Raw genomic sequence first — 57,183 nt, forward strand, 5'->3', positions numbered from 1 at the left:
TCGCTGGCGAATGACTACGAGTCGACGGGCAACAGCCACCAGATCACGGTGGTGGCCAGCGATGGCAATGGCGGCACGACCACCATCACCGTCACGCTCAACGAACTGGACGTCAACGAAGCACCGGAGTTTGAAGATCCGAACCAGGGCGGCACGCCGCCGGGTCCGAATCAGCCGGGCACGATCTTCACCCCGCCGGGTGATGACGGTGCAGGCAATCCGACGCCGGCCAGCTACACGGTCAGCTACAACGAGAACACCGCTGCGGGCGTCGAACTGGGCCAGGTCCAGGCCGGTGACGTGGATGGCGACAACGTGACCTTCGCCATCAGCGCAGGTAACGACAACGGCTGGTACGCGGTCGATCCGACCACGGGTGTGATCACGCTGACGCCGGCTGGTGCAGCCTCGCTGGCGAATGACTACGAGTCGACGGGCAACAGCCACCAGATCACGGTGGTGGCCAGCGATGGCAATGGCGGCACGACCACCATCACCGTCACGCTCAACGAACTGGACTTGAATGACAGCTCGCCGGTCATCAATGCTGCCCAAGCGGAGGTGTACGAGGAGGGGCTGCCGGGTGGCTTCCCGGGCGGTAACGACAGTCCGACTACCGCGACAGGTCAGGTCGACATCAACGACCCCGATACCGTAGGCGGTCCGCTGACGGTCACTTTGGCTGGCCCGGTTGGCCTTACCTCCGGTGGAGAGGTGGTGACTTGGACTGGGACCGGTTCCGTGGGCGATCCGTTGATCGGCACGGCGGGTGGCGAGGAGGTTATCAATGCGACCATCGACAACGAAGGCAATTACACGGTCAACTTGCTGAAGCCGCTTGATCACTCGGGTAGCGAAGACGAGGCCCTGGATATCGGCCTGACGATTACCGCTGACGATGGCGTCAATCCGCCGGCTACGGGCACCCTGACCGTGACGGTGCACGACGATGCACCTGTTGCCAACCCGGGTTCGGTGGATGTGGTACTGCCTGAGCAGGACACCAACGTCATGCTGATCTTGGACATCTCAAGCAGCATGACTACGAGCAGGGTTGCCGGCATGAAGGCTGCAGTAACCGCGTTGCTCGACACCTATGCAGGGCTCGGCAATGTCGCGGTACAGATCGTGGTGTTCGGTACAGCTGCAGGTACCAAGACTTGGGGGACTTCATGGGGTGACATCGACGCGGCCAAGGCATATGTCAATGGCATCAATGCAAACAGCAATGGAACCAACTATGACGCTGCCCTGCTCAAAGCGATGGACGCATTCGATGATCCAGGCAAGATCGCTGGAGGCAAGAATGTCTCCTACTTCCTGACTGATGGTGAGCCAAACCAGAGCAGCAACTGGGGTATTCCTGGTTCAGCTGGAAACGGCATCAATGATGCGGAAGAGAATGCATGGATAGACTTCCTGGAAGCCAACCAGATCCTCTCCCAGGTATTTGGCATGGAGGTTCCGACGGGCCAGCAGGGCAATGCACGCGGCAACATGGACCGCATCGCCTATGACGGTATCAACAACGAGGACACCGATTCCGTCTTTGTGAACGATATCGATGACCTGCCGCCGATCCTGCGAGACTCGGCCATCGATGCTGCGCAGGGTGCAGTCGTGGATATGGACGGAACCCTGGGAGGCAACTCTGGTCTCGGCGCCGATGGTGGCGGATTGCTCGACATCACCGTCAACGGCCGGACCTACCACGATGACGGAAGTGTGACGGGTGGTACTGCCAACGGCTTGTTCGATGCGGCGACCAACACCTGGAACATCCTTACGGAAGGTCCAAATGGCTCCGTCAATACCGGAGGCCGGCTGATCGTCAACATGGAAACGGGCGAGTACAGCTACACCCCTCCGATCATCGATTCGGGAACCCGAGTCGAGGACATCGGCTTCACACTGATCGACAACGATGGTGATACGGCGTCGTCGACGTTGACTATCACGGTCCATCCGGTGGGCACCGTCCTGCCGGATAGTGCAGATGGTGGAACGTCATTCGCCTTGCATGGTGATGAAGACATCACCGGCACGACGGGCGAACAAGCGCATGCCTTGCCGGCGTTGAGTGATCTGGTCACGTCGTACGGGAGTGGAAGCCTGGGTGCATCCCTGCCTGGCGGCGACATGCAGGCCTTCTCCGGTTCGCTTACGCAGGTCGCGATGCCATTGCCCTTGGTGCATCCACTGGATGAGCTGGATCAGCATCATCAAGCGATGGTTTGACGCATCTGGAGCCGGATGGGCCGTTGGCCCATCCGGCTCCATCGGAATCGATGGCGTGGTACGCGCCCCGCAAAGGCTGGACGTTCACGCTTTCCTGAAGAATCGAGGTCAAGAAATGAACAAGAAACTACTGACAAGCATGCTGGCGGTTGCACTGTTGGCTCCGTTTGCGAGCCATGCCCAAAGTCGCAGCAGCGCGGCGGACATCAATCCGCACCGGCTGGATTACAGTGATGTGACGATGGAACTACCCGACTACGACGAGCCGTTCCAGCGCGACGGACGGCGCGTTCCAACTGCTCAGATCCTGAGCGTGAAGCCGGGGATAAACGATGGACAGGTACGCGAGCTGCTGGGTGTGCCGCTGTCCACTGAGAACGGTGAGCGGGGGGCTGAATGGAACTACAACCTCAAGCTTGACGTGGCTGATGAAGATTTCATCGTTTGCCAGTACAAGGTGGTGTTCGAAGCTGGCGGAACAACCGTCCGCGAGACCTCATGGCGGCGTTACCAGTGTCGACTGGCAATGGCGGCATTGGCCCCGGAGCCAGCGCAAGCGACACCTGAACAGATCGAGCTGTCGGGCGATTTTTTGTTCGACTTCGACAAGGATCTTCTCAGTGCCGAGGGCATGCAGGTGCTCAACGGCGTAGTCACAAAGTTGGTCGGGAACAGCAGCAAAGTCGACATCGTTGGCCATACCGATCGGCTCGGTAGCGCTACCTACAATCAACGATTGTCAGAACAGCGTGCACAGGCGGTAGCTGGGTACCTGGTGGATCACGGCATCGCCGTCGACAGGATCACCAGTTCCGGTCGTGGATTGGCCGAACAGGTAAAGCAGTGCGAAGGCGAGCGCTCAACACCGCAGCTTCGCGCTTGTCTCAAGCCAAACCGGCGCGTCGCCATCACTATTACGCCGGTCGATTGACCAACGATTGAAACGGGAATGGAAGCATGCAATTCCTTCCTTGTTGCGGGCCGCTACAGCGGCCCGCTCTTTTCGTTTTGGATGTCGGATCCGACGGCTGTTGATGGCGATCCCGGAATCGCGGAGCTGCCGGGTGGACGTCCGCGTTCGGTGTGTTCCTCAGCCAATCCTCGACCTTGAAAGCAAGTATTTGAAATGAAGAATCTCTTGAGGGATCGACATGCGTTGGCTCGGTTGGTGGCAGCTCTGCTTGTCGTCCTGACAAACACCGCGCCGGCAGCGGAACTGACACGTTCTGTCACGCCGGGGCAGCAGGACATGGTGGGCCCATTGACACCGATGGTGCTGGAACTGGGTCAGGCAGTGGAAATGGCCGTGAAGTGGCATCCGAGCATACGCAACGCCGCGGGCTATCTGATGGAGTCGGACGAAGCGATCCAGGTGGCGCGTGCCGGATACTACCCGCAGCTGCGCGCAGGGCTGGGCTCAGACTGGCGGAATCGCGCCCGGTCGGGATATGACAGTCGCAGCGTTCATCAAGTGACTGCATCCGCCTCTCAGATGCTTTACGACTTCGGCAAGGTCTCCAGTGATGTTGATCGTGCACAAGCCGGCCGTGAGGGAGCCCAGGCGAGAGTCCTGCTGGCGGTTGATCAACTTGTGCAGGAAACCGCGCATGCGTGGATCGAAGTCAGTCGTTACGAGGCGCTGTTGGAGCTTGGCAAGGCACAGCGTTCGGGCGTGGGGTCCATCGCTGATCTGGCACGTGAACGACGTGCGAAGGGGGCGAGTCCGTTGTCTGATGAACTGCAGGCGCAGGCACGTGAAGAAGCTGCATTCGCGAACCTTCTGGAGGTCACCGCTCAGCTGGAACGTTGGCGCCTGCAACTGCGGCAGCTCACTGGTGCGCCCCGCTTGCCCGTGACGGAAGGCCAGGCAGACACGCAGCTCGCAGATGCTTGCGACATCGTTGGAGGCGATACCTTGCCACAGTCAGTGCCAGCGGTTCTGATAGCTCAGGCACAACTTCGCGCGGCGCAGGCGGATGTGGAAATTGCTCGCGCGCAGAGCCGGCCGACCTTGTCCGTGGATGGAGCTGTAAGCCGCGGCTTGAATGCTGACTCACGCATCAACAGGCCCTACGACGCGTCGATTTCACTGAACGTGACAGCACCTCTTTACCAAGGTGGCGGTAACGCCGCGCGGAGACGGGCATCGGGTCATTCCCTGTCAGCGGCAGAGGCGGCGTTGGAGCATGCGCGGCTGCAGGCCAGTCAGGAGCTGACAGACGCGCGATCACGCGCGAAAGGTTATGCAGGCCGAAGAAGCGTGTTGGATGAGCGCACCGGCAGCATCGAACACACGCGGGACCTGTACCGGCAACAGTATCTGGATCTGGGAACGCGTTCCTTGCTGGACCTGCTCAATGCCGAACAGGAGTTCCATGGTGCGCGAGTGGAAAGCGTGAACAACATGCTCGATCTGCAGCGTATGCAGGTGGATTGCCTGGCTGCAGGTGGAGGTCTGCGCCGTGCTTTCCATCTGGATGGCCACACACTGGCGGGCGTGGAGTTGACCCCATGAGCGTCTCCGCAGGAACAGGGGCGAATGCCCCCCAAGACTTGAACGGCTGGGTCGATGCGATCCTGTGCGTGGCGAATCACTACCGCATTGATTGTTCGCCTGAAGCGATTCGTATTGCAGCGGATTGGGATGGCCAGGCCGGTGAGCGGCGGCCGGTGGAGCAGCGCGTGCCGCAGCTGGCACGCCAGGTTGGACTAGCGTTACGCTGGGTGGCGCCGAACCCTAGCCGCCTGACTCCGTGGCGCCTACCTTTGATGGTGCAGCTGAACGACGGACAGGTCGGTGTTGTGACGGCCATGACGGCGGCGGGGTTCACCTTGGAGCTCGGTGGCGATAGCGGCCTGCCCACCACATTGGATGCCATGGCGCTGAACGCGGCGGTGGTACGCATGGCAGTGGCACGCCCGATGCGCTCGGTGCCGGACAGTCGCGTCGATGATTACATCAAGCCATTCGAGCCGGGCTGGTTGCGCCAGCTGGTATTGGCCGACATGCGGCCATACTGGCACATCCTTCTGGCATCGCTGGTCACCAACGTTCTCGGTATCGCCAGTATCCTGTTCTCGATGCAGGTGTACGACCGGGTTGTACCTGCCCAGTCGATGCCCACGCTGTACGTGCTGTTCGGCGGAGTCCTACTTTCCATGGTGTTCGCTTACGTGTTGCGGCAGGCGCGTACGCGGATCACCGATGTATTGGGCAAGCGCGCCGATCTGCGTGTATCCGACAAGGTGTTTGGCCACGCACTTCGTGTGCGTAACGCTGCCCGGCCCAAATCGACGGGTACGTTCATATCCCAGCTGCGCGAGTTGGAGTCCGTACGGGACATGCTGACCTCCACGACCATCGCTGCCGTGGCTGACGTGCCGTTCTTCCTGCTTTTCTGCGTGATGTTCTGGTACATCGCCGGTAGTCTGGTGTGGATTCCGGTGCTGGCAGCGGTGATCATGGTGTTGCCGGGAATCCTATTGCAGAAGCGCCTGCGCGCATTGGCGCAGGAGGGCATGCGGGAGTCGTCGCTGCGCAATGCGATGTTGGTTGAGGCCGTGCAGGGGATAGAAGACATAAAGCTGCTGCAGGCAGAGTCAAGATTCCAGACGCACTGGAACCATTACAACGAGATCAATGCCGATACCGGCATGAAGCTGCGTGACCTGACAAGCACACTGAGCAACTGGTCCCAGATCGTTCAAACCGGTGTGTTCACCGTTGTGGTGTTCGTCGGAGCGCCGATGGTGATGGAGGGCGACATCACTACCGGTGTGCTGGTGGCTGCTTCGATGCTATCCAGCCGCATGTTGGGACCGCTTGCCAGCCTGACCCAGATTCTCAGCCGCTGGCAGCAGGCTCGCATTGCGAAGGAAGCGTTGGACAATCTGCTGCGGATGCCGGTGGACACCCCGGACCACGGCAAGCGCATCCATCGTGCGTCGCTGGCTGGCAGCTACGTGTTCACCAATGCGGTCTTCAGTCATGACGGCCAGCAGCCGGCACTGAAGATCGGGGGGCTGAACGTCCAGCCCGGCGAACGAATCGCGATCCTTGGTCGAAACGGTGCTGGAAAATCGACGTTGCTGCGGGCGTTGTCCGGAATGATGGAGCCACAGTCCGGTCATCTACTGCTGGACGATACGCCGTTGTCACACATCGATCCCGCGGATATCCGAAGGGACGTTGGTTTCCTCTCACAGGAGTCCCGGCTGTTCTATGGAACGTTGCGCGAGAACCTGATGATGGGGGCGCCAACTGCGACCGATGAGGAGCTGATGATGGCGCTGCGGGCAGGCGGCGCGTGGTCCTACGTACGCGCCCTGGCCGATGGCCTGGACCACATGGTGCAGGAAGGAGGCCTCGGCCTGTCCGGTGGACAGCGTCAGAGCCTAATGCTGGCGCGGTTGCTGGTGCGAAACCCGAACGTGCTGTTGCTGGACGAGCCCAGCGCGTCGCTAGATGAGGCGGCCGAACAGGGGGTCATCCAAACACTGGCAGGATTGCCTGAAACCACGACGATGGTCATTGCCACGCATCGCATGGCGATGCTGCAACTGGTGGAACGCGTGTTGGTGGTCGACAACGGCCAAGTGGTGCTGGATGGGCCTCGGGATGAGGTCATCGAGAAGCTGCGCGGCAAAGCTGTGGGGACTTCCAGATCCTCGCGAGCCAAGCCCGCGTACAAACTCTCGGTGGGGAACGTCAGGATGAGGACGCAGAATGACCACGTTACCCAGGGTAGCGAAAGCGCGGATGGCAGCGAAGTGCCGGAGGAGGGGAGGGCATGAGCGCATGGAAGGCAGATGAAGTGTCAGGTAGCGACGAGGTCCGCGCTACGGGTTCCTCCAGGGTGGTGCTATGGATCAGTGGCTTCCTGTTGCTGTTTCTGGTCTGGGCGTGGTGGTTTGAAATCGACGAAGTCTCCAGTGGTACGGGCAAGGTGATCCCGATCTCGCGCGAGCAGATGATTCAGTCACTGGAAGGTGGCATCTTGGCTGAGTTGAACGTTGCCGAGGGCGACATTGTCGAGAAAGACCAGGTGCTGGCGCAGCTGGATCCTACCCGCGGCGAATCTAGCGTCGAGGAAACTGCGGCGAAGTACCGCGCTGCTTTGGCGAGTTCGGTCCGTTTGCAGGCAGAAGTGGAGGGTGCCGCTGTCTTGCACTTTCCTGAAGAGCTAGTCTCTGCGCACCCGGAGTTGATCACCAGCGAAAGCGCATTGTTCAGGTCGAGGCGTGCGAGCGTGGCCGAGTCGCTTGGGGGGCTACAACGTTCGTTGGACCTGGTGAGCCGAGAACTTCACATCACCGAGTCGTTGCTGGCAACCGGTGCAGCCAGCAGTGTGGAGTTGCTGCGCTTACAGCGGCAGAGCTCAGAGCTGCGTTTGAAGATTGCCGAGGTGCGCTCGGAATATATGGTGCGCAGCCGCGAGGAACTAGCGAAGGCGAATGCAGAGGTTGAGTCGTTGTCCTCGGTGGTCCGCGGACGTGCTGATTCGTTGACGCGACTGACGCTGCGTTCTCCGGTACGCGGCGTGGTGAAGGATGTCGAGGTCACTACCATTGGTGGCGTGGTGCCGCCAAATGGACAGGCGATGGTGATCGTACCGTTGGGTGATCAATTGTTGGTTGAAACCAAGGTCTCACCGCGCGACATTGCTTTCATACATCCCGGACAGGAGGCCTTGGTGAAGATCACCGCCTACGACTATGCCATCTACGGCGGGCTCTCCGGCAAGGTTGTCACCATTTCGCCAGATACCATCCGCGATGAGGTCAAACCCGAGGTCGTTTACTACCGGGTGTTCATCCGGACTGACAGCGATGCGCTGCGAAACAAAGCAGGGAAAGAGTTTCCGATCGTGCCTGGCATGATAGCCACGGCCGATATTCGCACCGGCAGCAAGACCATATGGCAGTACCTTGTTAAACCGCTGAATCGTGCTGGAGAGGCGCTGCGTGAGCGTTGACCGCGCAACCACCGCTGATGGTAGTCATGCCTGAGAACGACACGGTGGGCATATGAGCGAAGTGCCCAGGGCGTCCATATATCTATCAGGGTATCTGGACGTCAGAGAGCTGTTGCCGCCAGCCGTGCGCAGATAGTTGTATCAACTTACCGGTCATCCTTGAATGCCATCTGAAAAGCTGCGCCGTTTGGCTGAACTAATCGACGGTTTCGAGAGAGACCTCCCGCTTCTGTCTTCATACCAGCGGCATGACCGGCTCACCGCCATATTGCGATTCACCTTGCGTCTTGGGGGAGTTGGTGATGCCCGTGTTGAATACGAGATTGATCGCCTTCTGCTGCGCGCCTGCAATGCTGCGTTGTCGTCCAAGAATTCAGGCTCTATCGTCGTGTAGATGGCTAGAATATGCAGGATGATGCAACGCTTGTGTTGCCCAGATAATCTGGGTGTTGAGTAGACCTATTTACTCCCTCGGAGGAACGGCGGGCGCCCAGGCGCCGGCTGACTGTTACATTTTCGAAGTGGGAATGTGCGAGCTGATGATGAATACGATTGCGTCAAGGAGGCACAAAAGTGGATGACAAGGTCGCGACGACACTGGCGAGTCAGCAGGTCAAGGGATTTGGCTCATGGCGTCATGTGGTGGGGTGGTTGCGCAGCGTGCCGATTGCCGACGCGGTCGATCGCAGAAATGCAGCAATGCTTCAGCTCATATCATTTCTGTTGGCGGCATTGCCTGCGGGAGCTTGGTGCTATCGGGCTTTTCTGGTGGATATTCCATGGAGGTCGGGCGAGATCGCCAGCATGGCGCTGTCCTTGTCCGTGAGTTTCATTTCCGCGATGAGCTTTGTGCTTGTTCGCAAGGGAAAATTCAAGGTCGCCTCATATGCTTTGTTGTGTGTTTTCGTTGCGACGATCATCCCTGCGTACTTGATCTCAGGCTTTGGCGCGCAGCGCTTTGAACAACCGGTGTTGGCAATCTGGATGGCGATTGCCGCGTTGGTTGTTGGGCGGGCGGCGTTATGGACCATGTTCTTCAGTATTGCGGTCGCATTCGCATTGGGCATAGGCGTCGACATCGGGAAGCAGGGCAGCGCGGTCGAGCTAGCCGGCGATGCGGCCTTCAGTACCGCTATGTTCCTAATGATCTCGGTGGTGCTGGATCGGAGCTCAGTCGCTCTTCGCGAAAGCCTCCGCGAGGCGAAGGCGCGCGGAGAAGCATTGGTTATTTCCAATCAGCGGCTGACCGAGGAGATGGCAGAGCGAGAGCGCACGTTCACTCAACTGATTCAAGCTCAGAAAATGGAAGCGATCGGAAGGCTTGCCAGTGGTGTTGCGCATGACTTTGGGAATGTTCTAGCAGTAGCCAGTGGCTACGTGCATATCGGACTGCATTCCGGGAATGAAGCGAAGATGCAGGAATCCCTGATGGGCGTGGATCTGGCAGTGAAGCGTGCAACATTACTGAATCGTCGGCTGATGTCGTTGGTCCGGCAGGAGGAAGGAGCGGAAGAATGGTTCGACGTCGGAAAAGCATTGAAGGCGTTGTTGCCGATGATTCGGCAATTGATGGGAGCCGGGGTGAAGATCGAAGCGGCAGTGGATGAGGGGCTCCCGGCCGTTTTATTCGATCGGTTGCAGTTCGATCTGATGATTCTGAATGTCGCCGCCAACGCAGACCATGCGATGCCTGATGGCGGCGAGTTCTTCCTTCGAGCGTACATGGAGGACAATCGGTTGGTACTGGGATTGGCAGACTCTGGAGAGGGCATGGAAGTCGAGGTGCTGGCACAAGCGTTCGATCCGTTCTTCACCACCAAGCCGTATGGAGAAGGGAGTGGGCTTGGTCTTTCTGTCGTTCGAGATCTTGTCGAGCGGGCTGGTGGTAGCGTAAACGCAGAAAGTCGGTTGGGCATTGGGACAACGATTTTCGTCCGCTTTCCTGACTACCTGCTGGAGCCGAATCAGGCCTGACATCGTTCCAGCAGTGATTTCCAGATTCGAGCGAGTGAGGGGGCGCCACGGCGAGGCAAACGTGTGCGCAGCAGGTGATTTGGGATTATCTGAGCAATGGTCAGGGGCTGCTGTCTGGATGCCATTCGGTCGGTTCTCCTATCTGGTCTGGCGGCAACGGCGGCTTTACTGCTAGGTGGATGGCATCGGATTCTTCGGCGCCTGTGCGCCAGGTCAGAAAGCTGCGATGGATATTGCTCTGGACAGAGAGGGAGGGGGTAAGCTTTGGGGCGGCGGCTCACCACCGCCGATGTTCTCTCGATGTTGAGGGGGCAAACGTTTGCGCTGCGGGCCTGATCCACCCCAATTCCCGGAACTGTTAGTAGAGCAATATCCGCATCACCGGTTCGGGACGTCATCAACGATTGAGGCGGCGGTTTTGGCGTTCGACCAGTATTTTGAGTCTACGACCGATGCCTAACAGTTCATTCAAGCCGACGCCGCTTCGCGAGTCGGCTTAATTCCGGAGTTAGGCCCCTTGGGAAGAACCACCGAAATTTCAACAAACCGTAGACGGCTCCTCGCCAGCGAAGCTGCAGTCTGTGTCTGCTGTTTCCAAGATTTCGCACCGAGCTCCATTGTTGAGTGGTGTGACGAGGAAGATAAGACCGCAGTCTGTCCACACTGCGGGGTAGATGCGATCGTTGGTTTCGATGGACTAGTTGACCGCGTCTGGCTAAAGGCTGCTCATCGTCGAGATTTCGGCTAGCATGGCCCTAGCAGTTCATTCAAGTCGAACCCGCTTTGCGGGACGGCTTAGTTCCGGAGTTAGGCACCACATCATGGCCAGGAAGTCCGTCCAAGAGCTCCTAGATGACGTTCGTCTGCTTGGCGACGAGCAACTTTCATTGGTTGAGTTTGTTCGCAAGCTTGTCAAAGTGACCATTCCGTCTGTGACCGAAGAAGTGAAGTACGGTGGCATCCTCTTCGCTTCAGGCGTGCAATTCTGTGGCGTGTTTGCCTACAAGCAACATGTGTCGGTTGAGTTTGGTTGCGGCGCCAAGATTCCAAATACTCTCGGCCATCTGGAGGGCGGTGGCAAAGGCCGACGACATATTAAGCTGCGCTCGGTACAAGACATTGAGGCTAAGGAGCTGGTCCGCTACCTTCCGCTGGCGTTGGAGGCCGCGAAGAGTGGTGTCTAACAATTCACTCAAGCCGAAGCTGCTTCGCGGCTCGGCTTAATTCCGGCGTTGAACGTCTGCTGTTGGCCGAGAGCGGACATTGACTGCGGGATACGGGAGCAAGGAACGCCTCGTTCCTTACTCAATATTCAATGAACAAGAGAGTTCCCTATAGGCCTGGGCCTGGTCACTGAGCTGCCTTGCCTTAGCCTCGAACGTCTCAACCGCATCCGAGCCGGCTGCAAATCGCACTGGAGGTTCCTCAAGCTCTACCAGCTGAACCAATGTACCTGCGAGTTTTGCCGGGTCGCCGCCTTGCTTGCCGTCCATTCCCGTCCACGCCTCGATGGTCTGACGCGTGCGCTCACCGTAGTCGCTTATGGACAGCTCAGCATAGTCTGTGGAGCTTTCGCTGAGAAGTTCTGTCCTAAAGAACCCGGGCTCTACGAGCATCGTGCGAATGCCGAATGGCTGGACCTCAAGGGCCAGCGATTCCATCCAGCCCTCTACGCCGAACTTCGCGGCAGCGTATGCGCTGCAGAACGCCTGTCCTATGATGCCCGCGGTCGAGGAAATGGTCAGCACCAGTCCCGCACGTGCCTCACGCATTAGTGGCAGCGCGGCACGGGTGACATTCATGGGTCCGAACAGCAGCGTTTCTATCTGGTCGCGGATCTGGTCGGGGCTCAACTCTTCGAAGAACCCGGCTCGGAAGTTGCCAGCGTTGTTAACCAGTACGTCCAGCCGCCCGAACGCTTCGATAGTGGCCCGCATTGCTGCCTCGGCCTGCTCGGGTTGCGTCACGTCTAACTCCACCACACGAAGGTTCGCATGCTGACCTAGTTGTGCAGCGGCCCTGTCCACGTTCCGTGCCGTCGCCACTACTAAGTGTCCCTTCGCGAGAGCAGCCTTGACGATTTCAACGCCCAAGCCTCGCCCGGCACCGGTGATCAGCCATACCTGTTGCTTGCTCATTGCCTTCGATCCTCTTGAACTGTTTGGGTAACGCTTAGCTAATCCGCAATCGACGAACGTCCTGTTGTGGTGGTGCACCGAACAGCCGGCTGTACTCGCGACTGAACTGCGAAGGGCTTTCGTAGCCGACGCGCAGGCCGGCCACGCTGGCATCCACGTGCTCGTTGAGCATGATCTGCCGGGCCTCCTGCAGACGTAGCTGCTTCTGGTACTGCAGGGGACTCATGCCGGCCACGTCGCGGAAATGCTGTCGGAAGGTTGTTGCGCTCATGGCGGCGGAAGCTGCCAGCTCGTCAACGCGCAGCGTGCGATGGAAGTTCAGCTTGAGCCACGCCATGACCTTGGCGATCTGCTGCCCTGGGGTGCCGACCGTGACAACGTTGCGAAGATGGTTGCCGTGAGCGCTTGCAAGCAGCCTAACGGTGATCTCTCGCCGTATGAGAGGGGCTAGTGCGTCCGCAACATGCTCTTCCGACGGCAGCCTAACCAGCCGTGCCAGTGCATCTACCAACGGCGCATCCAAAGGCTCCAGCGAGATGGGCTTGTATGCAAATCCCTTCGGTACCGGTGGCAGGTCCATGCGTGCCGCTTCATCGATGACCGTTTCCGGATCGAGGGTAAGCAGCATTCCCAAGAATGGACTGTCCCGGCTGGCGTCCACAACGTGGGAAGCCACTGCGAGATCCACGGTCGTGAGCAGCGACATGCCAGGTGAAAAGTCATACACCTCGTCGCCGAGCAGGACCTGTTTGCGACCCTGCAGCGTGAGCCCCAGTCCGAGGCCGTAGATGCACGGCATCGGGGCACCGACCGAGCTCCGGCGGTGGACGCTCAGCCCGCGAATACGAGTGGGAAAGTCGCCATCGCATTGGGCAATTCCGGCAACCGCTTCCACAAGCGCTCCGGGCGAGGCGCTCCAAGGCTTTATTGCTGATTTCAAGGGAATTCAACATTGTTTGAGTGCTCGGTGAGCATCCTGCCTACGGGGGCGGACGTCAACGTCGTAACGGCAGCCGCGTTGGATCGTGCAATCAATCCGTCAGTCCATGCAACCTTCTGGCCCAGGGTGCTACCTACACTGACCGCCACACACCACGAGCGGTTGGCACCATGAGTTCGTTGTTCTCCTCCTTCCACCTGAAGACGATCCGGCTCCGCAACAGGATTGTGGTCTCGCCCATGTGCCAATACATGGCGCGCGACGGTCACCTCACCGACTGGCACCGGACCCACTATTCAGGAATCGCCCGGGGCGGCGCCGGGCTTGTAGTTGTCGAGGCGACAGCCGTATCCGCGAGGGGCCGCATTACGCCAGGGGATGCGGGGCTTTGGAATGACTCACAGGTGGCCGGCTTTGCCGAGGTCGCACGCTCCATCAAGGCTGCCGGGGCGGTAGCGGGCATCCAGATCGGACATGCCGGCAGAAAGGCCAGTTGCACCGCACCGTGGGAGGGTGGGCACCCGATTGCGCCAGACGATCCCCAGGGCTGGCAACCGGAGGCCCCCAGCGCCGTGCCTTACATGGCAGGCGAGCCGCATATGCCCTTGGAGATGAGCACGGCGGACATCCGGCGTGTGCAGGACGACTTCGCGGCCGCCGCCGGACGCGCCGCAGAGGCCGGCTTCGAGTGGCTTGAGCTCCACTTCGCGCATGGCTTCCTCGCGCAGACCTTCCTTTCGAGCAAATCGAACCTGCGAACCGACGAGTACGGCGGCTCACTGGAGAATCGTGCCCGGTTCCTGTTGGAGGTTGTTGACGCCGTAAGACGTGTATGGCCGAGCTCGCTGCCCCTAACAGTGCGGCTGGGTGTAGTCGAGTTTGATGAACACGCCGAGGACTCATTTGGGGATTCGGTCACCTTACTGCGCTGGCTGAAGCAATGCGGTCTGGACCTGGTCGATGTCGGCTTGGCCGGCACCACGCCTGATGAGAAGACCCCTTGGGGTCGGAACTTCATGGTGCCGTGGGCATCCCGCGTTAAGAGCGAGGTCGGGCTACCTGTAGCGACCAGTTGGATGATCACCGATCCGACCGAAGCCGACGCCTACGTCCGGGAGGGAAAGCTGGACCTAGTGATGTTCGCCCGCACCTTACTGGCCAATCCGCATTGGCCCTACGAGGCGGCGTCGGCGCTCGACCTCAAAGAGCCGCAGGAGGTGCTGCCCACCCCCTACGCGTACTGGCTGAAGAACTGGTCCAGGTAATGCACCCATGAAGACTCCACCACTCCATCCAGATGACCCCGCGTATGAGCCGCTCCCCGAGCGCCGACGCCTCTTGAGGACAGGAGCAGCGCTGATAGGCACCGCTCTGTTCGGACCGGTACTGGCCAGGTCCGCTGCAGCCAACCCTGATCCTGCTGGCAATGTCGGCATGGCCAGACCACCAAGCCACGGCGACAAAGCTCTGATCATCAATGCTCATCAACCGCATCCCGGCATCAGCGAGGGCCGGCTGAATCGGACCATGGCTGCTCTGATCGGTACGGAGCTCGCATCAAAGGGATTTGAGGTCAGGACCACCGTGATTGATTCGGGCTACGACACTCAGGAGGAGGTGGACAAGCATCTCTGGGCCGACTTGATTGTCACGCAGTCGCCCGTCTTCTGGTTCGGCAACCCATGGATCTACAAGAAATATGTGGACGACGTTTTTACCGCGGGCCTCGTTCAAGGCAGTTTTCTCGCTGGAGACGGACGCTCCGCTGCAGACCCATCTGCTCAGTACGGGTCCGGCGGGAAGATGAAAGGCAAGCGGTACTTTCTCTCGCTGACCATGAACTCACCGAAAGCTGCGTTCGATGATCCTGCCCAAGCACTCCACCAAGGACGATCGTTGGACGAAGTATTCGCCGCGAACACGGCGAACTATCGCTTCTGCGGCGCAACTGTACTGCCTGCCTTTGCTTGCTACGACGTCGTCAGCTCGCCCCAGGTCGAGAGCGACATGAAGCGGCTGAAACTGCATCTTGGGCAGCACGTGGGATGACGAAAACTTTGGTACGCAACGACATCCGCCTCTGAATCCAATGGAACAGCAATGAACCCAATCTACGATTTCTCGGGAGCCGTCGTACTTATCACCGGTGCCAGCTCAGGGCTCGGCTTCGCCACGGCAAAGGCCTTCGCAGAGGCTGGCGCGACAGTGATCCTATCCTCGGAAGACGAGCCATCCCTGATCGCTGCCACCAATGATCTGCGTAAATCAGGCCACAATGTGGACGCACTTCAATGTGACGTCGCAGATGAAGGGCAAGTGGCAGCCCTTGTTGGCAGGATTGTTGCGGACCATGGAAAACTCGATATTGCGTTCAACAACGCCGGGATCAATGGTCCGCACGAGGCCTTCACAGCCACATCCGCTGAAGCCTTCGACGAAGTCACAAATGTGAATCTGCGCGGCGTTTGGGCATGCATGAAGCACGAGCTGCTGCAGATGGAGCGTCAGGGAAGTGGCGTGATCGTAAACTGCTCATCGCTTGGCGGATTGGTCGGCCAGTCTCGCCGAGCCGCATATCACGGCACCAAGCACGCAGTGCTTGGCCTGACAAAGAGTGCTGGCGTGGAGTACGCGCACAGGGGAATCCGAGTTAATGCGGTGTGCCCTGGTGTATTCGATACGCCCATGCTGGCGAGGATGCAGCAGAGCAACCCAGGAGAGCTAGACGCCGTTATCGATGCCCAGCCCATCCATAGGCTGGGACGGCCAGAGGAACTGGCCGCAGCGGTACTTTGGCTTAGTAGTGCTGCTTCGAGCTTTGTTATCGGCGCGGGAATCTCGGTGGACGGCGGCTTCACAGCACAGTAGTTCGCGCAGGCGCGAGATGTACTAACGATGCGAGCCCCCCCCTTGGAAGGATATGAACATGAGCGAGAAGACGGAAAGCGGCGCGGATGATCAGGCAGGCGGCAAGGTTAGCGGTCGCCGGGAGTTCATCAAACGTACCGCACTGATGGGCGCAGCGCTGTCGGCTGGCTCCCTCTTTGGCCTCGGTACTGCCTCGGCCGGCAACTCAGTAAAAACCTCAATCACAGGAGTCATCCCAATGAAGAAACGCCAGCTTGGAACGCTTGAGGTGTCGGAGATCGGCGCCGGCTGCATGAACATGACGGGCAACTACAACGTGCCGATGCCCAAGGCGGAGGGGATCAAAACGCTTCGCACCGCATTCGAAAACGGTGTGACCTTCTTCGATACGGCGGAAGTGTACGGACCGTACATCAACGAAGAGCTGGTCGGTGAGGCCCTTCAGCCCATCCGCGACAAGGTGAAGATCGCAACCAAATTCGGATTTGCCATTGACGGCACGATCGCCCTCAACAGCAGGCCTGAGCACATCCGCAAGGTGGTTGAGGAATCGCTCAAGCGACTTCGAACCGATCGGATCGACTTGTATTACCAACACCGCATTGATCCGAACGTTCCGGTGGAAGAGGTGGCTGGCGCGGTCAAGGAACTTATTGCCCAAGGCAAGGTGCTGAACTTCGGCCTGTCCGAAGCGAGCGCGGCCTCCATCCGCCGCGCGCATGCAGTGCAGCCGGTTTCTGCCGTGCAGACTGAGTATTCGCTCTGGACCCGCAACGTCGAGCTCAACGGTGTGCTGGATACGTGCAATGAGCTGGGCATCGGCCTCGTACCTTGGGCACCGCTCGGAGAGGCCTTCCTCACGGGAAAAATCGACACGTCAACCACGTTTGATGAGAAGGCAGACTTCCGGGCGGGCTTCCCGAGGTTCTCCAAGGAGTTCCTGCCGCTCAACATGCCAATCATTGAGTGGATCAAGCAGTACGCAGCAAAGAAAGGAGTTACGCCTTCCCAAGTCTCCCTAGCATGGTTGCTAGCGAAGGGACCCAACATCGTTCCCATCCCCGGCACCCGTAGCGTCGACCATCTGCTGGAGAACCTTGGGGCAAACGGCCTTCGGTTGAGCCAAGCGGATGTCCAAGAAATCGACACGTCGCTGTCCAAGTTCCCAGTATTCGGTGACCGTATGGGTGAAGCCCATATGAGCCAGATCGACTACTCGATCTGACTTACTCTAGGCGGCTCTAGGCATGCCTGCGCCGCCTAATCCATTGAGCTAGATGAATATCTGGACGGAGGTGAGGAAGTGAAGGTTTACAGGGTCAACGATTTCATAGGTGTAGCCGGTTTGACCCGCGTCGAGGAGCCATTACCCCGCCCGCAGCGAGGAGAGGTCCTCGTCAAGGTGCATGCGGTGTCGCTGAATTTTCGCGATATAGCAATGATGCGAAATGAGTATCCTGTACCGCATGAGCACGGACTCATCCCGACCAGCGATGCGGCCGGCGTGATTGTCGAGATCGGCGAAGGTGTAGACAGGTTCATTCAAGGCGACCGGGTCATGGGAGTCTTTCACCCGGGCTGGTACGGCGGCCGCATGCCGGTGGATGTCAATCGGCGGGCCTACGGGGCGCTTTCGGACGGCTGGTTGGTAGAGTACAAGGTTGTCAGCCAAGAGGATCTGGTTGCGGTCCCTCCTCAACTTACCCTTGAAGAGGCATCTACGCTCCCCTGCGCCGCCTTGACTGCCTGGAGTGCGCTCAAGCTTGGCAGGTCCGTCGGACCTGGCCAGACCGTGTTGACGCAAGGCACCGGAGGCGTCTCCCTCTTTGCACTGCAGCTCGCGAAGCTGCTGGGTGCCAAAGTGATCGCCACTACATCCAGCGCTACGAAAGCGGGTCTGCTTAAGTCTCTGGGGGCCGACGAAGTCGTCAACTACTTGGAAGACCGAAACTGGGGTGTTGCGATCAGGCGTCTGACCGACGGGGCGGGCGTTGATCGGGTTATCGAGGTTGGCGGTCCGGGTACGCTGTCAGAAAGTCTCAAGGCAGTGCGTCCAGGCGGCGAGATTTCGGGCATCGGCTTCTTGAGTGGCGATCAAAGGTCGGTAGACTTCTATGAGCTATTCGGTAGCGGAGCGAACTTCCGCCATATTTCCGTCGGGAGCCGAGAGGGGCTCACAGACCTTGCTCAAGCCATTGCGGGGTCGCGCCTGAGACCAATCATTCATGAGGCTTTTGATTTCAGCAAGACTACCGATGCGTTCTCCCACGTTGACAAAGGTTCTCATGTAGGGAAGGTCGTGATCCGAGTCGCGACAAACTAAGCAGCATGTCCGCTTTTGGCCGACAGCGGACGTTAACTGTGACTTTGGATTTTTTGCTCGTAAACCTTCAGGAATGCTGGGAGGTCTCCGGGCAGACGACAGATCCATGTAGCTCTGCCTCTTAGGGTGAGAGGTAGAGCTCCAAGCAGGAGGTGCATGGCTATGTGGGGTTTCGTCGACAAATGACGCTGCTGTCCGAATAAGTCCAACAGCATCCAATCAAAAAAGGGGTACAAATGGGGGTATTTTTAATGTGAATTTAATATTTAGTGCTTTTAAAGCATATGGTTGTATCGACTATTCGGGTCAGATAAGCGCACCATCGCCTGATTCCATGGCGTCCAGGCAAGTCCAGAATTCATATCAGGCCCGCAGAGATGCGGGCTTTTTGTGCGCTTTGGTCCGGGCTTGTCCACGTACATCCAGCGGCGTTGGGGGTACAAGTGGGATGTCGCCTATCCGTAAACTTGATCCAGGTATTTCTCGCGGTCTCCGGGCCAGCTAGCCCCAAGGAGACCACTGATGCGCAGGGGCAAGTTCACCGGGAGCAGGTCGTTGCGACGTTAAGCAGGTTGAGGCTGGAAGGCAGATCAAGGATATCTGCCATGAGCTGGGAGTTTCCAATGCGACTTACTACGTGTGGAAATCCAAGTGCGGCGGCATGGATGCTTTGGAGCGACTAGCTGCGGCAATACTGTTGGAGGCGATGCAGGCTCCCTTGAGCTTTCTGCCAAGCCAAACAAAACCAGCAACGCGATTTTCCAGGAGTGTGAGCGATGACAAAGCGGAAAAGTTGGGCGCCATGGTCTCCTCCGCCCACTGCCCGGTCTAAATGCTGCGCGTTCGCAGCCTGCATTCTGCTGATAGCGCCTGCCTCATCGACGGCGGCGGTGGAGCAGGCATCATCGAAGCAATGCGCCAATCCAGCCTTTGTTTTCGAAACGTTTCGTACAGATGAGTTGCCCTCAACTGTGAAAAGCAGTTTGCGCGTTGTGAGTGACTACGTTGCGTCAGTATCGGCATCGGAGATATCGAGCTCATGCGGCCAGTATCTGACCAGCTTTCGAGGCTCCACCTATGGATTCTCGACAGGCGTGGTGATCGGGCCGAACCGTGCTTCTACTGGCCTTGAAGCCAGAAGGGTAGAAGTCCCGCATGGACGAACATTTCCAAGAATCGAAGATAGACGCATCTATTTCAGCGAAAATAGAATCGCTTCTGCACGCGATGGCAGATCGGTCGACCTTGTTTTGTCGAGCAGCGATGGCCATTCCGAAGTCTCCATCGTTACCACCGCAAGCTTGGGTGCTGTCAACCGGTTGGTGCTACTGAACTCTGACACTACCATCCGATCTGTCGACTGGATTGGCTCAGTGCATGGCGACCAAGGCGTTCTCTATGTCCTTGAGGAAGGCAGCGGACTCGTTGGTCATATGTATGTTCTCAAGGTCGAAGCCGCGCTTGGAGAGGCCAAGCCTTAGCCGGACGTGATCCGCGTGACCATCTCCCAGCTTTCTGAGCCATTCAAAAGTAGAGAAATCCGGCGAAACCGACCCCGGGCAGAGAGGTGGTTTGGCCATGGCGAAGTCGTAGTCCACCGAAGCGCCGATCTCGTTTGCTCTGCGTCGGCGAGAATGCACTACGTCGCTCTACGAGACGTGCCGGAGGTGGGAATTCACGAAGCCACATTTCAGCAGCTGCGAGAGCGAGTGCCTGGGCTGTCTGAATCCAAGAAACATCATTGCCATAGGGCGTAGCGCAGTGCTGGCTCGGGCAGTGTTTTTTTCAGCTAGCTCCCCGCGATGACTTGAGCATGGCATCGAACGTTTGCGTCGAATGTCGCCGTGCTGCAACGAAGATTCAGGTTTCGTTTTGTTTGTCACTCGCGCTCTTACGATAATGTGACGAGTGTCCCGTTTTTAACATTTAATGGGTACAGCACATATATGATGCAGCGGCGGCCAAATCGGTACGCGTAGCCTCTGGGGGAGGGGTCTTGAGAATTTTGTCTGTTTTCGGCACTCGTCCTGAAGCGATCAAGATGGGGCCATTGGTGGGGGCTTTGGCGAAAGCACCCGGTATCGAGTCGATCGTGGCTACCACTGGTCAGCATCGCGCGATGCTGGATCAGGTGTTGGGGTTGTTCCGGATAACGCCGGATCATGATCTCGATGTAATGGTTGGCAATCAGACCTTGAACGGACTGTGTGCACGCCTGTTCGAGCGTCTGGATGAGCTCTATGCACGCGTGCAGCCTGATCTGGTGCTGGTGCATGGCGATACCAGCACGGCGATGAGTGCGGCAATGGCCGCTTTCCATCGTCGTATCCGTATCGGTCATATCGAAGCTGGGCTGCGCACTGGCAACCTGCAACAGCCGTGGCCGGAAGAGCTCAATCGCCGCATCGTTGATCTGGTTGGTGATTATCTGTTTGCGCCGACGCCCGAGGCTGCGCGGAACCTTGCAGGTGAGCGTCCGTCTGGGCGGCTCATCGTGACCGGCAACACCGTGATTGATGCCTTGAAGCAGACCGTGGAACGCATTGATCGGGATGCCGAGCTGCGTGGGTCCATCGACGCCGGGTTGCCGTTGCGCGAGGGTCGCCGCCTGCTTTTGGTCACCGGCCATCGTCGTGAGAGTTTTGGCGGCGGTTTTGCCGAAATCTGCGCGGCGTTGGCTGCTTTGGCGCGCGAGCCAGACCTGGACATCATCTATCCGGTGCACCTCAATCCGAACGTGCAGGGGCCGGTGCATGCGCAGTTGGCGGGGCTGGAAAATGTCCATCTGCTGCCGCCGCAGGATTACCTCAGTTTCGTAAGGCTGATGCAACTTGCCGATGTGGTGCTGACAGATTCCGGCGGCGTCCAGGAAGAGGCGCCGGCATTGGGACGTCCGGTCCTGGTCATGCGCGATGTCACCGAACGCCCGGAGGCGGTGCAGGCGGGTGTGGTAAAGCTCGTTGGAACCTCTGCCACACGCATCATCGATGGTGTTCGCCAGGCGCTCGCGGCGCCGGCCAAGCCCGCCATATTCAATCCGCTTGCCAGCCCCTACGGCGATGGCAATGCGAGTGATCGCATCGTAGCGGCGCTGTTGGGGGCGCCGTATTCCGAGTTCATGCCACACCTGTCGTTGCAGGCAGCGCGGGCGAACGCACCACATCTTATCGAGCACGCCGAATGAGTAATCACGCATACCGAGCTGGAAATTTGAGTACGTCGTTGTCGTTGATAGCGCTTTCCATGGCCGTTTCTCTGCAGGCCTTCGCCGCCGATTCGGTCAGTGGTCAGTTCCGCGAGTGGGGCGCAAATACCGTTGTTTCGCGCAGCATGACGCTGCGGGATCTCGGTTTCACCGAGCCGGTGAGTCTGCGCGGGCAGGACAACCAGCGCGAACTCTATTTGCCGGTGCCGGCGGGTGTCGCCACCCGCAATGCGCAGCTGCAGTTGGATGCGCGCTATCTGCGCGGCCATCCGGGCCGCACTTCTAACCTGTTGAGCATCGACGATGATGCCGTAGCCGCACGTACCATCACCGACGCGCAGGGCGACCTGAGTCAGTTGATCGGCATTGATGGTTTTCCGCGCGCCACCGGCTTCGTGCGCTTCGGCATCGGCTGGTGGTCGGTGGTCTCGGACTACCAGTGCACGGACCAGAGCGCTCCGGCCAATGTGCTGCGGATTGGCCCCGACACGCGCTTCAGCTATGAATTTGATCGGCGTGCAATTGATACCGTTGCCAAAGCGTGGACCGCGTTGCCGCGGCAGGTGCGCTTGCTGGTGGATGGTCGCCAGCTGGATGCGGCCAGTTATGACACGGCATGGCGGGTTGGGGCGGTGCTCGAAGCAGCTGGCAAACGTGTGACCGTGCAGGCATTGCCCAAGGTCGGCGACACGCTGGACACCACCGGCTTGCAGATCCCGGCCAGCCTGTCGTCGGTTCCGGCTTATGCAGCGCTGTCTGCGGCGAGCGCGCAGCACCGTATTGCCAACGAAGCGGAAATCGGCGCGTTGCTGTCATTGGGCAAGGACGGTGTGCTGCCTGTTGACGTGGCCGTCGCCGGCCCGGCCTTGCAGAGCGCGGTCAAGCGCGCGCTGGATGCGCTGGGCAGCCAGGTGGCTGCAACGGATGCCGATGGCGCAGCCGCATTCAATGCGTGGCGCAAGGACAGCATGGCGACGCTGGAAGCCGCCATGCCAGGCAACGGCGTGGTTGCCGGCGTGGTCGCCGGCCAGCCAGTGCTGGCGGTCGGTACCGGTGCTGCGGCCGAGGTGGCGGGGCTGTTCAGCGCGCAGTGGCGCGCCTATGCATTGGGGCAGAACCTTCAGGTTGCCAAGGCACAGCAGCTGATGACCGACAAGGGTGTGGTGTTGCTGGATCGCCTGGGTGCGTTCTCCGGCACCCAGGACATCATTGCGCGCAGTGATCGCACTGCCAATGCCGATCTCGGCCTGTTGTCGGGCGAGGGTCGCTTGCCGAAGGAAGTGGTCATTGACGTATCAGCCGCGCCCAATGCCAGCGGCGAAGGCGCGGTTGCGTCGATCTTCTTCAACGATTACCTGCTGGGTGCCAAGGTGTTGAACACCGACGGCAAGCCGCAGCGTATCCGTGCAAACGTGCCGCTTTACGCGATTACGGCGCGCAACCAGGTGCGTGTTTCTTTCCTGCGGCAGCCGGCGCGCCCGTATTGCCACGACCCGGCGACGGCGTATCCCGTGACGGTGCTGCCCAGCAGCCATATCGTGCTGGCCGAGCGCGGTACCGCACCGGATTTCGTCGGTGCGGCTGCTCATCTTTCCGGTGCGCACAAGGTGTTGGTGCCTGCGGCGTGGTTGCAGAATGCGCCTGCGACGCTGCAGACCGTCATCCGCGTCAGCAGCGCGGTTGGGGCCTCGGTGGAACGCGCAACGATGGAAGTGGTGAAGGAAAAGAGCGCTCCGGCCCAGAGCCAGGCGTATCTGGCGTTCAACGTGTCACCGCAGGGCAGCACCAGCGCGGCCGCAGTTGAGGGCGGTCATCTGCGCATCACCGGCAAGGACCAGGACACGGTGCTGGATCTGGCAGGTCTGGATCGTTCCGCGCTGGTGGAAGTGACCGGTGATGGCGCCAATACCGGCGTCATCTATCGCGAGCTGGGCAACGGCATTGCAAGCATCGCCGAGCCGTTCCGACTGGTGCGTGGCTCGGTGGCGCTGCTGGATGGTCGCGGGCTTGTACAGGACTTCGATCGCGAAGATCCCGAAGGGCTGCGTATTGCCGTGGATGGCAATCCGCAGCCGGTGTGGCAGCGGCATATGGTGCTGTTGCTGGTGCTGGTGGGAGTGATCGTGTTGATGCTGTTGGCCGCACGCATTGCGCAGATCCGCCGCCGTCGCAAGGCCGACGGTGCGCACTGATCGGTCATGAGCTCCGTTCTCTGGAACATTCATCTGGCCAACTACCACGCAGCCCTTGAAACGGCTGCGGTGGTACTGGCTGTGCTGATCCTGCTGTCGAGCCTGGATGATCTGTTCATCGACGCCTGGTACTGGACGCGGCATCTATGGCGCAGGCTGACGGTACTGAAGCGCACTTCCTATCGGCCGCTGTCGGTCGATGCGCTGATGGAACGCCCGCAGCAGCCCATCGCGATCATGGTGCCAGCCTGGGCCGAGTACGACGTCATCGCACAGATGGTGGCGAACATGATCGACGTGCTCGACTACCAGGAATACGTGATCTTTGTCGGCACCTATCCCAACGACACGCAGACCATTGCCGAAGTGGAGCGCATGCGTCGACGTTACCGTCGACTGCAGCGGGTGGAGGTGCCACACCCCGGACCAACCAACAAGGCCGACTGCCTGAACTGGCTGGTGCTGTCGATCTTCGAGTACGAAAAGCGCAATGACATCGAGTTTGCTGGCGTGGTGTTGCACGACAGTGAGGACGTGCTGCATCCGTGGGAGCTGCGTTTCTATAACTACCTGCTGCCGCGCAAGGACATGATCCAGTTGCCGGTGACCTCGCTGGACCGGGAATGGTACGAGCTGGTCGCTGGCACTTACATGGACGAGTTCGCCGAATGGCATGCCAAGGATCTGGTGGTACGCGAAAGCCTGTCCGGCACCGTGCCGTCGGCGGGCGTCGGCACCTGCTTCTCGCGCCGCGCATTGCTGGCGCTGAGCGAAGAAACAAACAACCAACCCTTCAACACCGACAGCCTCACCGAGGACTATGACATTGGCGCTCGGCTTGGGCGGATGGGCATGCAATCGATCTTTGCCCGCTTCCCGGTGGAGTTCCGCGTGCGGCGTCCATCGTCATGGTTTGGTTGGGGCGGCGCACGCGAGCGCACGGTGAAAATGGCCTTGTGCGTGCGCGAGTATTTTCCCGACAACTTCCGCGCCGCGTACCGACAGAAGGCGCGCTGGGTGCTGGGTATCGGCATGCAGAGCTGGGAAACGCTGGGCTGGGGCGGCAGCCTGGCCAACCGTTATCTGTTGCTGCGTGATCGCAAGGGCATCATCACCTCGTTCGTCAGCATTCTGGCCTACGTGTTGTTTGCGCAGCTGCTGTTGTTCTGGTTGTTGAAAGTGACCGGCGTGTGGACGATGGAATTCCCCACGGTGTTCCAGGCCGGCTCATGGCCGATGCGCATTGCCTTGTTCACCACTGCTGCGCTGGGCATGCGCGTGCTGCAACGCATGTATTTCGTCAATCGCCTGTATGGCTGGGAACATGCACTGATGTCGGTGCCACGCATGATCGTGGGCAATGTCATCAACTGCGCGGCCACTGCGCGCGCCTGGCGCTTGTTTGCCGGCTACCTGCTGCTCGGCAAGCAGCTGGTCTGGGACAAGACCATGCATGATTTCCCCAGCAACTCCCAGCTGGTGCAGACGCGTCGGCGTCTGGGCGAACTGTTGGGCGTGTGGCAGGCGGTGGAGCCGGCACGCTTGCAACAGGCGCTTGATGAACAGCAGGACGGACGACAACAGCCGTTGGGTCGAATCCTGGTATCGCAGGGGTGGCTCGATGACGAAACCCTGGCTGAAGCTATTTCCTTCCAGGAAGAATTGCCGCGCGCCAGCATCGACGTGGACTACCTCAAGCAAGGTTACTTCCCGCTGTCGGTGGATGCCTGCGTGCAGTGGCGGGTACTGCCGCTGCCCAGTGCCACCGCGGATGTACTGCGCTTGGCCGTTGCCAGCGCGCTGCCCGAAGCGACGCTGCAGATACTGGCGGAGCACGCCAAGGTTGAACAGGTCGAGCAGCTGATTGCCCGCGAAAGCGAGATCAACGCCGGCCTTCGGCTGATCTGCGGTTCGAACTATCGGATCGATGCGGTGCCCCTGCTGGGCGATCTGCTGGTGGAAATGAAGCTGATCTCGCGTGAGCACTTCCAGGCCGCGCTGGACGAGTACCGGCCACATCGCGATGGCCGCATCGGTGACTATCTTGTACGTCGGGGTGTGGCCAGCGAACAGGCCATCGCCACCGCGGTGGAAGAACAACAACGACGTGCAGATGGAGCACGTCTGCATCCGGATGTGTTCCTGGCATGAGCATGAAGTTGCTGAAACCCCTTGTTGCTTTCGTACTTGCCGGTGCCAGCGTGACTGCGCTGGCGCAGGAGTTGCCGTTGTCGGGTGCTGCGTATCGGGTGGCCGAGCAGGCGTATGCGGCGTATGCCCGCGGTGACTATGCGGAAGCCGCGCGGCAGGCCAGCGAAGCGGTGCGTCTGCGGCCGGACGTGCAGCGTCTGCGCGACCTGCTGGCGCAGTCGCAGGCACGGGCCTCAGGTCGTGGCGGCTCCAATGTCGCTCGCCCACCGGGCCGCACCACGGCGGCAGGCACATCGCGCCCGGCTGCCAGCCGGCAGGCCGCTACTGCAGCCACGGCGAAGCAGACACCGTTCGAGAAAGGCTATCCCTTGGCCACCGAGGCCTACGCCAGCTACTACCGCGGTGAGATGGCGCTGGCCGAGCAACAGGCCGAACAGGCCTTCCGCATTGATCCAACCCAGGGAACCTGGGCCATGTTGTGGGTGGATTCGCTGGAAGCACAGGGCAAGCCGGATGCCGCCTTGCAAGCGCTGCAGACAGCTGTGGATCTTGGCGCGAAGAACATCACCGACCTGGAGGCGCGCAAGCTACGCATCAAGCGTGCGCAGGCGGTGGCGCCGGCGCAGGCCGGTTATGCGGCGATGATGGCGTTTCGTCCTGCCGATGCTGTGGCACCGGCCCGCGAAGCAGTCGCATTGGCGCCGGAATCGGCCAGTCATCGGTTGCTGCTGATCAGCGCTTTGATGCTCAACGATGAACTGGAAGCTGCCGTGCAGGCCGCCACGGATGCACTGGTGCAGGACAGTGAAGACATCAATGCCTTGGTTTTGCGTGGCTACCTGTTGCAACGGCTGGGGCGTGATGCAGGCGCCAATGCCGACTTTGACCGTGCACTCGCACAGGATTGGCTGGACGAGCAGCAGCAACACAACATCCGCCTGTTGGCAGTGGATGCAGCCTTGGCCGCCGGCGACGCCGAGCGTGCCGGCATTTTGCTGGATCCGATGGATGCCAACGATGAGGCGGTGATCAGTCGCCGCGCCGCGTCGCGCAAGCGCTCTTTGGCGCGGGCATTGGATGCGACCCATTTCCCCGCGCCGCTGCAGGCCTGCCGTGACACGCCTTATGGCACCCAGTGCGAAATGCGGCCCGCCGACCAGACTCTGGATACACCGGCGGCCCGTGCCTATGCGGCCTATGGTCGCCAGCAATGGGCCGAGGCGATCAACCAGGCGCAGGCGGCCGTGCAGGCGAGCCCGGATGATCCGGCCATGCAGCGGCTGCTGACGTCGACGCTGGCAGCGGGCAATGCCGGCCAGCGGGCGCAGGCCGTACAGCGTTTGGATGATGGCCTGCAAAAGGAACCAGACAACGTCGACCTGCTGATGCAGCGCGCCAACCTGCACCAGCGTGCAGGCGAGGCCGCGCTTGGTCTGGCAGATCTTGAAGCGGCCGCCGCCACCGGCAAGGCGCCGCCGACGATTGGGCTTGATCAGGCCTACGCGCGCATTGGCATGGGCGAGCGCGGGCAGGCATCGCAGCAGATCCGGCAATCACTGGAAAGCTCCGAACGCGGTGAACTGACATTGACGCCAGAACAACGGCGCTATGCGCGCAATTCGTTGACTGAACTGGAACGGCGCTGGGGCATCACTGCCAGCGTCGGCTGGCGTGGTGCGCGGCAGACCACCGCCACGCTGGGTGGTGCGGCGCTGAGCACGCCAGGCGATGCGGCCTTCAGCTCGGTTGAAGCCTATTGGCGACCGATCGCCTACCAACCCAACGTTGAGCTCTACGCACGGCTCACCAATGTGCTGTACGACGGCGGCGGCAAGTACGAAGCCTTGCGCAACATCGACCCATGTACCGGTGAGGATCTGGGCGGGCTTGATGACACGCAGAATGGAATGACCACGCGCACCGCCACGGGATGGCCCAGCAGCATCGCTGCGCTGGGTGCACGCTTCCGGGTGCCGGGCACCGGGCTGGGCTATGGTATCGAGCGCCGCCAGTTCATTGGCTCTGCCAACCGCCATGGTGGGCTCTACGCGCAGACAGCAGCCGAGCAATGCCGTCTTTCCGCAACCGTCGGTCGCGGCGAAGGCGTGCAGGGGCGTTATCAGCTTGACGATGCCGCCGGTGGCTGGATGACCTATCTGTCCTACGGCTGGTACCACGGTGCTGCCAGCAGCCCGGATGACCGCAGCTGGCCGAACATGCAGCTGTATGCACAGGGCGGCTATGCATGGAGCAACAACGATGCGGATTTCCGGGTCGGCCGCATGGACGTCAACGGTGTGCAGGTGGAAGAAGTGCGTTCCAGCGGGCAGCTCAAGCGCAGCCAGCTGTTTGCTTCCAGTGAGTTCCGCTTTGGCTGGAGTTATCGCCCGCGTACGGCCAGCGACAACTGGACCCTGAACCCGTTTGCGGTAGTGGGTGCTGACTGGTACCGGCAGCGTGATCGGGCACAAGGCGTGGTTTATCCGAATGGATCACGGCAGAGCTTCCGCCTGGCTGCCGAAGATGGCGACCTGGCGCTCGGTGCAGGTGTCGGTATTGGTGTCCGTCGACTGTTCCGCGAGGACCGCTTGCATGGACCGCGTTCGTCATTTGATGCCAGCGTGCAATACCGCTTTGCGCTCAACGGTGACCAGGCCGAACGCAACCGCGGGCTTTTCATCAACATGACGTTGTCTTACTGAGCATGACGATAGAACTGGGAAACATGGGTATGAAAAAGACAGGATGGGTGATGCGCGCCGCCGCCGCGATGGCGCTGGTTGCGGCAACGCTGGCCGCGCCGTTGCAGGCGCAGCAGTCGGACGTGGTGATCGTCGGCAAGGAAGGTTGGCTGTTCCCGGCGTGGGGCAGCTTGAGCGAGGTGGATGAGGCTGCAGTGCAGTCCTCGACCGCGCTGATTGCCGACGCCAAGCAGGCATTGGCGGCCCGCGGTGTGCAATTGGAAGTGCTGGTGCTGCCGGACAAGGTCACCTTCTATGAAGATCGGCTGCCTGAGGGCCGGGTGGTCAGTGATTCGGTGGCCAAGCGCTACGACACCATCCGCAACGCATTGCAGGCGGCCGGTGTGGATACGTTGGATGCACGCAAGGTATTGGCCGATACCCGCGCCACCGGCAAGGACGTGTTCTACCGCAGTGATCAGCACTGGACCCAGCCGGCGGCCGACGCCATCGCCGACGCCATTGCCGCCCGCATCAAGCAGAAAGTGCCGAACCTGGCCGGTACCCCAGGCAGCGGCATGCCGCTGGGCAGCGAAACACGTGAGCGCCGCTATGGCGACCTGGCCGAGCTGTTCCTGGACCCGGCGCAACGTGCGGCAGTTGGCCGCGACACCTTCGTGGTGCGGCGTGCAGCCGAGGGCCAGTCGCTGCTGGACGACGACAAGGCACCGGTACATGTCACCGGTCACAGCATGGTGCAGGCGTACTTTGGCTTCCCGCAGAAGCTGTCCAATGCCATCGACCGGCCGGTGACGGTGAACTGGAAATCCGGCAACGTCGGGCCGTGGGTGGTGTTGTTGGAGTATCTGGAATCGGCCGAATTCCGTGACAACCCGCCGCAGGTACTGGTGTGGCAGATGTTCGAGCCGGTATACGGCTTCGGCCCGGCCGCGCAGGGGCAGTGGGACAACGCATCGATCATGACCGCTGCGCAGTGGCAGCAACGCCTGCACAAGGCGTTGGGGCATTGATTCGATGAGTACTCGTCCTGGCGCGCCGGCGCCTTTGCCGGCCGCGGTCCCTGCGCGCGCACACCGGGCCACCTCCTGGGTGGTGTTTACGCTGCTGCTTGGAGGTTTCTGCGCGGGTGTGTGGATGTTGGCCAAGGCGCAGCTGCCAGCGGACAAACTGGCACCGTCGCAGTGGACGGACGGCGCGGCGGGCAAGGTCATCAACGACGCGTTGAAACTGCCGATGCAGGGCAGCGCCGATACCTGGAATGCCGCCTTGCGTTATCGCCTGTTGGGCGACACCGGGGCGCAGGTAGCGCTGGGCTGTCCGGGCTGGTTGTTCTATCGCGACGGCCTGCGTCCGCAACCCGGCGTCGGCAGTGAGGTGTTCGAGCAACGTATCAAGCTGATGCAGCATTGGTCGCAGCAACTGCGGGCACAAGGCGTGCAACTGCTGGTGACGGTGGTGCCGGACAAGTCGCGGGTTGAACAGGCGCATAGCTGTGGCCTACGCCACTGGGCACCGATGCGTGAGCGCTACGGCCGCTGGCAGCAGGCCTTGCACGCCGCTGGAGCTGACAGCGTGGATCTGTTGCCAGTGCTGCAAGCCGGCAACGCACCGCTGTTTTTTGCGACCGACGTGCATATGAATCGCACCGGTGCACAACGTGCGGCCGACGCGGTCGCTGCGCAGGCGCTGCCGCTGCTTGGCGGCACAGGTACACAGGCGTTCGAAGTGGGCCCGCTGGGTGCACCGCAACCGCGCATGGGCGACCTGATCGTACTGGCCGGTCTGGAACACGCGCCGCCGGCATGGCGGCCCGCGCTGGACATGGAGCCGGAACAGGTGATCGCCCCGCTGCGTGGCGGCGGACTACTGGATGACACCCCGCCGGTGGAGGTGCTGCTGCTGGGCAGTTCCAATGGTCGCCGCAGCCTGTTCGCCGAGCGTCTTGGCAAGGCGATGGGGCGCGAGGTGTGGAACCAGAGCCTGGATGGCGGCCAGTTTTCCGGGGCGCTGCTGGCCGCATGGCCGCAGCGAGCGCAATGGCCGCCGAGCCTGAAACTGGTGATCTGGGAATTTTCCGAGATGGCGCTGTCTTTGCCGTTGACCGACGGCGAGCAGGCGGCATTGGCCGATATCGACTGAGCGCCTGACGACGATGCTGTTCAACTCTTTCCTGTTTCTGCTGATCTTCCTGCCCATCGCGCTCGGCGTGCACTACCTGCTGGGCGCGTTGCGGCCTCGGTTGGCGGCGCTATGGCTGTGCGTGGCCTCGCTGCTGTTCTATGGCTGGTGGAACCCCCAGTTCGTGGTGCTGCTGTCGGCCTCGATCCTGTTCAATTACCTGGTCAGCCTGGTCATCCTGGGGTTGGCCAAACGCCCGCGCATGCAGACGCTGGTGACGGGCCTGGGCATCGCGGCGGACTTGGTGCTGCTGGTGCATTACAAGTACGCCGCAGCGATGGTGACCTTTGTCCATGACCTGGGTTTTGCGGTCGGGCCGATGGATGCGCTGATCCTGCCACTGGGTATTTCCTTCTTCACCTTCACCCAGATCGGTTACCTGCTGGACTGTCGCGCCGGCGTGGTCAACGACCGCAGCCCACTGAGCTACGTGCTGTTCGTGACGTTCTTCCCGCATCTGATTGCCGGCCCGATCCTGCATCACAAGGAGATGATGCCGCAGTTCAGCAAGCCGGAAACCTACCGTTTCAAGGCCGACAACCTGTCGGTGGGCGGCATGCTGTTCGTGATCGGCCTGGCCAAAAAAGTGTTGTTGGCCGACAGCATTGCGCCGTATGCCGATGCCGGCTTCGCCAGTACCGGTGAGCTGCAGTTCTGGGGTGCATGGGCCACCGCAACCAGTTATGCGCTGCAGTTGTATTTCGATTTCTCCGGTTACTCGGACATGGCGTTGGGCTTGGCGCGGATGTTCGGCATCCGCTTCCCGCTGAACTTCAATTCACCGTACAAGGCGACCAGCATCATTGATTTCTGGGCGCGCTGGCATATCACCTTGACCCGTTACATCACCGCCTACCTGTACTACCCGGTGGCGATGGCGGTGACGCGTTGGCGCAGTCGCCATGGTCGTCCCAGTGGCCCGGGTGCAGTGGCAACGGCCGGTGGTTTTGCCTCGTTGATCGTATTGCCCACCGTGTTTGCGATGGGGCTGGCGGGTATCTGGCATGGCGCCGGCCTGCAGTTCCTGATCTTCGGTTTGTTGCATGCAGGTTATCTGGCCATCAACCACGCCTGGCGCATTTTCCGTGGCGGCCCCATGGCCGCGGCTCAGCGCAAAAGCAATTGGCTGCAGCACATGGGCTACCTGCTGTTGACCTTCGCTGCAGTGCTGGTGGCGCAGGCGTTCTTCCGTGCCGATGGCGTGGCCCAGGCGTGGCAGCTGGTGCAGGGCATGGCCGGCGTGCGCGGCTGGGAAAGCATGGAGAGCCTGACTTATCTCGCCGGCATGGGCGTGGCCGATGGATGGCGTCTGCTGGCCGGTCATCATGTGCAGTTGCTATACGTTGCGGTGCTGTTGGCCATCGTGTGGCTGGCACCCAACGCGCACCAGATCATGGGCGTGTATTCGCCGGCGCTGGCCAAACCTGATCCGGCGCCGCGCACGTGGATGCGTTGGCAACCCAATTTCCAATGGCTGCTGGTGATGCTGTGCCTGCTCGCGCTGTGCCTGCTCAACCTGCACAAAGAAAGCCGTTTCCTTTATTTTCAGTTCTAGACAAGGAGCAACACGATGGACATGCAAGCACTGCAGGGCCAATTGATCGACACCGTGGAGGCCGTCATCGGCGTACGCGTGCAGGCTGACGAGTACATGGAGTCGTTGTTCGACTCGATGTCCAAGGTGCAGTTGATGGTGGAAGTGAAAGACCGCCTTGGCGTGACCTTGCCGGTGGACGAGATCGATACGCTGGTCGAATCGGTGCAGGTGCTGGCCGACTACGTGGCCTCGCGCCGCAACGCCTGATTACCGGCCCGGGAGCGGCAGCCATGCGTTTCGATTTCGAGCATTGCCGGTTCGTTGACGTTGACGTGGCCGCTGCCGCGCCGGCGCTGTACAGTAGTTCCGGGGTGATGGACTGGGGCAGCCTGCAAGCCGCCACCGACGCCTGGATGGCGCGCGCGCAGGCCGCCGGCGTCAGTGCCGGCCATGCGTTGGTGATCAGCGGTCACAAACAGGCGGCCTTCGTGGTGGCGATGCTGGGTTGCCTGCGCATGGGCGTGACCTATGTGCCGGTGGATACCATCAACCCGGAGGCGCGCCTGCACAAGATCACCCGGCTGGTGCACGCGCAGGCGGTGTATGACGCTGCTGCCGATGCTTTTGTGCCCGGCGTGGCGCAGCCAAAGCCGCTGGCCGAGCGCGATCTGGCCTACATCATGTTTACCTCCGGCAGCACCGGCGATCCCAAGGGTGTGCAGATCGGCCGTGACAGCGTGGCGCTGTTCACCGGTTGGATCCGTGATTGCCTGGGCTTGGAGCCAGCGCCGGCGTTCATGAATCAGATGCTTTTCAGCTTTGATTTTTCGCTGTTCGACCTGTGCGGCGCGCTCGGTCTGGGTGGCAGCTGCGTACTGTGTCCGCGCGAGGTCATTGCCGACAGCAACCAGTTCATCGAGCACCTGCGTGATGCGCAGGTGGCGGTGTGGGCGTCCACGCCGTCGTTCGTGCGCCAGCAGATGCTCAACCCACAGTTCAATGCCGAGCATCTGCCCGCGCTCAGCATGTTCGTGTTCGGCGCCGAATCGCTTACGCCGCGCGTTGCCGAAGAACTGTGGGCGCGCTTTCCGCAGGTGCGCATCATCAACTCCTACGGCCCGACCGAGGCAACCTGCTCGACCACCTGGGTGGAGATCGACGCGGCAATGCGCGCAGCTGCGCCCAATCCATTTCCGATTGGCGTGGCCAAGCCGTACGCGGAAGTGTTCATTGATGATGGTGAAATCTGCATGGCCGGCGACCATGTGATGCGCGGCTACCTGGAGCGCCCGGATCTGGATGCAGGGGTGTTGTTCGAGCATCACGGCAAGCGCGCTTACCGCAGCGGTGACCTGGGTGACATGGACGCGCAGGGCCGGGTGTATTTCCGCGGCCGCAAGGACGACCAGATCAAGCTCAATGGCTACCGCATTGAACTTGCCGAGGTGGACGCGGTGTTGTCCACCTTGCCTGGCGTCATTGCTGGTGCCACCGTGGCGATGCGCAGGCCCGACGGTACGTTGGTGCGAATGGTGGGGTTTGTCGAGCTGGCAACACCGGGCGAGGGAGCGGTGCAGCCGTTGCCGCCGGCGTTGCAGGATTGGAAGGCACAGCTCGCTGAGCGGGTGCCGGCCTACATGATTCCGTCCGAACTACTAGCGGTGGACAGTTTTCCATCCACGGTCAGCAACAAGGTTGACCGCAAACAATTGGAGCAGCGCTATGCATTGGCGCGTACGCTGCGCACGCAGGAGCCGAAATGATGATGTCCCCAAAATGGATGCTGGCTGCAGCCTTGTCGCTGTCGCCGCTGTTTGCCAGCGCCCAGCATGCCGCCGGTGAAGGCCGCCTGGCGCAGTTGTACGCGGCACGGCCGCCGGCCGGTTCGGCCTTTGTGCGTGTGGTCAATCCCGGCACTACCACGCTGACGGTAGCCCCGGGCAACGGCGCCGCGCAGCAGGTGGGCCCAGCCAGCCGCGCCACGCGCTATGCCATTGTTGAAGGTGGCAAACCGTTCACCGTGCGCGTAGCGGGCCAGGCGCGCACGCAGCCTGCAGTGGCGGCGGGCAGCTTCACCACGCTGGTACTGGACCCGGCCGGCGTGACCCGCCCGCTGCGGGTGATTGCCGATGGCGGTGGCAGCACCGATGCACTGAAAGCGGAGATCCGTTTCTACAACCTCGCCAGTAGTTGCCCGCAGGCCAAACTGGCGATGGCCGACAACGGCCCGGTGGTGTTCAACGCAGTGCCTGCAGGCAACGGTATTGCCCGTGCCATCAATCCAGTCAAGGCACGTTTGGTTGCCGGCTGCGGCGGCAAGGACAGCGTCGCGTTTGAGTTGCCAGGTCTGCAGCCGGGTGACCGCTACAGCCTGTTCCTGACTGGCAGCGCCAGCGCGCCGGTATTGCAGGGGCAACCCAGCAGCACCGATGCAGTAGGTCGCTGAGCCATGCTGGTGCGTAGCATCTTTGGTGAAGACCATGCCTTGTTCCGCGAGCAGGTCCGGCGTTTCATCGCCGAGCAGATCCTGCCGCACTACGCGCGTTGGGAGCAGGACGGCATCACTCCGCGTGCGCTGTGGCGCGCGGCCGGCGATGCGGGCCTGCTCAACTGCCAGTTGCCGGAGCCCTATGGCATGGGCGGCGACGTTGGCCACGCCGCCTGTGTGATCGAAGAGCTGGCACGCGCCAACTGCCTGGGGATAGGTTTCTCCATCCATTCGGACATGGTGGCGCCATATCTGCTGCAGTACGGCAACCAACAGCTGCGCGACACCTGGTTGCCAGCCATGACCCGCGGTACCGCCATCGGCGCCATCGCAATGACCGAGCCCGGCGCCGGCAGCGATCTCAAGGCGATCCGCAGCCGTGCTGAGCTGCGTGGTGACCACTACCTGCTCAATGGCCAGAAGAGCTTCATCACCAATGGCGTCAATGCTGATGTTGTAGTGGTGGCGGCCACGGTTGCGCCGGAGCTGGGTGCGCGCGGGCTGACCTTGTTCTGCGTGGACATGCGTCTGCCTGGTGTCAGCAAGGGCCCGCCAATGGCCAAGATCGGACAGCACGCGCAGGATACTGCCGAGCTGTTTTTCCAGGATGTGCAGCTGCCGTTGGATTGCCTGCTGGGCGAGGAACAACGCGGCTTTGAATACATGGGTGAGCAACTGGCCGGCGAGCGCCTGGCCATTGCCCTGCGTGCGGCGGCCTCGGCCGAAGGCATGCTCGATGAAACCCTGGCATATGTGCGTCAACGCAAGGTGTTCGGCCGCCAGCTTGTTGATCACCAGAACACCCGCTTCGTGCTGGCTGATGCGGCCTCGCAACTGACCATGTTGCGCAGCTTCCTGGACCATTGCCTTGGCCAGCAGATGCAAGGCGCATTGGATGCCAACACTGCGGCCATGGCCAAGCTCAATGCCACGGAAATACAGGGCCGGGTGCTGGATGCGTTGTTACAGCTGCACGGTGGCTACGGCTATAGCAGCGAGTACGGCATCGGCCGGGCCTGGGCGGACGCGCGTGCACTGCGCATCTTCGGCGGCAGCAGCGAGATCCTGCGCGAGATCATCGGCCGCGCACTGTAATTGCTACAGCCGCCAGGCACGCCGCAGTGCTTCGGCTTGCGGCGTGTCCTGGGTAAGCCAAGGCTCCAGCGCGTAGACCAGCACATTGCCGGCGCCGCTATCGCGGGCCCACTGCAACTGCTGCTTCACGCGTGCGAAGTCGGCACTCTCGCCATGAAACTGGGTGCCGTCGCCGCCCGCCGTGGGCAACTCGTGGAACAACTCGACGATGGCATCGAAGGCGATGCCGCGCTGCTTGAGCAATGCCAGCAAGGGCGCCAATGCCAGGTGATCGTCCTCACCGGCCACGCCGACGCCATCCTGGATCATCGGCCGCAACGTGGTCGTGGCCAGCACGCTTTCCCACAGACTGACCAGGCTGCCCTCGGTGGGTAGCCTGCTGTAGTAGGTAGAGATGGCGCAGTCACCGCCGCGTGCCACTGCCGCCCGCTGCATAGCTTGCAGCCACTCCGCCAGCCATTGCCTGCGTTGCGCATTGGCCCAGTGGTATTGCTCCAGCTCATAGGGCAGGTACCAGCCGGCGAAGCGGCGTTGGCGTGGCAGTGCGGATTGCTGCAACCACCGAGTTGCACGTTGCAGGCTTTCCTCAAAGAAGGCGCGCAGTGCGGCGTCATCGCCGCCTATCGCCTGCCACCAACGTTGCTCGAATGGCAAGCCGACACGAACGTTGATACCTGCCTGGTCGGCTGCGCTGAACAGCATGCCGAAGTTGGAATCGGATAGCTGCCAATCACCTTCGGCGCCGCCGAGGATGCCGCTCCATTGCACAACCAGTTGCCGACAGCCCACACGCTGGGCCAGATTCATTGACCGTTGCCAGTCTGCCGCTGTCCAGTTTGTGTGGTCCAGCCAAGGCTGCAGGAATGTGCCATCTACCTGCTCCGGAAGCGAGCAGCCCGGCAGGCCGGCCAGCGCTGCCATCGTTGGTGCCAGCAAGGCAGCTTGCAGCAAGCGGCGACGTCGCGGGGAGGTCGGCTTGGATGAAGGGGTTTCGATCATCGTGCGTACGATTGCCAGCTTGTAAGGAGCATGACTACACAGTTCAGTGTTTCTGCCAGAAGGTCAAGTTGGGATGTAGCGCTATGGGCGATTTGAGCTGGTCAATCGGTAATGGTTGCGGATGCTGGAACTCTCCGTGCCGCTTCCTGGGTGTGGCCTGGGCAAGACATGATGAAGTGCCTTCCGGCTGATCACCGGACCGACTGCGGTACCCGCCGCAGCTTGCTCACGTCGTAGCCCATCGACTTGATGCGCTCCACCGCACGTTGGTAATCCGCCGCCGACACCTGCGGGGTGCGCGCCATGTACCAGACGTAGTCGCGCTTGCTGCGGGCGACGATGGTCTGGCCGTAGTCCTCGTCCACCCAGGCGATGATGTATTCGGCCTGGATCGGCCAGATGAACTGCATGCCCCAGACTGCACCCTTGCCTTCGGCTTCGACCTTGCCGATGGGGTGCATTGATTTCAGCGGCGCCTGGAAGCTGCCTTTGCGATAAGTGAAGGTGGTCTGGATACGTCCGTCGGGCCGCGCTGCATAACTTTCCACCGCATCGAAGGCTTCGCGTTCCGGTCGCGACGGAATATGCGCGATCACATACCAATCGCCCATGAAGCGCGGTACATCGACCGATGCAGGGCGCGGGATCGGCCGGGTGTCCAGGTTGCTGCAACCAGCGCCGAACAAGGCGATGGACAGCATCGACAGAATCGGAAGGGTTCGCATGGTCGGGCCTGCCTTCAACGGGGACGGAACAGGTAATGCGCCACCAGCCATTGCTGGCCGTCGTCGTAACCGAACAGCTCTGCGCAAGCCATCCAGAACATGCGCCAGCGCTGCCACCAGATGCGTGCGGCGGCGTCGCTGCCGTAGGTCTGCACCAACAGCGGCATGACCTGCTCGCGTGCGGCGTCCTGCCGTTGCAGCCAATGGTTTGCGGTGCGCTGGTAATGGCGGCCATCCAGCAACCAACGCTGCTGCAGCTGCATGTCGCGCTGGAAATGCAGCAGGGTATCGGCGGCCGGCATCAGCCCGCCGGTGAAGAAATGGCGACCCATCCAGTTGTCTTCGCCAATCGTGTCGAACGGATACATATGCGTGCGATGGACAAAGATATGCACGAACAACGCGCCATCAGGTTTCAGCCAGCGGGAGATGCGGCCAAGCAGGCGCTCGTAGTTGCGGATGTGCTCGAACATCTCCACCGATACGCAGCGGTCGAAGGTGGCGCTCGGCAGCTGCAGCTGATTGACGTCGATGGTCAGCACTTCGACGTTGGCGAAGCCGCGCGCCTTGCACTGGGCCAGGATATGTTGGCGCTGGCTATGTGAGTTGGAGACTGCGGTGATCCGCGCGTCAGGGTAGTGCTCGGCCATCCACAAGGTCAGCGAGCCCCAGCCACAACCCAGCTCAAGGATGTGCTGGCCATTGGCGAGCCCGGCGCGCTGCGCGTACAGCTCCAACATCGCGTCCTCGGCCTGGTCCAGGGTTTCGGCACCGGTGCGGTAGTAGCAGCTGCTGTACTTCAAGCGATGGCCAAGGCAGGCCTGGAAGAATGCAGCCGGTACCTCGTAGTGCTGGCGGTTGGCGGCATCCACGTGCAAGGCCAGCGGGCTGCTCGACAATTCGGCAATACGCCGGCTGAAACGCTCCGATTGTGCTTGCAGGCCTTCTTCCGATTCTTCCTCCAGTCGCTGCGTGCACAGCCGGCGCATACCCCAGCGCAGGGCGGCATCCGGTAGCCAGCCGCGCTCGGCCCAGCCGGTCAGCCCGGGCTCGGCATGGATGGCAGAGTCCAGTTGCGTGGCTGCATTCATGACGATTGCTCCTTGGCAGTGCGGGGAAACCATGGGAAGAACATCGGCGTGCTGCGCTGGTAGGCGCGGTAGTCTTCGCCGCGGCTGCGTAGCGCCTGCTTCTCGGTGAACGGCACGCCGCTCAGGTAGCGCAGGAACAGGTACATCAGCACCGGCCCGGTCCACGCCAGCCACCACAGCGGCGAACCAGCGGCCAGCAGCACGTAGCTGAACCAGTGCAGCCATTCGAAGAAATAGTTGGGGTGTCGTGAGTATCGCCACAGACCTTGCCGACAGGTGCGACCTTTGTTGCCCGAATCAGCACGGAAACGTGCGAGCTGGCGGTCTGCCACTGATTCGCCGAGCACGCTCAACAACCAAACCGAAGCCGCTGCGACTACCCAGCCATAGCCATCGGTACGCGGATTGCTGGCCACCGCGACAAACGGCAGCGCGAACAGAACTATCAACAGCGCCTGGGCAATGAAGAAGCCGAAGATCTTGCCTTGATGGCCTTGCCAATGTTCGCGCAGATACTTGTAGCGACCGTCCTCGGACTCATGCCGAACACGCTGCCACAGATGCAGGGCGAGACGGCTTCCCCACAATCCACCGAGCACGGCCAAGCTGATGCGCGGCAACACTGCGCCGTCGCCCAGCCACGCGAGCAACAAGGCGGCAGCGGCCAGACCTTTGGCCCAGAGCACATCGACGATGCCGATGTTGCGATGGCGGCGCTGCCAGGCCCAGCCCCAGAGCATGATCGCCACGGCGTACAACAGCACCCAGCCCAGATTGTTCATGTGGAAGCGCCTGTCATTGGAGCTTGGGTTGGGCTGCGGGACCAGCGGCGCGCGCTCGTGACCAGCAAACTCAGTGCGACGCTCCAGCCGATGCCAAGTACCAGCAATCCATGCCAAGCGGGGGCAGCAAAATGCACGGCGTCAAAGCCGCGTGCGGCGGACAGATAGGCCAGCGGTGCCAACAGCAGCCCGAACGTCACCGGTAGCAGCCAATGCCGTTGCAGGAAGGCCATCGACGAGGTCAGGGTCAGCGCAAACGCGGCCCATAACGCCATGATCCACGGCGGCGGTGCCCAGCCAAATGGCGCAGCGGCGTAGTCGACGCGGCCGCTTGCAGCGGCCAGCGCGTCAACCAGCCAGGCGCAGACCAGCGCCAGCAGCAGCAAGCGCAACTCGGTTCGCGGCTGGGTGGCGCTGTATAGCTGGCTGGCAATGTAGAGCGCCGAGGCCAGCAGGGCCGGCCACTGCCAGCCGCGTCCGGCACCGGCCACGGCGCACAGCCAGACCAGTTGATTGCCCAGCAGGTTGAGCAGGGTCCGGCGCATGTCAGCTGATCTGCCCGGCGTTGGCTGCGGGTTGATAGCCGGGCCGGGCCAGCAACAGGTGCGATACGCCGATCGAGCGTTCCAGAAAGCCACCCTCGCAGTAGGCGAGATAGAACTCCCAGAGCCGGCAGAACCGCGCGTCGAAGCCTTGTGCTTGCACTGCAGGCAGCTGTGCCATGAAACGCTGGCGCCAGGCGCGCAGGGTCAAGGCATAGGAGTAGCCGAAGTCCTGTTGGGCTACCAGTTGCAGATCGCTGGCGCGCGTCTTCGCCGCCAGGATCGCATTGATCGAGGGGATGAAGCTGCCGGGGAATACGAAGCGCTTGATGTAATCCACGCTGCGCCGGGCCTGTTCGTAGCGATGGTCTTCGATGGTGATCGCCTGCAGCAGCGCAACGCCATCGGGCTTGAGCAGCCGCTGCAGGGTGGCCATGTAGGTGTCCAGGTATTCGGCACCAATGGCCTCGATCATCTCGATCGACACCAGCTTGTCGTACTGGCCTTCAAGATCACGGTAGTCCTGCATCAGCAGGGTGATCCGGTCCTGCAGCCCGGCTTCATTCACGCGCTGCGCGGCCAGCGCGTGCTGTTCCGCCGAAATCGTTGTGGTGGTGACATGGCAGCCGTAGTGCCGTGCAGCGTGCACGGCGAAGCCGCCCCAACCGGTGCCGATCTCGATCACGCGGTCGCCGGGATGCAACTGCAGTTGCTGGCAGATGCGGTCCAGCTTGCGCTGCGAGGCTTGCTCAAGCGATGTGTTTTCGTCGGCAAACAACGCGGACGAGTACATCAGGTCCGGCGACAGGAACAGCGAGAAGAAATCGTTACCGAGGTCATAGTGCGCAGCGATGTTGCGGCGGCTGCCTTCGCGGCTGTTGCGGCGCAGCCGGTTCCAGCCACGCAGCAACCAGCCGCCAATACGCGCAGGGCCGCGTTCCATGCCATCAAGCAGGTCGCGGTTGCGCACCAGGATGCGCACCAGCGTGACCAGATCATCGCAGCGCCAGTCGCCATTGATGTAGCTTTCGCCGGCACCGACGCTGCCTTGTGCGGCCACCTTGCGGTAGAACGCAGGGTCGTCGATGGTCACCGTGGTCTGCAACTGCGCCGAAGCATCGCCGAGCACTACTTCGCCGAGCGCATCGCGCACGCGCAGGCAACCATCGCGCAGTGGTGCGAGTTCGGCCAGCAGCCGGCGCCGCAGCAGCGCATCCAGCGCACCGGGTTGCGGCAGGGCCACCGAGGAAGTCATCTGGTTCATCGTGTTTTCTCGGCGAGGGAAGGGTGGTCGTGGACCGGGTTGCGCTTCAGCCACAGCCGCAGTGCCTGCCAATGGATGGCGGCGACCACCTGGAGCGTCATCAGCGGGTAGCAGGCCAGTACCCGTGCCAAGCCGGCGCCATTGAGCGGGTGGCGCTGCATGGACTGGCTGGCGTCGAATTGGCGCAGGCCTTCGCGCCAGACCTGCATATGTATCTGCAGGTCTTCGCCGGGCGCGGTCAGACGCCAGTCGTAGCGGCAATCCATCGCCATGAACGGCGAAACGTGGAAGCATTTGTCGAACTGCCAGCGCAACGCACGGCCGTTGCTGAGCGCGGTTGCCGCAGGTAGCACATAGGCGTGGCGTTCCTTCCATGGCGTGTTGGTGATCTCCGCCACGATGCAATCCAGGGTGACGCCATCAGCCTGATAGCAGTAGTAAAAGCTGACTGGATTGAATACGTGGCCGGCAACACGTAGATGGGTAAGCAGCCGCACCGGTCCCTGTGGCCGATGACCGAGCACGGGCGCGGCGTGGTCCCGCACCGCGTCTGCCAGCGGTTGCGCGGGAGCGCCGAAATAGTCGCTACGGCGGAATTCGGCCAGGTTGCGACGGTTCACCGACCACAGCCAACGTCCGGCAAAGACCTGATCCAGCTCGTCCAGGTCCAGCAGCAGCTGGGCGATGGGATAGCGGAATGCATGTGGATGCGGCAGGTGGCGGCGATGCACCACCTGGCCGATGTAGATGGCGCTGGCGCTCATGTTGCCAACTCCGCTTGTCGCTGCCGGGAAGCCGTTGGCCTGCGCTCAGCCAACGCATCAACCACGCGGCGGGCGCTGCGGATGCCATCCTCGTGGAAACCCCAGCCCCAATAGGCACCCACGAACCAGGTGCGGCGTCGGCCCTGTAATTCGGCCCAGCGCTGTTGCGCGGCGATGGCGGCGTGGTTGTGCACAGGGTGCGCGTACTGCATGCGGCGCAGCACCTTGGCCGGATCGATCTGCGCGCTGTTGTTGAGTGTCACCACCAGCGGGGTGTCGCCGGGCAGACCCTGCAGCAGATTCATGCAATAGCTGACCGTGCATGGCGCGTCCGGGTCCTGCGGCACATGTGCGTTCCACGCGGCCCACGCCTTGCGGTTGCGGGGCAGCAGGGATGCGTCGGTATGCAGCACTACTTCATTGCGCTGGTAGCCGATGGCGTCCAGTACATCATGTTCAAGCGGACTGGCATCGCCGAGCAGCTTCAGCGCCTGGTCGCTGTGGCAGGCCATGATCACTTCATCGAAGCTCTCAATGCCGGCGGTGCTGTGAACCCGCACTTCCCACGGGGTGCGCTCAACCTTCAATACCGGGCATGCAAGCCGCTCACGTACCTGCCAGCGCGCACGCAAGGCGTCGATGTAGCGCGCCGAACCGCCCTTCACAACCCGCCACGGCGCACGTCCCGTCATCTGCAGCATCTGGTGGTTGGCCATGAACTGCACCAGATAGCGCGCCGGAAAATCACGCACGGTGGCGGTCGGTGATGACCAAAGCGCCGACGCCATCGGCAGCAGGTGTTCCTCGATGAAGGCTTCGCCGTAGCGCTGGCTGCGCAGGTACTCGCCGAGCGTGGGGCCTGCGCCGCCTTCGAGCAGCGCCGGTGCCTCACGGTAGAAGCGGCGCAGGTCGTGCAACATGCCCCAGAAGCGTGGCGACAGCAGGTTGCGGCGCTGGCAGAACAGACCATCGAGCGAAGTCGCGTTGTATTCCACGCCGCTGCGCTCGCTGCGCATCGAGAAGCTCATCGTGGTCGGCTGAGATTCCACCCCAAGCTCATCGAACAGCCCGCTTAGCAGTGGGTAGTGTTGCTGGTTGAAGACGATGAAGCCGGTGTCCACCGCCATCCGCACCCCGTCCACCTGCAGATCATGGGTGTGGGTATGCCCGCCGAAGTAGTTGTTTGCCTCGAACAGGGTGACGTCATGCTCACCATCCAGCCACCAGGCGCTGGCCAGCCCGGCAATGCCCGAGCCGATGATCGCGATGCGCATGTCAGTTCCTCGCCTTGGCCAGCACCCAGGCCGGGATCGGCTTGAGCTCCTTGACCAGGCCGAGCATCGCCATCACCCGCAGGCCATACCAGGTCAGGTCGATCTCCCACCAGCGGAAGCCCTGCCGCACCGTGCCGGGGAAGAAGTGGTGGTTGTTATGCCAGCCTTCGCCAAAGGTGATCAGCGCCAACCAAAGGTTGTTGCGGCTGTCGTCGCGGGTGTCGAAGCGGCGGCGGCCAAAACGGTGCGCCAGCGAATTGATGGTGACGGTGGCGTGGAACAGCACCACCGTGGAGATGAAGAATCCCCAGACCAACAACTGCATGCCTGAGGTCTGCAGGCCCGGTGCCCAGCGCTCAAGCAACGCACCCACTGCGTACAGTGCTGCGGCGAGCAGCAGCGGCACCACGGTGTCGAAGCGGTCCAGCCAACGCAGCTCCGGGAAGTGGGCAAGATCCGCCACGCGCTGCAGGTCGGTGGCGAACGCTTCACGGGTCAGGAACCAACCGACGTGGCTTCGCCAGAAGCCTTTCTGCTGCGGGGAATGCGGGTCCAGCGGCTGGTCGGCATGGCGGTGGTGATGCCGATGGTGCGCCGCCCACCACAGCGGCCCGCGTTGCACGCTGGACGCGCCAACAAGGGCGAACACGAACTGCACCGCGCGCGATGTCTGGAAGGTGCGATGGGAAAAATAGCGGTGATAGAACGCGGTGATCGCGAACATCCGCACTGCATACAAGGCCAGCGCGACGCCAATCGCCGTCCACGACACTCCTACCCATATCACCCCCAGACAGCCGATGTGCAGCAGCGCAAAGGGCAGGGCGCGCATCCAATCGATGCGATCGCCTGGCTGAGCCTGGTCAGCAGCCTCCTCAGTGCTGGCGGTGTCGAACCAGCGCTGGAGCGTGCGCAGCAGGGCCACACGTCGGCGGGGAATTGGCGCTGCGGATGCCATGGAGCGTATCTCGAGAGGTTTCCTACCCTCCTCTACGCAGCGCGGCGTTGATTGGATGCAGCGTAATGGGGATTCCACAGGATCAACCCGGCACGGCGGCACAGCGCGCCACCAGCGCCTGCTGCAGTTCGGCCTGCCATTGGGCAAGCGGACGCTCCACTGCCTTCTGCGCGAAGCGCACCGTCACCACCGGGTAGTCACCACGGCCATCGCGCAGGTTGCTGGTGCCTTGGAACTCCAGCAGGCGCCGATCAGCATCGGCATAGACCAGCGCCAGACGCGGCGCGACCATCCCGTACCACGCATCCAACTGCACCTGGATGGACTGGGCATCCATCCCCTGCCAGCGGACGGCGCCGACACGCTGCACCTGCACCGGGTAGTAGCGCTGCCGGCTGGGTACCAGGAACTGCAGGCTGAGCCGCTCGCCCTGCATCAACTGCTGCCAATGCGCGCGCACGGCGGCGTCGAAGCCGGCATCGATCACCGCGTCGGCTGGAAGCGGCAGCCGATGCGCTCGCGCTTTCGCCGCCGCATCTTCTTTCCAGTTCAGTTGGACGACGCCTCCTACCGTTGCAATGCTGGCGGTCTGGCCACTACGCCGGTCCTCCCAGCGGTAGCTGGGTGTTTGAGCGGAACCGTTGACCTGCATGTGCTTGCGCGCGAAGGGCTGGCCATCGGGGCACAGGTATTGCACCCAGCGCTCCGCTGAGTCCCCGGCTCCGCGCTGCCAATGCACCTCGCGGTAGGCCACCGCCCCGTCCCGGGCTGTAGCAACGCCTTCACCGCGCAGCAGTGGGGCTGCCGAGGCCATGAAGGGCAGGAACAACAACAGCCAGGCCGTACGCATGGGGGTGTTCCGGAATGAGCTCACCTTGCCTACGGGCGGGACCGGCTGATGGATGCAGGCAGGGCCGTGCATCCAAACGCCGCCATCGCGCGTAGGAAGGACAATACATTCACTGCAACGCTGCCCACGCAGATGTACTCTGACTCCCGCAAAGCCCCTTCCCCATTCGACACCGCCCGGATCGTGTCCAGTTCACCGCAGCTGAGCAAAGAGCCAATGAACTGGGCCGGTGACATGGACGGCGTGGCGCGGCTGCGCGACCGCGATTGCTTCATGCGCATCTACGATCACTTCATGCCGCGTCTGTGTGTGTACCTGCGTGGCCTGGGTGCCCCGGAGGCGGTAGCAGAGGAACTGGCGCAGGAGTGCCTGCTGCGCTTGTGGCTGCGGGCCGCGGAGTTCGATCCTGCCCAAGGCGCATTGAGTACCTGGCTATATCGCATCGCCCGCAACCTGCACATCGACCGTGTGCGCCATGAGCGCAGCTGGACGCTGGTGCAGGCCGCAGTCGAGCATGCTGCGGCGGCTGACGATCTCGACCGCAGCAGCGCCGAGCAGTTCGCCGATCATGCGAGGTTGCGCCAACGGATCAACGAGCTGTCAGCAGTGCAGGCGCGGCTGGTGCGGATGTCCTACTTCGAAGCAAAGAGCCACGGCGAGATCGCGCAGGCCTTGGGAATGCCATTGGGTACGGTCAAATCACATCTGCGGCGGGCCTTCCTGTTGCTGCAGTCCAAGGTCGGAGGTGGGTCATGAATCCGCACCACCACCTGCACGAATCCACCTTGATGAGCTATGCGGCCGGCGCGCTGCAGGCGCCGCTGAGCATTGTTGCCGGCGCCCACCTTGAGCAGTGTCCGCATTGCCGACAACGCCTGCGCGATGCCGAAGCGGTCGGCTCGGCGTTGCTGGAACAGACCCAGCCGGTGCTCGACGATACGCGACGCGAAACACTGCGCGCTGCCATGCTTGCGCAGATCATGGATGTGGGTACGGCCCCGATGTCGAGGCCAGAGCAGCCGGCACCGCTGGAGCGGCCGCAAGCCGACCCGGAATACCTGCCTGCGTCCTTGCATCCCTATTTCGGTGACTCGCTGGCCAAGCTGCGCTGGCGCTGGATGGCGCCGGGCGTGCAGTGCATCCGCGCGCAGCAGATGCCGTCGCTGATCATGCTCAAGATTGCGCCGGGCAAGTGCCTGCCCATGCACAGCCATGGGCGCAGTGAACTGACCCAGATCCTGCGCGGTTCTTACAACGACGCATTGGGCTTGTTCGCGCCCGGCGATGTGGCGGATCTGGATGCCGACGTGGAACACCAGCCGGTGACCGCGCCAGGCGTGCCGTGCATCTGTGTTTCAGCGCTGGATGCACCGCTGGTATTCAGCGGCTGGATGGCGCGCAAGGTCCAGCGCTTCGTCAAACTCTAGTTGCACGGAGGGGTCGCCGATGAACGATGCCGCACGCCTGAAGATCGTATTGACCGGCGCCAGCGGATTGGTTGGTCAAGGTGTTGCACTTGCCTGCGCCGGCTCCGCGCACGTGAAACGCACGGTGGCGCTGGTGCGACGCGCCGGCGGTTTGGTGACGGCAACGGAGGAATTGGTGCTGGAGGACTTTCTGCTGGCCCATCGACGTCGGGCGGATCTGGTTGGCTTCGACGCCTGTTTCTATTGTGCGGGTGCACCGCCGTTGGGCACTGCGGAAGACGAGTACCGGCGAGCCACGCTGGACACCACACTGGCAGTCGCGCAGACCTGGTTCGCAGCCAACCCACAGGGGATGTTCCTGTATGTGTCGGGTGCGCACGCCAATCCTGAAAGCCACTTGATGCCCCTGCGCATCAAAGGCGAAACGGAGCGGGCACTGGCCCAGCTGCCGGGGCGTACGCTAATGCTGCGGCCGGGCGGCGTGCGCCCGGTCGCTGGAACCGGCACCCAGCATGGATTGTTGAAGCCCCTCTATGTGTTTGGCGGGCCACTGATGCAGCTGGCAGGTGCTGCCTTGCCATCGTTGTTCACCAGCAACCTGACGCTTGGCCGCGCGATGATTGCGTTGGCACGTATGCGCGATCCGCCTGCCGTGGTGGAGTGCGCACAGATCAACCAGTTGGGGGATACCGATGCGGCGTAGCCCTGCTGCAGCGAAGGCAAGGCCTTGGATTGTTTACAACAGCCCGGGATTCGCCTGCCAGACCGCGTAATTGAGCACGCTGGCAAAACTCACCCAGGCAAGATAGGGAAGCAGCAGGTACGCCGCCAGCTTGTGGACGCGCCAGAACGCCACCAGCGTGGCAACGATCAACGCCAGCAACAGCAGGATGTCGGCGAAGGCCAGGGCACCTAGTTTCCAGCCGAAGAACAGCCAGCTCCATAGTGCGTTGACGCCAAGCTGCAGCAGGTAAAGGGTCAACGCAGGCGCCGCCGCGCGCCAGCCGCGTTCCCGCCAGACAAGAAACGCCGCCAGCGCCATCATCGCGTAAAGCACCGTCCATACGGGGCCAAACAGGCCCGCCGGTGGTGCCCATGCGGGTAGTACAAGGTCGGCGTAGAAACTGGAGGCCGAGATGGAGGCGCGGGCACCAAGCGCTGCGGCGAGGAAGGTGACCAGGAACCAGCCAGAGAAGCCAAGGAGTTGTCTACGTATCTGCATGGCGCTTGCTCGTCCTTTCCTGCGTGGTCAGATGTCGCTTGTACGCAGCAGTGCAGGTTTTGGATGCAATGACAGCAGCCAAGGGTGCTGATCGGTGCTTGGCTCAGCCCAGCAGGCGGATCCGTGTGCCTTGCATCCTGACCTGAACCGGGACGGATGTCAGGACACGTCACGGCTGCACATGGCAGCCGCGACGCCCACCACGATGGTTACTGCTTTTGGATCGCGGAGATCCGCGTCTTGCCGATTCTCCTGCCTTCCAGGTCAATGACCTGAAGGCGCCAGCCAGCCGATTCGACAGTATCGCCAACCACTGGAAGTCGCTCCAACGCATGCAACAGCAAGCCTGAGAGGCTGACATACAGCGGGCTTCTTTCCAGGGTGATGCCGGTGATGCGCTCCACGTCTTCGATCGACATGGACGCATCCACGATCCAGCTGCCGTCTACCTGTTCGGCGCCGAAGTCGGCGTCACGGGTATCGACAAGGTCGCCTGCAATGGCCGCCAGCAGATCGTTGGCGGTGACCAGACCCTGCACGCTGCCGTATTCGTCGACCACCACTGCCAGCGGAATCGGATGCTGCTTGATGCGTTCGAGTGCACGCAACGCAGTTGCCCCTTCGGGTAGGGTCAGCGGCTCGCGCAGGTAGTCGGCCAACACCAACGGCTTGCCGGCAAGAACGCCTGCGAGCAGGTCGCGGCTCTGCACGACGCCTTGCAGGTTATCCAGCTCGCCATCGGCCACCAGCAGGCGCGTATGCGGTGAGGCCATCAACTGCGCGGTGGTGTGCTCCGGCCCCTTGCCAAGATCGATCCATTGAATATCGGCGCGCACGGTCATCACGCTTGCCGCCGAGCGGTCGGCCAAGGCCAGCACGCCACGGATCATGTCGTGCTCGGATGCAGCAAGACCTGATGGCAGCTGATCGGCTGGCTCGTGGGTCTCACCGGCAACGGTCTGGGTCGGGCGCGACCCCAGCAGCTTGAGCACCGCATTGGAGGTGCGCTGCCGGAAGGATAGGTTCTGCGCGTGCTTTTCGCGGTTGAACTGGGTCCACTGGTTGAAGCCCTCGATCAGTACCGAGAACGCAATCGCGGCGTACAGATAGCCCTTGGGAATCTTGAAGCCCAGGCCTTCGGCGACCAGGCTGAAGCCGATCATCAACAGGAAGCCAAGGCACAGGATCACCACCGTCGGATGACGGTTGACGAAACTGGTGAGCGGCTTGCTGGCCAGCATCATCACTGCCATCGCAATCGTCACTGCGGCGAACATGACGCCGAGGTTGTCGACCATGCCGACCGCGGTAATCACCGAGTCCAGCGAGAACACCGCATCGAGGATGACGATCTGCGTCACCACCAGGCCGAAGCTGGCGTACACCTTGTTGTCGCCGGTCTCGTGCGAGCGCCCTTCAAGCCGCTCGTGCAGTTCCATCGTCGCCTTGAACAACAGGAACAGGCCGCCGATCAGCAGGATCAGGTCGCGGCCGGAGAAGGAGTGGTCGAGTACAGAGAATAGCGGCGCTGTGAGCCGCATGATCCAGGACAGTGTTGCCAGCAGGCCCAGGCGCATCAACAGCGCCAGGCTCAAACCGATGAGGCGGGCCTTGTCACGCTGGTGTGGGGGAAGCTTGTCCGCAAGGATCGCGATGAAGACGAGGTTGTCGATGCCGAGGATGATTTCGAGAACGACAAGTGTAGAAAGACCCATCCAGATTGTTGGGTCGGATAACCATTCCATGCAGGGTTGAGGTAGCGGAGGGACCTCGATCTTCGCACGCTGCGGCGGCGTGATTCATTCAAGCCTGGCGATTTTTGCTTTTGTTCATTTTCGCATTCATTCGCTTTCAGTAGCGCCGCGTTGTCACGCAGGCAACGACAAACGCAGTTGCAGCGAGTCCATCAGTACCTGCCACATCGCGTCGCGCCTGGCCTTCATGGGCTCCGCTCCTTCGTAGACCAGTTCAACGTACAGGCTCTCGACGATGCCGATATAGGTGAGACCGTAGCGCTTGGCGTCATCGTCCGACAGCGGCCTGGGCGAGCGCTCGCGCAGCTGGCACAGGAAGCCTTCGCGGAGACGCTCCAGGAATTGCAGGTAGACCCGGCCGATGATGTCCCTGTGCGTTGCCGGTGGCAGGAACACCGTGCGCAGCAGATAGCGCAGGTGCACTGATTCCTCGTAGCGGGCAGCAATCGCGCGTACATAGGCTGCGCCGGGACCTGCCGTTGTGGCAGTGCCTGCCAATGTTTTCGCCACGTAGTCGCTTTCGTTCGCGACGGCGTCTTCCAGTACCTGCAGGTACAGCGCGTCCTTGCCGGAGAAGTGCGAATACAGCGAGGCCTTCCTGATTCCGATGGATGCGGCGATGTCGTTGAGCGATGCACCGTCGTAGCCATGGATGGCAAAGTGGGCGACGGCTGCTTCGCACACACGATCCGATGCCGGGGATCGGTTGGTCATTGATGCTTTCTCCTGCAGGTCCATCAGTGTTGCAGATCAACCCGGATTCCGCTGCAGGCAATCATCCGGACACTGGCGCAGGTCAGCGCAACGGCGAGTACGCCCGCCACCGTCAGGAAGCCCAGCCAATGTGCAGGGCCGTTGGCGGCCATCATCGCGGTCAGTGGCGTTGCAGCGGCGCCGAGCACAAGTGGCACCGCCCCCAGCACCGCAGCGCTTGCTCCCAGCGCGGTGCTGCGAGTCGCCAAGGCGATCGACATCAAGGTTGCTTCTGCAATGCCAAGCCCGCCGAGTGCCAGGAACATGCCGGCGACGATGCCGGGCAGGCCGAGCCCGCTGAGGCTGGAAACCAGCCCTGTCAGTGCACCGGCAAGCATCGCCAGCACTCCCATCAACGCCAGCGTCTCGATGCGGAAGCGGGTTACCAGCTTGGCGCTGCCCAGGGCGCCGAGCAGGACGGCCATGCCGGTTGCACCGAACACCAGACCGAAATCACGCGAGGACAACCCGTAGCTGCTCTGATAGACGTAGGAAGCGCCGCCGATATAGGAAAACAGAAAGAAGAACACCAGTGCCAGCGACAGGCCGGGCAGTCCGAAGCGTGGTGAAGACACGATTTCGATATAGGTACGCAGCATGCCTGCCATGTGCAGTGCGGAGCGTTTTTCGCGCGGAAGGGTTTCGTTGAGATTGACCAGGCAGTTGGCCAGCACGCCCACTCCGAGCAGTGCCAGCGTGACAAACACCGCCCGCCAACCGTAGCTGTGGCCGATCAGCCCGCCGAGGGCCGGGGCCAATACCGGGCCAAGTCCCTGGATGGTCATCAACAGTGCGAACAGCTGGGCCGCGGCCACACCTTCAGCAACATCGCGCACGCTGCTCATCGCGGTGACGAGGGCAAGTGATGCAGCCAGGCCTTGGATGAAGCGGGCCACGATCAGGCTTTCAACCGAGCCTGCCGCCGCAGCCCACAAAGAGCTGACCACGAACACCAGCACTGCCAGCAGCAGTGGGCGGCGTCGGCCCAGTGCATCGATGACCGGGCCGAATACCAACTGCCCAGCACCCATTGCCAGCAGGAAGACGGTGAGCGTCAGCTGCATGGTCGAGAACGATGCGTCCAGTTCGGTGGCCATCACCGGCAACGAGGGCAGGTACATGTCGATGGCGGCGGGCCCGAGCAGGGTAATCAGGCCAAGCGCCAGCGCGATGCTCGAGCGCGGCAGGGGAGTGGAAACAGTTGTCATTGCAGGTTTTCCGGAGGACTGCGGTTGCTGCAGGGAGTAACGTGCTTGTGGGCTACCTATCGGTAGGTAGTGGCCGGCAGGTAAGATAGGCCGCGCTTCCTGGGGTGTCAACCCTCCAAGGGTTCTGCCTGCAAGCTGGCCGCTCGGGCACGGCTGCGGGCAGAGCTGACGCTGCTTGGATAAAGGGCAGCGCCTGTGCAGGGATTTGGCCTGTGACTGATAGGCTAGGGTGGCAGTCAATTACGAGCTGGCAGCTGCAGGCCATCGCGGGGTGTCGGGCGTACTCGCGTCCGCCGGCAACCATCGCGGGCGCTTTTCTGCAGGGCCTGATTGGACAGAAATGGTGATGGTGGCGGGCCTTGTTCCGCCGCGGTCGTGATCAAAGGAGTGGCATATGCGTATTGCACGGACAACGATCTTCAGCAGTCTGTTGGCGATGGGAGCAGTGGGAACGCTTGCGCAGGCACAGGCGGCAGAGCTTGATGCGCAACTGCAGGCAGCCGCCACCGCACAGCAACCGGCAGTGATAGAGACGCTGCGAGAGTTGGTGACGGTGGAGTCGGGCTCCACCGATCACGAAGGCGTCGCCAAGCTGATGGACTATCTGGACAAGCGCTTGGTCGCACTGGATGCCAAGGTCGAGCGGGTCGCTTCGGCCACCGGAGGCCCGGATCTTGTCCGTGGCACCTTCACCGGCAACGGCAAGTTGAAGGTAATGCTGATCGCCCACGCAGATACCGTTTACGACCGCGGCATCCTGGAAAAGGAACCGTTCCAGCAGAAGGGTAACCTGCTGTACGGCCCCGGCATTGCCGACGACAAGGGCGGCATCGCGGTGATCCTGCATTCGCTGGCGCTGCTCAAGGCGCGCGGCTGGAATGATTACGCGACGGTCACCGTGCTGTTCAATCCGGACGAAGAGATCGGTTCGCCGGGCTCGGGCGAAACCATTGCCAAACTGGCGGACGAGCACGACGTGGTGCTGTCCTTCGAGCCCTCACCAGCCAAGGCCGTGATCGAAAGCGAAGGCGTGCTGCTGAGCGCCGCCGGCACCTCGCAGGTGCGGATGACCGTGCAGGGCCTGTCCGCGCACGCGGGTGCGGCACCGGAGCAGGGCCGCAACGCGCTGGTCGAGCTGGCCCATCAGATCATCCAGACCAAGGACGTCGCCGCTGGGGTACCCGGTGCGCAGCTCAACTGGACCACAGCCAATGCTGGCACCGCACGCAACCAGATTCCGGAGCGTGCGGAAGTCGGTGGTGACGCGCGGGTGATGCAGGCCGACAGCAATGCCAATCTGCTGGCGGCGCTGCAGGCCAAGGTCAAGCAGAGTCACGTGGTGCCGGATACCACCACCACGGTGACGCTGGAACCGCTGCGTCCGATTTACATAGCGGGGGAGCGCGGCCGCGCATTGGCGGATCTGGCACAGCAGATCTATGCCGAACTCGATGGCCGCAAGCTGCTGATGCATCCGACCACCAACGGTGGCACCGATGCCGGATTTGCCGGGCGCTCCGGCCATGCCGCAGTGCTGGAAGGCCTTGGACTTGCCGGTTGGGGTTACCACGCACGCAACGAGTACATCGAGATCGACTCCATTCCGCCACGCCTGTACCTGGCATCGCGGATGCTGATCGAGCTGGCAAAGCGTGCTCCGAACTGAGTTTCCGGTGCATCAGGTGGCCTCATCCGGAGGCCACAAGTTCACCATGATTGAAGCGAGCGGAAGATCGATTCGCGATATCACAAGCGGTGCGCATTGAAGCGTGCGCGTATCTGCTGCCAGCGGCTGTTGCCGAATTCACGTGAGTGGTTGAGCTGATGCCTGCGATTGATCGATGCGCAGGCTCAGCTTGAGTGCGTCTGTGTGGCTCAGTGTGCGGCGGTGTAGATGTCCTGCAGTACCGCTTTTTCAAGTTCCAGCTCGCTGAGCAGGTTCTTGACGATATCGCCGAGGCTGAGGATGCCAACCAGCTTGGAGCCTTCGGTCACCATCAGATGGCGGTGACGCGAGTACGTCATCAGCGCCATGGCCTGCTTGAGGCTTGCTTCTGGTGCGATGCCTTCCAGGCCAGTCGAAGGCAGGCTGGAAATTACCCTGCGTCCTGCTTGCGGGCCGTCATCGGCCACGCTGCGCACGATATCCTTTTCGGAAATGATGCTTACCGGTGCGTCGTCTTTCATCACCACCAGCGCGGCGATCTTGTTCGCGCTCATCTTGTGCGCGGCGGCGCCGATGGTGTCTTCCACATCGATGGTGACTACGGTTTGTTTCTTGGACTGCAGGAGTTCGCGGACGTTCATTGATGTTTCCTGGTGCAGGTTACTCAAACGGAATAGTTCGCCTGGCTACCTGTGTGGTGGTAGCCGTGGTGCCGCGATGTCCTCGGCACTTTGATTCTACGAGTCAGCCAAGGCCGATGTATTTGCGTAAATGAGACGGTTTGTCGCGGATTTACTGGTGATTCATTCCGTTTCGGTTTAGGCGGAACGGTTACGTATGACACTGTGCCGGCGCGGCTGTCCTGTGCTCGGACCGATATATTCCTGTGCAGTATTTGGTTGATCTTTTCGATGCCGGTCTGGTCGTGCCAAGGATGCGTGTCATTGCGGAATGGGAATGCAGGTGCGGCTGACGTGCTGCCCTTGCAGGGCGTGTCTGCACAACTTCACAACCATCTGCGAAAAGCCGGGAGGCGGGGCTCTACCGCCTCCCGGCGCGGACGTCATCGCGACATTCGCGCAGTCCAATGGACTGCAGGACTCCGCGGTCGGGGGAGAGACCGGGAGGTATCTCTGCTGAAGGAGAGTCAGCAGGAGATTCGTTTGGCCTGACGCACATGCATGATCGTGTGCGCCAAGCTGTTGATCGATACAGAAGAAGTAATCGTTGCAGCTACTGGGAAACGAATAGCGGAACGGGAACCTCGCTCAGTAGTGTCCGGGTCACGCCGCCAAACAGTGCTTCGCTCAGCTTGGGCCGGCTATAGGCACCAAATACCACCATGTCGCAGTGCGCGGCCTTTGCGTGAGTCACTATCACTTCGGCGATGGGTACACCGGCCGAGGTAATCCGCTGCAGATCGACTTTCACGTGATGCCGGGCGAGATAGGCCGCCATGTCCGCGCCGGGCTCGTCGCCGTGCAGTTCGGCTTTGCGCTCCGCATCGATGATCAGCAGCGTGACCTCTTCGGCCTTGATGAGCATGGGCATCGCATCGGCGATGGCGCGGCGTGATTGTCGGCTGCCATTCCATGCCACCAACACCTTCTTCCCAACCGGCTTGTCGCCCCAGTCACGCGGCACGATCAGGATCGGGATGCCAGATTGCTGCAGGATCTGCGGCGCCGACCAAGTCAGGGGCGAGGCAGGAATATTGGGGTGGCTCACCACCAGCAGATCGCAGTACAGCGCATGCAGGGAGGACTCGCTGCTGGACTCGGCATGCGATATCACCCGCAACTCGCCGCTCACCTCATGACGACTCAAGGCATCGTTCAAGCTCTGCCCGAGTTGGAGCGCACGCGCGGCCATCACCGACTGATGGCGGACGATGACTTCGTGTAGCGCCTCGCCCTTGGCAAAACCTGCCTGCAGGGTGGCTGGCTGCTGGGCAAGGGCGGTGATGCCGATCAGATGCGAGGCGTGGCCGCCGGCAAGACGGGTTGCCGTATCCAGGATCTGTTGGCCGGATTCGCTGGCGTCGAACAGTACCGCGATGTCTTTCAGCAGGGTGGTCATGGGCGTGCTCCGTGGTGCTTGGCTCGGAGGCAGCGCAGCCCGCCGAGTGATCAACCAGAATTAGAATGATCGTTCTAGTTAGAATGATCGTACTACACAACGCACATCGCGGTCATGTGCCGATCCGATCACGTCATCCCAGGGTGTTTTTCATGAATGCGGCCAGCAGCGCTCCAGCAGGTCAGGAAAAAGGCGAGGCGCGCCGGCAGCAGGTGCTGGACGCAGCCAGTGCCTGCTTCCGCCGTAACGGCTTCCACGGCACCAGCATTGCCAAGATCTCGAAGGCGGCCGGGATGAGCCCGGGCCACATCTACCATTACTTTGAGAACAAGGAAGCCATCGTCGAGGCCATTGCCAAGCGCGAGGAGCAGAGCCTCTCCGAACTGGCTCGCAAGCTGCAGGAAGACGAGAGCGGCGGCAGCCTGGCAACCCGGGTGACACGCCAGGTCACCGATTCCGTGGACCGCTGCCTGGATCCCGCGCATCTGGAATTGCAGTTGGAACTGGCGGCCGAAGCCGCACGTAATCCTGCTATCCAGCGCATCCTTCGCCAATCCGACAAGGTGGTGACCGGAGAGTTCATGGCCTTGTCCAATCGGGTTGGCCTGCCAGAGGGGTTGGACGCGGCCGAGGTGGAGCTGCGGATGAACATGATCTCGGCGATCTTCAACGGCGTGATGGTGCGCGGTGCGGTGGGCGCGGATATCGACCGCAAGCGGGTCAGCCGTCTGGTCGAGAAACTGGTTAGCTGCCTGCTAGAAGATGCTGATTGACCCGCAAGATTCCCGCAGAAACGGGGCCTTGCTTGCTGGGACACAGGCTGTCGCCATCGTCTTGTCACGCGCCACGGTGATAGTGGCTGCCGTCCGGGGTACCGGTGGTTGCTGCGTGCAGCGTGCTACGCGGTTGGTTTTCCTTTTCTTTGGTGCAGGCAGCATGGCGGCGATGACAGGGCATGCAGGAAGGTGGTCGCAGCGCGTCCGCCAGTGGTGGTGTGCGACGCGTCGCTGGGGAATGCTGGGTGGACTTGCGCTGGCAGGCTCCGCGGCCGCCGCTGATGCAGTACCCGCGCATTGGATGACGTACGCCAACCAGACCAGCGAGACGCTGGCGCAACAACTGGCGCGCGCGGATGATCCACGCGTGGAGCGCTTGCAGGCGTGGCTTGCAGGGCGTGGCGATGCGGCGAAGGCGACACTGACGGTGTCATTGTGGATAGATGAAAGCGGGCGGATTACCGATAGCCGCTTTGTATCGCTCGGAGACGCTGCGGTGGATGCAGATCTGCGCGGGCTTTTGAACAGCGCACCGTTGCCGTCAGCGCCGCCCGCCGACATGCGTCAGCCCTTGAATCTTGGGCTATCACTGCAAGCGGCAGTGGATTCCCCGTCCCGTCGCTGAGCCGGCAGCAGCACCCAATCAATCGCCAGGACGGGGCGGCGGCGGAGCCGGTGGCGGGCGCTGCGGTTGGGTGGAAACACCGAATGCGCTGCCCATGCGCTGTTGCGTGGCCGCGCGATTGGCCAGCCCGAGCGCCGAAGGCGGCTGGCGGATGCGTTGCTCGGAGGACAGTTGCGGCATGGCTGTCGGGGGATTTACTGCCTCCGCTTTCAGCAGCCTGCTGAAACAGTCGTAGTCGCGGATGCGCTCGCCATTCACCTCAATTTCCACGCAGCTTGACGCGGTTCCGGTTTGGGCTGACGCAGGCCAGGGCGTTGCCAACAGCAAGCACAGCAGGGCCTGGGCCGTGCATGCGAATGATTGCTTTGGGAGCTGCATGATTGTCACCGATCTGCAATGAAGCAGGCCTACCGTGACCTG

General features: G+C 61.7%; 49 protein-coding genes and 1 pseudogene. 31 read left to right on the forward strand and 19 right to left on the reverse strand.

Features of this window, described 5'->3' with window-relative positions; all coding sequences use genetic code 11:
- From ACVOLR_RS03525 to ACVOLR_RS03555, 7 genes are all read left to right on the forward strand, one after another.
- A partial coding sequence (locus ACVOLR_RS03525; RefSeq protein ID WP_481535211.1) for a cadherin domain-containing protein occupies nucleotides 1-2,238 on the forward strand: 2,238 nt, incomplete at its 5' end.
- Nucleotides 2,204-3,169 carry an OmpA family protein gene (locus tag ACVOLR_RS03530; protein WP_481535212.1) on the forward strand — a complete coding sequence of 322 codons (966 nt, stop codon included), beginning with the start codon at nucleotides 2,204-2,206 and terminating at the stop codon, nucleotides 3,167-3,169. The genes ACVOLR_RS03525 and ACVOLR_RS03530, both read left to right, overlap by 35 nt.
- Before the next feature lie 195 nt (nucleotides 3,170-3,364).
- Nucleotides 3,365-4,753, forward strand: coding sequence for a TolC family outer membrane protein (locus ACVOLR_RS03535; RefSeq protein WP_481535213.1), 1,389 nt, complete (start codon nucleotides 3,365-3,367; stop codon nucleotides 4,751-4,753).
- On the forward strand, nucleotides 4,750-7,032 hold the full coding sequence (locus tag ACVOLR_RS03540; RefSeq protein ID WP_481535214.1) for a type I secretion system permease/ATPase: 2,283 nt from the start codon (nucleotides 4,750-4,752) through the stop codon (nucleotides 7,030-7,032). Before ACVOLR_RS03535 ends, ACVOLR_RS03540 begins: the two co-directional genes overlap by 4 nt.
- Nucleotides 7,029-8,213: a beta-barrel domain-containing protein gene (locus tag ACVOLR_RS03545; RefSeq protein WP_481535215.1), complete on the forward strand. Its 1,185-nt coding sequence runs from the start codon at nucleotides 7,029-7,031 to the stop codon at nucleotides 8,211-8,213. The genes ACVOLR_RS03540 and ACVOLR_RS03545 overlap by 4 nt, the downstream gene beginning before the upstream one ends.
- A 573-nt stretch (nucleotides 8,214-8,786) precedes the next feature.
- Nucleotides 8,787-10,187, forward strand: coding sequence for a sensor histidine kinase (locus tag ACVOLR_RS03550; protein WP_481535216.1), 1,401 nt, complete (start codon nucleotides 8,787-8,789; stop codon nucleotides 10,185-10,187).
- 821 nt (nucleotides 10,188-11,008) lie between these two features.
- The gene (locus tag ACVOLR_RS03555) at nucleotides 11,009-11,371 is read left to right on the forward strand and encodes a DUF1801 domain-containing protein (protein ID WP_481535217.1); all 363 of its coding nucleotides are present in this window, start codon (nucleotides 11,009-11,011) and stop codon (nucleotides 11,369-11,371) included.
- A gap of 117 nt (nucleotides 11,372-11,488) precedes the next feature.
- On the opposite strand, the gene ACVOLR_RS03560 is transcribed toward ACVOLR_RS03555, so the two are convergent.
- Both ACVOLR_RS03560 and ACVOLR_RS03565 read right to left on the reverse strand, forming a co-directional pair.
- Nucleotides 11,489-12,325 carry an SDR family oxidoreductase gene (locus ACVOLR_RS03560; RefSeq protein ID WP_481535218.1) on the reverse strand — a complete coding sequence of 279 codons (837 nt, stop codon included), beginning with the start codon at nucleotides 12,323-12,325 and terminating at the stop codon, nucleotides 11,489-11,491.
- A gap of 34 nt (nucleotides 12,326-12,359) precedes the next feature.
- A complete protein-coding gene (locus ACVOLR_RS03565; RefSeq protein WP_481535219.1) occupies nucleotides 12,360-13,220 on the reverse strand; it encodes an AraC family transcriptional regulator in 861 nt (286 codons plus the stop codon).
- A gap of 215 nt (nucleotides 13,221-13,435) precedes the next feature.
- Here ACVOLR_RS03565 and ACVOLR_RS03570 point away from each other — a divergent pair, with 215 nt between their 5' ends.
- From ACVOLR_RS03570 to ACVOLR_RS03655, 18 genes and pseudogenes are all read left to right on the forward strand, one after another.
- Complete coding sequence (locus ACVOLR_RS03570) at nucleotides 13,436-14,530, forward strand: NADH:flavin oxidoreductase/NADH oxidase (RefSeq protein WP_481535220.1); 1,095 nt, start codon at nucleotides 13,436-13,438, stop codon at nucleotides 14,528-14,530.
- Nucleotides 14,531-14,537: 7 nt separating this feature from the next.
- Nucleotides 14,538-15,314, forward strand: a complete 777-nt coding sequence (locus tag ACVOLR_RS03575; protein WP_481535221.1) for an NAD(P)H-dependent oxidoreductase — start codon at nucleotides 14,538-14,540, stop codon at nucleotides 15,312-15,314.
- Nucleotides 15,315-15,365: 51 nt separating this feature from the next.
- Entirely contained in the window at nucleotides 15,366-16,133 is a 768-nt protein-coding gene (locus ACVOLR_RS03580; RefSeq protein WP_481535222.1) for an SDR family NAD(P)-dependent oxidoreductase, read from the forward strand.
- Nucleotides 16,134-16,371: 238 nt separating this feature from the next.
- Nucleotides 16,372-17,358, forward strand: coding sequence for an aldo/keto reductase (locus ACVOLR_RS03585; RefSeq protein ID WP_481535292.1), 987 nt, complete (start codon nucleotides 16,372-16,374; stop codon nucleotides 17,356-17,358).
- A gap of 78 nt (nucleotides 17,359-17,436) precedes the next feature.
- Complete coding sequence (locus ACVOLR_RS03590) at nucleotides 17,437-18,456, forward strand: zinc-dependent alcohol dehydrogenase family protein (RefSeq protein ID WP_481535223.1); 1,020 nt, start codon at nucleotides 17,437-17,439, stop codon at nucleotides 18,454-18,456.
- A 522-nt stretch (nucleotides 18,457-18,978) separates the two neighbouring features.
- Nucleotides 18,979-19,132: pseudogene (locus ACVOLR_RS03595) on the forward strand (transposase); the annotation flags it as partial.
- 100 nt (nucleotides 19,133-19,232) lie between these two features.
- The gene (locus tag ACVOLR_RS03600) at nucleotides 19,233-19,937 is read left to right on the forward strand and encodes a hypothetical protein (protein ID WP_481535297.1); all 705 of its coding nucleotides are present in this window, start codon (nucleotides 19,233-19,235) and stop codon (nucleotides 19,935-19,937) included.
- A 515-nt stretch (nucleotides 19,938-20,452) separates the two neighbouring features.
- Nucleotides 20,453-21,640 carry a non-hydrolyzing UDP-N-acetylglucosamine 2-epimerase gene (gene wecB, locus ACVOLR_RS03605; RefSeq protein WP_481535224.1) on the forward strand — a complete coding sequence of 396 codons (1,188 nt, stop codon included), beginning with the start codon at nucleotides 20,453-20,455 and terminating at the stop codon, nucleotides 21,638-21,640.
- Between the two features lie 59 nt (nucleotides 21,641-21,699).
- A complete protein-coding gene (locus ACVOLR_RS03610; RefSeq protein ID WP_481535225.1) occupies nucleotides 21,700-23,853 on the forward strand; it encodes a cellulose biosynthesis cyclic di-GMP-binding regulatory protein BcsB in 2,154 nt (717 codons plus the stop codon).
- A 6-nt stretch (nucleotides 23,854-23,859) separates the two neighbouring features.
- Entirely contained in the window at nucleotides 23,860-26,004 is a 2,145-nt protein-coding gene (locus ACVOLR_RS03615; protein WP_481535226.1) for a glycosyl transferase family protein, read from the forward strand.
- Nucleotides 26,001-28,706: an NfrA family protein gene (locus tag ACVOLR_RS03620; protein ID WP_481535227.1), complete on the forward strand. Its 2,706-nt coding sequence runs from the start codon at nucleotides 26,001-26,003 to the stop codon at nucleotides 28,704-28,706. Before ACVOLR_RS03615 ends, ACVOLR_RS03620 begins: the two co-directional genes overlap by 4 nt.
- A 29-nt stretch (nucleotides 28,707-28,735) precedes the next feature.
- Nucleotides 28,736-29,716, forward strand: a complete 981-nt coding sequence (locus tag ACVOLR_RS03625) for an alginate O-acetyltransferase AlgX-related protein (RefSeq protein ID WP_481535228.1) — start codon at nucleotides 28,736-28,738, stop codon at nucleotides 29,714-29,716.
- 4 nt (nucleotides 29,717-29,720) lie between these two features.
- Complete coding sequence (locus ACVOLR_RS03630) at nucleotides 29,721-30,845, forward strand: alginate O-acetyltransferase AlgX-related protein (protein WP_481535229.1); 1,125 nt, start codon at nucleotides 29,721-29,723, stop codon at nucleotides 30,843-30,845.
- A 13-nt stretch (nucleotides 30,846-30,858) separates the two neighbouring features.
- Complete coding sequence (locus ACVOLR_RS03635) at nucleotides 30,859-32,439, forward strand: MBOAT family O-acyltransferase (protein WP_481535230.1); 1,581 nt, start codon at nucleotides 30,859-30,861, stop codon at nucleotides 32,437-32,439.
- Between the two features lie 15 nt (nucleotides 32,440-32,454).
- Nucleotides 32,455-32,688 (forward strand): acyl carrier protein, encoded by a 234-nt coding sequence (locus ACVOLR_RS03640; protein ID WP_481535231.1) that lies wholly within the window; start codon nucleotides 32,455-32,457, stop codon nucleotides 32,686-32,688.
- 23 nt (nucleotides 32,689-32,711) lie between these two features.
- On the forward strand, nucleotides 32,712-34,184 hold the full coding sequence (locus tag ACVOLR_RS03645; RefSeq protein WP_481535232.1) for an AMP-binding protein: 1,473 nt from the start codon (nucleotides 32,712-32,714) through the stop codon (nucleotides 34,182-34,184).
- The gene (locus ACVOLR_RS03650) at nucleotides 34,184-34,867 is read left to right on the forward strand and encodes an alginate O-acetyltransferase AlgF (protein ID WP_481535233.1); all 684 of its coding nucleotides are present in this window, start codon (nucleotides 34,184-34,186) and stop codon (nucleotides 34,865-34,867) included. The genes ACVOLR_RS03645 and ACVOLR_RS03650 overlap by 1 nt, the downstream gene beginning before the upstream one ends.
- A gap of 3 nt (nucleotides 34,868-34,870) precedes the next feature.
- Entirely contained in the window at nucleotides 34,871-36,004 is a 1,134-nt protein-coding gene (locus ACVOLR_RS03655; protein ID WP_481535234.1) for an acyl-CoA dehydrogenase family protein, read from the forward strand.
- Nucleotides 36,005-36,007: 3 nt separating this feature from the next.
- Here the strand turns inward: ACVOLR_RS03655 and ACVOLR_RS03660 are convergent, their stop codons facing one another.
- From ACVOLR_RS03660 to ACVOLR_RS03705, 10 genes are all read right to left on the reverse strand, one after another.
- Complete coding sequence (locus ACVOLR_RS03660; RefSeq protein ID WP_481535235.1) at nucleotides 36,008-37,003, reverse strand: DUF4434 domain-containing protein; 996 nt, start codon at nucleotides 37,001-37,003, stop codon at nucleotides 36,008-36,010.
- Nucleotides 37,004-37,194: 191 nt separating this feature from the next.
- On the reverse strand, nucleotides 37,195-37,704 hold the full coding sequence (locus ACVOLR_RS03665) for a lipocalin family protein (protein WP_481535293.1): 510 nt from the start codon (nucleotides 37,702-37,704) through the stop codon (nucleotides 37,195-37,197).
- A gap of 38 nt (nucleotides 37,705-37,742) precedes the next feature.
- Nucleotides 37,743-38,819 carry an SAM-dependent methyltransferase gene (locus ACVOLR_RS03670; protein ID WP_481535236.1) on the reverse strand — a complete coding sequence of 359 codons (1,077 nt, stop codon included), beginning with the start codon at nucleotides 38,817-38,819 and terminating at the stop codon, nucleotides 37,743-37,745.
- Nucleotides 38,816-39,601 carry a DUF1295 domain-containing protein gene (locus tag ACVOLR_RS03675; protein WP_481535237.1) on the reverse strand — a complete coding sequence of 262 codons (786 nt, stop codon included), beginning with the start codon at nucleotides 39,599-39,601 and terminating at the stop codon, nucleotides 38,816-38,818. The genes ACVOLR_RS03670 and ACVOLR_RS03675 overlap by 4 nt, the downstream gene beginning before the upstream one ends.
- Nucleotides 39,598-40,146 carry a DUF2878 domain-containing protein gene (locus tag ACVOLR_RS03680; protein ID WP_481535238.1) on the reverse strand — a complete coding sequence of 183 codons (549 nt, stop codon included), beginning with the start codon at nucleotides 40,144-40,146 and terminating at the stop codon, nucleotides 39,598-39,600. The genes ACVOLR_RS03675 and ACVOLR_RS03680 overlap by 4 nt, the downstream gene beginning before the upstream one ends.
- Before the next feature lies 1 nt (nucleotide 40,147).
- On the reverse strand, nucleotides 40,148-41,407 hold the full coding sequence (locus ACVOLR_RS03685) for a class I SAM-dependent methyltransferase (RefSeq protein WP_481535239.1): 1,260 nt from the start codon (nucleotides 41,405-41,407) through the stop codon (nucleotides 40,148-40,150).
- On the reverse strand, nucleotides 41,404-42,171 hold the full coding sequence (locus ACVOLR_RS03690) for a DUF1365 domain-containing protein (RefSeq protein ID WP_481535240.1): 768 nt from the start codon (nucleotides 42,169-42,171) through the stop codon (nucleotides 41,404-41,406). The genes ACVOLR_RS03685 and ACVOLR_RS03690 overlap by 4 nt, the downstream gene beginning before the upstream one ends.
- Nucleotides 42,168-43,445 (reverse strand): NAD(P)/FAD-dependent oxidoreductase, encoded by a 1,278-nt coding sequence (locus ACVOLR_RS03695; protein ID WP_481535241.1) that lies wholly within the window; start codon nucleotides 43,443-43,445, stop codon nucleotides 42,168-42,170. Before ACVOLR_RS03695 ends, ACVOLR_RS03690 begins: the two co-directional genes overlap by 4 nt.
- 1 nt (nucleotide 43,446) lies before the next feature.
- On the reverse strand, nucleotides 43,447-44,403 hold the full coding sequence (locus ACVOLR_RS03700) for an acyl-CoA desaturase (RefSeq protein ID WP_481535242.1): 957 nt from the start codon (nucleotides 44,401-44,403) through the stop codon (nucleotides 43,447-43,449).
- A gap of 82 nt (nucleotides 44,404-44,485) precedes the next feature.
- Nucleotides 44,486-45,253, reverse strand: a complete 768-nt coding sequence (locus ACVOLR_RS03705) for a hypothetical protein (RefSeq protein WP_481535243.1) — start codon at nucleotides 45,251-45,253, stop codon at nucleotides 44,486-44,488.
- A 132-nt stretch (nucleotides 45,254-45,385) separates the two neighbouring features.
- Between ACVOLR_RS03705 and ACVOLR_RS03710 the strand changes: the two genes are divergently transcribed.
- Genes ACVOLR_RS03710 through ACVOLR_RS03720 form a run of 3 tightly spaced genes read left to right on the forward strand, consistent with a single transcriptional unit; the run spans nucleotide 45,386 to nucleotide 47,383 of the window.
- The gene (locus tag ACVOLR_RS03710; RefSeq protein ID WP_481535294.1) at nucleotides 45,386-46,009 is read left to right on the forward strand and encodes a sigma-70 family RNA polymerase sigma factor; all 624 of its coding nucleotides are present in this window, start codon (nucleotides 45,386-45,388) and stop codon (nucleotides 46,007-46,009) included.
- A complete protein-coding gene (locus ACVOLR_RS03715; RefSeq protein ID WP_481535244.1) occupies nucleotides 46,006-46,680 on the forward strand; it encodes a ChrR family anti-sigma-E factor in 675 nt (224 codons plus the stop codon). The genes ACVOLR_RS03710 and ACVOLR_RS03715 overlap by 4 nt, the downstream gene beginning before the upstream one ends.
- Before the next feature lie 19 nt (nucleotides 46,681-46,699).
- The gene (locus ACVOLR_RS03720; protein WP_481535245.1) at nucleotides 46,700-47,383 is read left to right on the forward strand and encodes a Rossmann-fold NAD(P)-binding domain-containing protein; all 684 of its coding nucleotides are present in this window, start codon (nucleotides 46,700-46,702) and stop codon (nucleotides 47,381-47,383) included.
- A 33-nt stretch (nucleotides 47,384-47,416) separates the two neighbouring features.
- On the opposite strand, the gene ACVOLR_RS03725 is transcribed toward ACVOLR_RS03720, so the two are convergent.
- The 4 genes from ACVOLR_RS03725 to ACVOLR_RS03740 form a co-directional block, all read right to left on the reverse strand.
- Complete coding sequence (locus ACVOLR_RS03725; RefSeq protein WP_481535246.1) at nucleotides 47,417-47,902, reverse strand: TspO/MBR family protein; 486 nt, start codon at nucleotides 47,900-47,902, stop codon at nucleotides 47,417-47,419.
- A 209-nt stretch (nucleotides 47,903-48,111) separates the two neighbouring features.
- Nucleotides 48,112-49,647, reverse strand: coding sequence for a TerC family protein (locus ACVOLR_RS03730; protein ID WP_481535247.1), 1,536 nt, complete (start codon nucleotides 49,645-49,647; stop codon nucleotides 48,112-48,114).
- A gap of 123 nt (nucleotides 49,648-49,770) precedes the next feature.
- Entirely contained in the window at nucleotides 49,771-50,370 is a 600-nt protein-coding gene (locus tag ACVOLR_RS03735; protein WP_481535248.1) for a TetR/AcrR family transcriptional regulator, read from the reverse strand.
- Nucleotides 50,371-50,393: 23 nt separating this feature from the next.
- A complete protein-coding gene (locus ACVOLR_RS03740; protein ID WP_481535249.1) occupies nucleotides 50,394-51,617 on the reverse strand; it encodes a multidrug effflux MFS transporter in 1,224 nt (407 codons plus the stop codon).
- Nucleotides 51,618-52,011: 394 nt separating this feature from the next.
- Here ACVOLR_RS03740 and ACVOLR_RS03745 point away from each other — a divergent pair, with 394 nt between their 5' ends.
- A complete protein-coding gene (locus tag ACVOLR_RS03745; RefSeq protein ID WP_481535250.1) occupies nucleotides 52,012-53,283 on the forward strand; it encodes a glutamate carboxypeptidase in 1,272 nt (423 codons plus the stop codon).
- A gap of 209 nt (nucleotides 53,284-53,492) precedes the next feature.
- Here ACVOLR_RS03745 and ACVOLR_RS03750 read toward each other — a convergent pair whose 3' ends face one another.
- Nucleotides 53,493-53,924 (reverse strand): CBS domain-containing protein, encoded by a 432-nt coding sequence (locus ACVOLR_RS03750; protein WP_481535251.1) that lies wholly within the window; start codon nucleotides 53,922-53,924, stop codon nucleotides 53,493-53,495.
- A gap of 592 nt (nucleotides 53,925-54,516) precedes the next feature.
- Nucleotides 54,517-55,362, reverse strand: a complete 846-nt coding sequence (locus ACVOLR_RS03755) for a universal stress protein (RefSeq protein WP_481535252.1) — start codon at nucleotides 55,360-55,362, stop codon at nucleotides 54,517-54,519.
- Between the two features lie 152 nt (nucleotides 55,363-55,514).
- On the opposite strand from ACVOLR_RS03755, the gene ACVOLR_RS03760 reads away from it, so the two are divergent.
- Both ACVOLR_RS03760 and ACVOLR_RS03765 read left to right on the forward strand, forming a co-directional pair.
- Complete coding sequence (locus tag ACVOLR_RS03760; protein WP_481535253.1) at nucleotides 55,515-56,135, forward strand: TetR/AcrR family transcriptional regulator; 621 nt, start codon at nucleotides 55,515-55,517, stop codon at nucleotides 56,133-56,135.
- A gap of 304 nt (nucleotides 56,136-56,439) precedes the next feature.
- A complete protein-coding gene (locus tag ACVOLR_RS03765) occupies nucleotides 56,440-56,763 on the forward strand; it encodes a TonB C-terminal domain-containing protein (RefSeq protein ID WP_481535254.1) in 324 nt (107 codons plus the stop codon).
- 18 nt (nucleotides 56,764-56,781) lie between these two features.
- On the opposite strand, the gene ACVOLR_RS03770 is transcribed toward ACVOLR_RS03765, so the two are convergent.
- Nucleotides 56,782-57,141, reverse strand: a complete 360-nt coding sequence (locus ACVOLR_RS03770; protein ID WP_481535255.1) for a hypothetical protein — start codon at nucleotides 57,139-57,141, stop codon at nucleotides 56,782-56,784.
- Between the last annotated feature and the right edge of the window lie 42 nt (nucleotides 57,142-57,183).

It is taken from the genome of Stenotrophomonas sp. STEN030 (assembly GCF_056759995.1).

Excerpts from the sequence above, each read along its gene's own strand:
- ACVOLR_RS03670 (WP_481535236.1), bottom strand. The coding sequence starts at position 38,819 with ATGAATGCAGCCACGCAACTGGACTCTGCCATCCATGCCGAGCCCGGG.
- ACVOLR_RS03575 (WP_481535221.1), top strand. The coding sequence starts at position 14,538 with ATGAAGACTCCACCACTCCATCCAGATGACCCCGCGTATGAGCCGCTC.
- ACVOLR_RS03770 (WP_481535255.1), bottom strand. The coding sequence starts at position 57,141 with ATGCAGCTCCCAAAGCAATCATTCGCATGCACGGCCCAGGCCCTGCTG.
- ACVOLR_RS03625 (WP_481535228.1), top strand. The coding sequence starts at position 28,736 with ATGAAAAAGACAGGATGGGTGATGCGCGCCGCCGCCGCGATGGCGCTG.
- ACVOLR_RS03610 (WP_481535225.1), top strand. The coding sequence starts at position 21,700 with ATGGCCGTTTCTCTGCAGGCCTTCGCCGCCGATTCGGTCAGTGGTCAG.
- ACVOLR_RS03650 (WP_481535233.1), top strand. The coding sequence starts at position 34,184 with ATGATGTCCCCAAAATGGATGCTGGCTGCAGCCTTGTCGCTGTCGCCG.
- ACVOLR_RS03555 (WP_481535217.1), top strand. The coding sequence starts at position 11,009 with ATGGCCAGGAAGTCCGTCCAAGAGCTCCTAGATGACGTTCGTCTGCTT.
- ACVOLR_RS03545 (WP_481535215.1), top strand. The coding sequence starts at position 7,029 with ATGAGCGCATGGAAGGCAGATGAAGTGTCAGGTAGCGACGAGGTCCGC.
- ACVOLR_RS03535 (WP_481535213.1), top strand. The coding sequence starts at position 3,365 with ATGAAGAATCTCTTGAGGGATCGACATGCGTTGGCTCGGTTGGTGGCA.
- ACVOLR_RS03615 (WP_481535226.1), top strand. The coding sequence starts at position 23,860 with ATGAGCTCCGTTCTCTGGAACATTCATCTGGCCAACTACCACGCAGCC.
- ACVOLR_RS03645 (WP_481535232.1), top strand. The coding sequence starts at position 32,712 with ATGCGTTTCGATTTCGAGCATTGCCGGTTCGTTGACGTTGACGTGGCC.
- ACVOLR_RS03755 (WP_481535252.1), bottom strand. The coding sequence starts at position 55,362 with ATGACCACCCTGCTGAAAGACATCGCGGTACTGTTCGACGCCAGCGAA.
- ACVOLR_RS03740 (WP_481535249.1), bottom strand. The coding sequence starts at position 51,617 with ATGACAACTGTTTCCACTCCCCTGCCGCGCTCGAGCATCGCGCTGGCG.
- ACVOLR_RS03695 (WP_481535241.1), bottom strand. The coding sequence starts at position 43,445 with ATGCGCATCGCGATCATCGGCTCGGGCATTGCCGGGCTGGCCAGCGCC.
- ACVOLR_RS03690 (WP_481535240.1), bottom strand. The coding sequence starts at position 42,171 with ATGAGCGCCAGCGCCATCTACATCGGCCAGGTGGTGCATCGCCGCCAC.
- ACVOLR_RS03660 (WP_481535235.1), bottom strand. The coding sequence starts at position 37,003 with ATGATCGAAACCCCTTCATCCAAGCCGACCTCCCCGCGACGTCGCCGC.
- ACVOLR_RS03710 (WP_481535294.1), top strand. The coding sequence starts at position 45,386 with ATGTACTCTGACTCCCGCAAAGCCCCTTCCCCATTCGACACCGCCCGG.
- ACVOLR_RS03600 (WP_481535297.1), top strand. The coding sequence starts at position 19,233 with ATGACAAAGCGGAAAAGTTGGGCGCCATGGTCTCCTCCGCCCACTGCC.
- ACVOLR_RS03715 (WP_481535244.1), top strand. The coding sequence starts at position 46,006 with ATGAATCCGCACCACCACCTGCACGAATCCACCTTGATGAGCTATGCG.
- ACVOLR_RS03760 (WP_481535253.1), top strand. The coding sequence starts at position 55,515 with ATGAATGCGGCCAGCAGCGCTCCAGCAGGTCAGGAAAAAGGCGAGGCG.
- ACVOLR_RS03585 (WP_481535292.1), top strand. The coding sequence starts at position 16,372 with ATGAAGAAACGCCAGCTTGGAACGCTTGAGGTGTCGGAGATCGGCGCC.
- ACVOLR_RS03680 (WP_481535238.1), bottom strand. The coding sequence starts at position 40,146 with ATGCGCCGGACCCTGCTCAACCTGCTGGGCAATCAACTGGTCTGGCTG.
- ACVOLR_RS03540 (WP_481535214.1), top strand. The coding sequence starts at position 4,750 with ATGAGCGTCTCCGCAGGAACAGGGGCGAATGCCCCCCAAGACTTGAAC.
- ACVOLR_RS03730 (WP_481535247.1), bottom strand. The coding sequence starts at position 49,647 with ATGGAATGGTTATCCGACCCAACAATCTGGATGGGTCTTTCTACACTT.
- ACVOLR_RS03580 (WP_481535222.1), top strand. The coding sequence starts at position 15,366 with ATGAACCCAATCTACGATTTCTCGGGAGCCGTCGTACTTATCACCGGT.
- ACVOLR_RS03750 (WP_481535251.1), bottom strand. The coding sequence starts at position 53,924 with ATGAACGTCCGCGAACTCCTGCAGTCCAAGAAACAAACCGTAGTCACC.
- ACVOLR_RS03570 (WP_481535220.1), top strand. The coding sequence starts at position 13,436 with ATGAGTTCGTTGTTCTCCTCCTTCCACCTGAAGACGATCCGGCTCCGC.
- ACVOLR_RS03745 (WP_481535250.1), top strand. The coding sequence starts at position 52,012 with ATGCGTATTGCACGGACAACGATCTTCAGCAGTCTGTTGGCGATGGGA.
- ACVOLR_RS03705 (WP_481535243.1), bottom strand. The coding sequence starts at position 45,253 with ATGCGTACGGCCTGGCTGTTGTTGTTCCTGCCCTTCATGGCCTCGGCA.
- ACVOLR_RS03635 (WP_481535230.1), top strand. The coding sequence starts at position 30,859 with ATGCTGTTCAACTCTTTCCTGTTTCTGCTGATCTTCCTGCCCATCGCG.
- ACVOLR_RS03630 (WP_481535229.1), top strand. The coding sequence starts at position 29,721 with ATGAGTACTCGTCCTGGCGCGCCGGCGCCTTTGCCGGCCGCGGTCCCT.
- ACVOLR_RS03620 (WP_481535227.1), top strand. The coding sequence starts at position 26,001 with ATGAGCATGAAGTTGCTGAAACCCCTTGTTGCTTTCGTACTTGCCGGT.
- ACVOLR_RS03735 (WP_481535248.1), bottom strand. The coding sequence starts at position 50,370 with ATGACCAACCGATCCCCGGCATCGGATCGTGTGTGCGAAGCAGCCGTC.
- ACVOLR_RS03700 (WP_481535242.1), bottom strand. The coding sequence starts at position 44,403 with ATGGCATCCGCAGCGCCAATTCCCCGCCGACGTGTGGCCCTGCTGCGC.
- ACVOLR_RS03725 (WP_481535246.1), bottom strand. The coding sequence starts at position 47,902 with ATGCAGATACGTAGACAACTCCTTGGCTTCTCTGGCTGGTTCCTGGTC.
- ACVOLR_RS03560 (WP_481535218.1), bottom strand. The coding sequence starts at position 12,325 with ATGAGCAAGCAACAGGTATGGCTGATCACCGGTGCCGGGCGAGGCTTG.
- ACVOLR_RS03665 (WP_481535293.1), bottom strand. The coding sequence starts at position 37,704 with ATGCTGTCCATCGCCTTGTTCGGCGCTGGTTGCAGCAACCTGGACACC.
- ACVOLR_RS03530 (WP_481535212.1), top strand. The coding sequence starts at position 2,204 with ATGAGCTGGATCAGCATCATCAAGCGATGGTTTGACGCATCTGGAGCC.
- ACVOLR_RS03765 (WP_481535254.1), top strand. The coding sequence starts at position 56,440 with ATGACGTACGCCAACCAGACCAGCGAGACGCTGGCGCAACAACTGGCG.
- ACVOLR_RS03685 (WP_481535239.1), bottom strand. The coding sequence starts at position 41,407 with ATGAACCAGATGACTTCCTCGGTGGCCCTGCCGCAACCCGGTGCGCTG.
- ACVOLR_RS03675 (WP_481535237.1), bottom strand. The coding sequence starts at position 39,601 with ATGAACAATCTGGGCTGGGTGCTGTTGTACGCCGTGGCGATCATGCTC.
- ACVOLR_RS03720 (WP_481535245.1), top strand. The coding sequence starts at position 46,700 with ATGAACGATGCCGCACGCCTGAAGATCGTATTGACCGGCGCCAGCGGA.
- ACVOLR_RS03655 (WP_481535234.1), top strand. The coding sequence starts at position 34,871 with ATGCTGGTGCGTAGCATCTTTGGTGAAGACCATGCCTTGTTCCGCGAG.
- ACVOLR_RS03640 (WP_481535231.1), top strand. The coding sequence starts at position 32,455 with ATGGACATGCAAGCACTGCAGGGCCAATTGATCGACACCGTGGAGGCC.